Source organism: Pseudohaliea sp. (assembly GCF_054552115.1).
This window is the reverse complement of the sequence record NZ_JBTOLW010000029.1, coordinates 1-51,939: the sequence shown is the minus strand read 5'-3', so window position 1 is coordinate 51,939 and position 51,939 is coordinate 1. Positions and strand designations below refer to the sequence as shown.

Here is a 51,939-nt window from a genome sequence, read left to right as displayed (position 1 = left end):
GAAACCCCGGCGCGGGGGGGGGGGGGGGGGGGGGGGGGGGGGGGGGGGGGGGGGGGGGGGGGGGGGGGGGGGGGGGGGGGGGACCACCAGGCGTGCGCATACGGGGGGGGGGGGGGGGGGGGGGGGGGGGGGGGGGAGGGGGGCTCCCGGGGGGCGGTGCCGGGCCCCCCCCCCCCCCCCCCCCCCCCCCCCCGCGCCGGGGTTTCGCGGTGAGCCCTGCCGGGCCAACACAGAAGTCCGGGGTGAGCCCGGGAGACTTCTCTCAGTCGCTCCCCGTTACACGCTTTGTGAGAGAAGTCTCGCGGCCTCCCCCCTACCGCCTCACCTGCCTCCAGAGCTGAGGTAAGGGCTGCGGCGGCAGGGGCGGGTCTGGGGACATGCGCCCACAAAGCGTGTATCGGGGAGCGACTGGGGGCGCCCTCCCGCAGGCGCCCCGGGCCTACGCGACCGGCGTCTTTTCAGCTGTTTGGTCCGTCAAGGTCTGCCGCGAGTGCCGGGGCCGCCCCTTCGCGCTGAACTATTTCGCGAGGATCCCGTTCAGGAAGCTGTCGACGGCGAGGTCGACCTGCCGGTGGAGGTCCACGTGGCGCTCAAAGAGGGCGGGGGCGTCGACGCGCAGGGTGGCCATGCCGTGGATGCTGGCCCAGGCGACGTTGGCCATGTAGCGCACATCGTCGCTGCCGCGGAAGCGGCCCAGCTCGATGCCTCGCTGGAGGATCTGCTGCACCACGGAAAAGGTTTCCCGGCTGATATCGCGCAGCGCCGGGAACTTCTCCGGTGGCTGCAGCAGCGGGCCGAACATGAGCTTGAACAGTGCCGGCCGGTCGGCGGCGTAGGTCACATAGGCGTGAGCGAAGGCAGCGAGCTGCTGCTGCGGCTCAGCGCCGGCGGCCTCGCCGGCCCGGCGCAGGGTATCCAGGAGGTCGCGATAGCCGCGCACCGCCATGGCCGCGAGCAGCGCTTCCTTGTCGGCGAAATGCCGGTAGGGGGCGGTCTGCGAAACACCGATGCGGCGGGCGAGGGCACGGAGGCTGAGCGAGTCGGCTCCACCCTCGGCCAGCTCGGCGATGGCCGTGTCGAGCAGTTCGGCGCGCAGGTTACCGTGATGGTAGCTGCGCGCGCGCGCCGGGTTCCTGGTCATCGCTGCCGTGCCTCGGCCTCAGGGCAGCAGGTGCTTGACCGCGTCCCGCTCCTCGGTGAGTTCCTGCTCCGTTGCCGCCATGCGGCCCTGGCTGAATTCGCCGATGTCGAGTCCCTGAACGATCTCCCACTGCCCGTCCTTGCAGCGACAGGGAAAGGAGTAGATCAGCCCCTTGGCGATGCCGTAGGAGCCATCGCTGTAGACGCCCATGGAAACCCAGTCGTTACCGGCAGTGCCGAGGGCCCAGTCGCGCATGTGGTCGATGGCCGCGTTCGCCGCCGAGGCGGCGGAGGAGGCGCCGCGCGCCTTGATGATGGCCGCGCCGCGCTGTTGCACCGTCGGTATGAACGTCTCTTCGTACCAGCCCTGGTCGACGAACTCCATGGCGGGGGTGCCGGCGACCTCGGTGTTGAAGAGGTCCGGGTACTGGGTGGCGGAATGGTTGCCCCAGACGGTCATGTGGCGCACGTCGGTCACGGCCTTGCCGGTCTTCTGGGCCAGTTGCGTCTTGGCGCGGTTGTGGTCCAGGCGCATCATCGCCGTGAAGTTGCGCGGGTCGAGGTCCGGTGCGTTGCGCTGGGCAATAAGCGCGTTGGTGTTCGCCGGGTTGCCGACAACCAGCACTTTCACGTCGCGGCTCGCGTGCGTGTTCAGCGCCTTGCCCTGCTCGGAGAAAATCGCCGCGTTTGCCTCGAGCAGGTCCTTGCGCTCCATGCCGGGGCCGCGCGGGCGGGCGCCGACGAGAAGGGCGTAGTCACAGTCCTTGAAGCCCACGTTCGGGTCGTCCGTGCAGATGATACCGGCGAGGAGCGGGAAGGCACAGTCATCGAGTTCCATGCGCACGCCCTCGAGGGCGTCCAGGGCCGGGGTGATGTCCAGCAGCTGCAGGATCACGGGCTGGTCGTCGCCGAGCATGGCGCCGGAGGCGATGCGGAACAGCAGGGCGTAGCCGATCTGGCCGGCCGCGCCGGTCACGGTGACACGAACGGGTGCTTTCATGAGGCTTCCTTCGTTGGCTTTCGTTGGCATTGTGGCGATAGAGGTCCAGCGGGGCTGATATTGTCCGTGCAGCACCGGGAAAAAACAAGTTGCCCGCGGCCCCGCCGGTGGACGCTGCGACGGCCTCTGCGCTAGCATTGCGCCCCCGCCGACACCCGACGGACGCCTCCCGTGCGCGAACTGTCCCGCAAGGAAAAAACCGAGTTCAACAAGCTGCAGAAACGCCTGCGGCGCAACGTCGCCAACGCCATCGTGGACTACAACATGATCGGCGAGGGTGACCGCGTCATGGTATGCCTGTCCGGCGGCAAGGACTCCTACGGCATGCTCGACATCCTGCTGTCCCTCAAGCAGAGCGCACCGGTCGACTTTGAGCTCATCGCCGTCAATCTCGACCAGAAGCAGCCGGGCTTCCCGGAGCACGTGCTGCCGGCCTATCTCGAGGAGCTGGGTGTTCCCTACCATGTGGTGGAAAAGGACACCTACAGTATCGTCAGGGACGTGATCCCGAAGGGCAAGACCACCTGCGGGCTCTGTTCCCGGCTGCGCCGGGGTACGCTCTACGGCTTTGCGGAGGACATCGGCGCAACCCGCATCGCCCTCGGCCATCACCGGGACGATATCGTCGAGACGCTCTTCCTGAACATGTTCTTTGGCGGCACGCTGAAGGCCATGCCGCCGAAACTGCTCAGCGACGACGGCCGCCACGTGGTCATCCGGCCGCTGGCGTACTGCAAGGAAAAGGACCTTGCGGCCTACGCCGACGTGAAGCAATTCCCGATCATTCCCTGCAACCTCTGCGGTTCGCAGGAAAACCTCCAGCGGGTCCAGGTAAAGGCCATGCTCGCCGACTGGGAGAAGCGCTACCCGGGTCGGACGGAAACCATTTTTCGCAGTATCGCCAACGTCGCACCGTCCCAGCTGGCCGACCGCGCGCTCTTCGACTTCGCCGGGCTGGAGCAGCAGCCGGGGGAAGGCGGGGCCGAACGGCGCATCCACGCGGTCAACCTGTAAGTGGCTGGTGACGAGCCGCTTCTCAGTGCGAGCGGGCTGACCCTCGAGCGGGGTGGCCGACGCCTCTTCTGCGGCCTGTCCCTGGCTGTCCGGCCCGGTCAGCTGGTGCAGGTGGAGGGGGCGAACGGGGCGGGCAAGACGAGCCTCCTGCGTATCCTCGCCGGCCTGTCCCGGCACGGCTTCGACGGACGGGTCATGCGGTCGGCACCGCTCCTCTTCCTCGGACATCATCCTGCGGTAAAGGGGCTGCTGACCCCGCGGGAGAACCTGCGCTGGCATCCGGCGGGGGAGGGCAGCCACGCCGACGACGCCATCGACGCGGCGCTGGCCGCCGTGGGGCTCCATGGCTACGAGGATGTCCCGGCGCACAGCCTCTCCGCGGGGCAGCACCGGCGCGTGAACCTCGCCCGACTGCACCTCTCGACGAGCCCGCTATGGCTACTCGACGAGCCCTTCACCGCCATCGACCGGGACGGGGTCGCCGCGCTGCAGGCGCTCTTCGTCAGCCACGCGGAGCGCGGCGGGGCCGTGCTGTTCACCTCACACCAGCCCCTCGCCGTCAGCTACCGCGTGGACGCGGTGGTACTGCGGGCGGAAATCGCTGCGTGAGCGCCGCGCCGGGTCCGCTGGCCTTCTCGGGCCGGCTGCTGCGGCGGCAGTTGACGCTGGCGCTGCGCCGGCCCGTTGCCGTCTTCAACCCGTTGCTTTTCTTCGCCATGGTCGTCGCGCTGTTCCCCCTGGGCCTGGGCCCGGCGCCGGACAGGCTCGCGGACTTCGCCCCGGGTATTCTCTGGATCATCGCGCTGCTGGCTAACCTGCTCAGCGCCGAGGGCCTCTTCCGTTCCGACCTGGAAGACGGCAGCCTGGAGCAGCTGCTCCTGTCGCCGCAGCCGCTCTACCTCTCGGTGCTTGCCTATGTGCTCGCGCACTGGCTGCTCACGGGCGTACTGCTGGCGGCCATCGCGCCCCTGTTCGCAGTGATGCTGAACCTGCCCGTGGCGGCGCTGCCGGCGCTGGTCGCCAGCCTGCTTCTCGGCAGCGGGGTGCTGAGCTTCGTGGGCAGCATCGGCGCGGCACTGACCGTCGGACTGCGCCGCGGCGGCATGCTCATTGCGCTGCTCGTGCTGCCCTTCTACATGCCCGTGCTGATTTTCGGCGCCGGTGCCGTGGAAGCCGCGCTCGCGGGGCTGCCCGTCGGGCCGTTCCTGGCGATCCTGGGTGCGCTGTTCAGCCTCGCCGCCGCCCTCGGGCCCTTCGCCATCGGGGCGGGGTTGCGCATCAGCATCGATGCCTGACCGGCCTCTCTGCGGCAGCCTCGAATTGCTTTGTTGTTGGTGAGTACACCGCTGTATAATTCGCGCCGCCATGTGGTCCTTCTTCCATAAACTCGGGTCTCCGCCCTGGCTGTATCGCATCGCGGGGACCCTCCTGCGCTGGCTCCTGCCCCTGTCCCTGCTGGCCCTGGTCGGCGGTCTCGCGTGGGGGCTGCTGTTCACCGCGCCGGATTTCCGCCAGGGCAACAGCTACCGGATCATCTATATCCACGTGCCGGCTGCCGTGGTCGCCCTCGCGGGCTACTACGTGATGGCCATCGCCGGTGCCGTCAGCCTCATCTGGAAAATGAAGATGGCCGATATCGCCATGAAGGCCACGGCCCCGGTGGGGGCCGCGCTCACCTTCATCGCCCTGATCACCGGGTCTATCTGGGGCAAACCCACCTGGGGTGCCTGGTGGGTGTGGGATGCGCGCATCACCTCGATGCTCATCCTGCTGTTTCTCTACCTGGGCGTGATCGCCCTCTACGAGGCCTATGACAACAAGGCGGCGGCCAGCCGCGCCTGCGCCGTGCTCAGCCTCGTGGGCACGGTGAACATCCCGATCATCTACAAGTCGGTGGACTGGTGGTACAGCCTTCACCAGCCGGCATCGATCAAGTTTACCGGCGGCTCGAGCATCGATCCGAGCATGCTCTATCCGCTGCTGCTGTCCATCGCGGCCTTCTACGGGGTCTTCACCTGCGCGCTGCTGGGCAATATGCGTGCCGAGATTCTCGCCCGGGAGGCGCGCACGGGCTGGGTACGCCGGCTCGCCGGCGGGGAAGCCTGATGTATTTCGACAGCGTCGAAGCACTGCTGGCGATGGACGGGCACGGCCCCTACGTCTGGGCCGCCTATGCGATTACGCTGCTTGTCCTCGTTCTCGTGCTGACCGCTCCCGGGCGCCGCCGCCGGCGCCTGCTGAGGGCAGTGCGCGGCGAGCTGCGGCGGGAGGCCAACCACAGTGCCGAGGAGGCAGCACATGCACCCGGTTCGTAAACAGCGCCTGATCATCGTCCTCTGTGTCGTGGCGTTTTCCTCACTGGCCATCGGCCTCGCGGTCTATGCGCTGCGCGGCAACATCAACCTGTTCTATCCCCCCGCGGAGGTGGCGGCCGGGCTCGCACCCGAGGGTACGCCGATCCGCGTCGGCGGCATGGTGGTCGAGGGTTCCGTCCAGCGCAGCGACGACAGCCTGGCCGTGCGTTTCGCCGTGACCGATTACCAGGCCACGGTCCCCGTGGTCTACGAGGGCATTCTTCCGGATCTTTTCGACGAGGGGCAGGGCGCTGTCGCCGCCGGCGTGCTCGGCCCCGATGGCGTGCTCGTCGCCAGCGAGGTGCTCGCCAAGCATGACGAGAACTACATGCCGCCGGAGGTCGCCGATGCGCTCGAGAAGGCCGGCCGCAGCGCGGAGGGAGAACTGCTTTGATTCCAGAACTCGGCCACTTCGCCCTGATCCTCGCGCTGTGCCTCGCGGTCACGCTCGCCGTGGTGCCGCTGTGGGGCGCCTGGCGCCGCAACCTGGGCGCCATGGCCCTCGCCCCCTCGCTGGCGGTGGGGGTTCTGGTGTTCTGTGCCATCGCCTTCGGCTGCCTCGCCACTGCCTTTCTGCAGGATGACTTTTCCGTGCGCGTGGTGGCGGCGAACAGCAACAGCCTGCTGCCGCCCGTCTACAAGTTCTCGGCCCTCTGGGGCAACCACGAGGGGTCGCTGCTGCTGTGGGTGACGATCCTTGCAGGCTGGATGGCCGCCGTGGCCGCGTTCAGCCGGCAGCTGCCCACCGTGGTCCTGGCGCGGGTGCTTGCGGTGATGGGCTTCATCGCCGTCGGCTTCCTTTCGTTCTCGCTGTTCACGTCAAACCCCTTCGAGCGGCTGCTGCCCAGCACACCTGGCGACGGCAACGACCTCAACCCGCTGCTGCAGGACCCGGGCCTGATCATCCACCCGCCGCTTCTCTACATGGGCTACGTCGGTTTCAGCGTCGCCTTTGCCTTCGCCATCGCGGCGCTCCTCGGCGGGCGGCTCGACGCGGCCTGGGCACGCTGGTCCCGGCCCTGGACCAACGTCGCCTGGGCGTTCCTGTCCGCGGGCATCATGCTCGGCAGCTGGTGGGCCTATTACGAGCTGGGCTGGGGCGGCTGGTGGTTCTGGGATCCGGTGGAAAACGCGTCCTTCATGCCCTGGCTGGCCGGCACCGCGCTGCTGCACTCGCTCGCCGTGACCGAGAAGCGCGGCCTGTTCAAGAGCTGGACCGTGCTGCTGGCTATCTTCGCGTTCTCCCTGAGTCTGCTCGGCACTTTCCTCGTTCGCTCGGGCGTGCTCACCTCCGTGCACGCCTTCGCCACGGATCCCGCGCGCGGGCTATTCATCCTGGCCTTCCTGGCCGTCGTGGTCGGCGGTTCCCTGGGCCTCTACGCCATGCGCGCGCCCACGGTAACCAGCCGCATACGCTTCGCGTGGCTGTCGCGGGAAACACTGCTCCTGATCAACAACCTCGTGTTCACCGTGTCCACGCTCACGGTGCTCTTCGGCACCCTTTTCCCGCTGGTCATGGATGCCTTCGAGCTCGGCAAATACTCCGTGGGCCCGCCGTACTTCAATGCCGTTTTCGTGCCGCTCATGGCCCTCGTCATGCCGGTGATGGGCATCGGCCCGCTCTCGCGCTGGAAGCAGGACAGCGCCGCGCGCTGGAAAAAAGAGCTGCTCCTGCCCGGCCTTGCCGCCGTCGCCTGCGGTTTCCTGCTGCCCCTGTTCGGCGAGGGGTACAACCTCTGGGTCGCCCTCGCCGTGACCCTGGCGGCCTGGCTCGTCCTCGGCCTTGCCCGGGATCTCTACAACCGGGTGCGCAGTGCGCCGAGTGCCGGTCGCGGTTTGCGCCGGCTGCCGGCGAGCTACTGGGGCATGCAGCTGGCCCACCTCGGCTTCGCCGCGAGCGTCCTCGGCGCCGTTGCTGTCAGCCAGTACAGCATCGAGCACGATCTCAAGATGGCCCCGGGTGACAGCGAGACCCTGGCCGGCTACCGCTTCACCTTCACCGGGCTGGGCCGCGTCGAGGGCCCCAACTACCTCGCCGACGAGGCCCGTTTCGCCGTGACCCGGGACGGCCGCCCGGTCGCCCGGCTGGCGGCACAGAAGCGCCGCTACCTCGCCAGCGGCTCGGTGATGACCGAGGCCGCCATCGACGCCGGCCTGTTCCGCGATCTCTACGTCGCCATGGGAGAGCCGGTGGGCACCAGTGGCGCCTGGGCCATCCGCCTCCATTACAAGCCGATGGTGCGCTGGCTCTGGCTGGGCGCGCTGCTGATGGCCATCGGCGGCCTGACCACCGTCGCCGACCGCCGCTACCGCCGGGTCCGCGCCGCGGAGCGCGCGCCGGCGCGCGAGGAGGCCGCCCGTGGCGCCCCGGCTTAAGCTTTTCATACCGCTGGCGCTCTTCGGCGTCCTCGCGCTGCTGCTGGCCCGGGGGCTGCAGCTCGACCCGAAGGAGCTGCCCTCGGCACTGATCGACCGGCCCCTGCCGAGCTTTTCCCTGCCGTCCCTCGACGGCGGGGAGACGCTGACCAACGCGGCGGTCACCGGCGAGGTTTCCCTGTTCAACGTCTGGGCCACCTGGTGCATCACCTGCCGGGCTGAGCACCCCTACCTCGAGCAGCTCGCCGACGCCGGCGTGCCGATCTACGGCATCAACTACAAGGACGACAGCGCCGCTGCCCGGCGCTGGCTCGCCGAGCTCGGCAACCCTTACCGGGCGAACATCGTCGACGCGGAGGGTACGCTGGGGCTTGACCTCGGGGTCTATGGCGCGCCGGAGACCTACCTCGTGGACGCCGATGGCGTGGTCCGCTACCGGCACGTTGGCGAGGTCAACGACCGCATCTGGGAAAACACCCTGGAGCCGCTCTACCGCGAGCTCCGCGGCGCCGGGAGCGGTTCCTGATGCGCCTGGCCCTGGCCTTCCTGCTTGCGCTGTGCACCCTGCCGGCGGCAGCAGTGATCGAGACCTATGAGTTCAGCTCGCCGGAGCTGGAAGCGCGCTACCGGCAGCTCAGCCAGGAACTCCGCTGCCCGAAGTGCCAGAACCAGAACATCGCCGACTCCAACGCGCCGATCTCCAGGGACCTGCGCCGGCTGCTCTACCAGCAGCTGGAAGCGGGGGCCACGGACAAGGAAATCCTCGAGAACATGGTGCGCCGCTACGGCGAGTTCGTGCGCTACCGGCCCGACTTCGACCGCAATACCGCTCTGCTCTGGCTGGCGCCGGTGCTCTTCCTCGCCGTCGGTGCCGGGCTCGCGGTCCTCGTCCTCCGCCACGGTCGCGGGGGTGGTGCGCCGGCGCTCGACGGCGAGGAGCAGGCGCGCCTCGAGGCGTTGCTCGCCGAGAGGGATCGCACGGAATGATCACCTTTTTCGTTGCCTGCGCTGCGCTGGCCGCGCTGGCGGCCCTGTTTATCGTGCGCCCCGGTGCCCGCGCCCGGGCCCGGGCGGAGGATGCCGCCAACCTCGACTGGTTCCGCCTGCGCCGCGAGGAGCTCGCCGAGAGCGGCGAGGCCGAGCTGCTCGAAGACGCGCGGCTGCGCGTCCTCGAAGACGGCGTCGAGGACCCTCAGCCTGCCTCGGCGGTCGCGGAACGGCGCTTCCGCGCCGCCTGGTTGCTGCCGCTGTTGATGCTGGTCGCGGCCGGCTGGCTCTACTGGCAGCTCGGCGCCATGCCCGACGTGACCCTGGCGCAGCGTCTCGACGCGCTGGGGGAGGATACGCCGGCGGGGGACATCGACGCCCTGATGAGCGATATCGGCGCCCGCCTGGGGCAGCGCCCGGAGAATCTCGGCTACCGCGCGCTCCTCGGCCGCTACCACATGGCCCGCGGCAACTACGCGCTGGCCGCGGACGCCTACACGGACCTGGCCAGCCGCGCACCGGGCGACGCGCAGGCCCTCGCCCTGGCCGCGCAGGCGCGCTTCCTCGCCGCCGGGCGCCAGCTGTCGCCCGAGGCGCAGCGCCTTGCGGAGCGGGCCCTCGCCACGGACCCGCGGCAGCGCACCGCGCTGGGACTGCTCGGCATGGCGTCCTTCGAGACCGGCCGCTACCGCGCCGCCATCGAGTACTGGGAGCGCCTTGCCGCCCAGGAGCCGCCGGGTTCACCGAGCGCGCAGATGCTCGCGGACGTGATCGCCAGCGCCCGGGCGCGCCTCGGCGGGGACCGCGAAGGCGGCACTGACGGCAATGGAGGCGGCGCCGAAGCCGGTCCGGGCATCGTCGTCACCGTCAAAGCGCCCGCGGAGGGCGCGCTCGATGGCAGCGAGACGGTCTTCGTGCTCGCCCGGCGGGAAGACGCATCCAGCCGGATGCCCATCGCGGTGCGGCGCTTCCCGGCCGCTGAGTTGCCGCGTACCCTGCGCCTCGACGACCGCAACAGCATGGCGGGGCAGAAGCTGTCGACGGCCGGTGCCGTGCGGGTCTTCGTGCAGGTCTCCCCGGGCGGCCAGCCCGGTCTTGCCAACGCGCTGTTCGCGGGCAGCGCGGGACCGGTGACGGCGGCGGCGGACGACAGTGCCTCGGTGGAGGTTTCCCTGGTCCCGAACGCTGCCCCGGCCGCTGGTTGAGGGCCGCCGGGGCAGGTGGCGCCCGGGCATAGTGTTGCCGGTCGAAAGTCGATACACTACATGTTGTGGGGCCTCGGCGTCCGCAGCGAGGTTTCATTTGCTGGAAAACAACGGAAAGTTCAAGAAAATCATAATGATGCCCACGAAAGCTCAGGCAGCTGCTGCAAAAAACACCTCCTGTGAAGCCGCCACGCCATGCGGCTGAAGTCGATCAAGCTGGCGGGCTTCAAGTCCTTCGTCGACCCGACCACGGTCACCTTCCCCAGCAACATGGCCGCCGTGGTGGGGCCGAATGGCTGCGGCAAGTCCAACATCATCGACGCCGTGCGCTGGGTGATGGGGGAGAGTTCCGCGAAGAACCTGCGCGGCGAGTCGATGGCGGATGTCATCTTCAATGGCTCCGTGAATCGCCAGCCGGTCGGCCAGGCCTCCATCGAGCTGACCTTTGATAACAGCGACGGCAGCGTCGGTGGCGAGTATGCAAGCTATGCCGAAATCTCCACGCGCCGGCAGGTCAGCCGGGAGGGTCAGTCGGAGTATTTTCTCAATGGCACCCGCTGCCGGCGCCGCGACATCACCGACATCTTCCTGGGCACGGGGCTGGGGCCGCGAAGTTACGCCATTATCGAACAGGGGATGATCTCCCGGCTCATCGAGTCCCGCCCGGAGGAGCTGCGCGTCTTCATCGAAGAGGCGGCGGGGATCTCCAAGTACAAGGAGCGGCGCAAGGAAACGGAATCGCGGATGCGCCGGACGCTCGAGAACCTCGAGCGCCTGACGGATCTGCGCGATGAGCTGGACCGGCAGCTACAGCACCTGCAGCGGCAGGCACAGGCCGCGGAGAAGTACAGTGCCCTCAAGGAAGAGGAGCGCACACTCAAGGCTCAGCTCCTTGCCCTGGAGTGGAAGGATCTCGACAGCGAAGCCGCGACGAGCGCTCGCAGGGTCGGGGAACTCGAGGTGTCCCTCGAGGCGGTCCTCGCCGAGCATCAGCAGGTCGATACGCGGATCGAGCAGCAGCGTGTCGAGCAGACCGAGCGCACCGATGTCTTCAACGAGGTGCAGGGCCGCTACTACACCCTTGGCGCTGAAGTGGCGCGCATCGAGCAGAGCATCCAGCACCAGAAGGAACGCTCCCGGCAGCTTCGGGAAGACCTCGCGCAGACGCGGAGCAACCTCGATGAGGCCGAGCAGCACCTGCGCGAGGACCGGGAGCGGCTGGCCGCCTGGGAAGAGGAGCTCGCCGGGCTCTCGCCGGAGAGCGGGATGCTCGATGCCGCTGCCGAGGAGGCCGCGACCGCCCTCGCCGCAGCCGAAGAGGCCATGCAGGGCTGGCAGCAACGCTGGGACGACTTCAACCATCGCGCCGCTGAGCCGCGGCAGCAGGCCGAGGTGCAGCAGTCGCGGATTCAGCACCTCGAACATGCGCTCAAACGCCTGCAGGCACGCATGGAGCAGCTCGCTGGCGAACAGCGGGAGCTCGCGCCCGCGGAGGGCGAGGAGGACCCGGCGCCGCTGCGCGAGGAGCTCGCGGAGGCGGAGCTCGCGATTGCCGGTTACGAAGAGCAGGGCGAGGCCCTGGCGGCCGACCTCGGGGCGTGCCGGGAGCAGGGAACACGCCTTGCCAGCGAACTCGACACGGCGCGTTCGGAGCTGGCCCAGCTGCGCGGACGGCAAGCCTCTCTCGAAGCCCTTCAACAGGCGGCGGCCGAGGACGCCGCAGGGGGCGCCGATGCCTGGCTCGATGGCAACGGCCTCGCAGCAGCGCCGCGGCTGCTCTCGCAGCTCGAAGTGGCCGCGCCCTGGCAGCAGGCGGTGGAGACGGTCCTCGGTGATTACCTGCACGCGGTCTGCGTCGACGATCTCGGCAGTCTCGGCCAGCGTCTCGACGGGCTCGCGGCCGGGCACCTGACGCTCGTGGCGCGGGCATCGGTGCCGCCGGCACCGGCGGGAACCCTGGCCGCGCAGGTGCGCTGTGGCGGCCGCGTCGCGGGACTGCTGGCCGCGGTGCGCACCGCGGCAGATGAGGCCGAGGCGCTGGCAATGCGTGGCGGGCTCGCGGGCCACGAGTCCGTGATCACACCCGAGGGCCTCTGGCTCGGCCCGAACTGGCTCTCGCTCCGCCGCGGAGAGATGGAAGCCGGCGGCGTCATCCGGCGCCAGCAGGAACTCGAGGCACTGGCCGCGTCTGTCGAGGGGACTACCGAGCGCGTGCGTGAACTGGAGCAGACACAGGCCGGCGAGGCCCAGCGCCTGCGCGACCTGGAGCACGCCCGCCAGGCCCTCCAGCGCGACCAGCAGGCGGCCAGCCGCCGCCAGGCCGACGCGGCGGCGCGGCTCAAGGCGCAGGAGGCGCGAGTCGAGCAGCTGGAGGCCCGCCGCGCGGCGCTGGCCCGGGATGCCGAGGAGGCCCGCGCACAGTTCGAGGGCGAGCAGGCGTCGATCGCCGAGGCCCGGCAGGTGCTTGCCGAGGCGATCGAGCGCATGGAAGCCGATGCCGGTGAGCGCGAGGCCCTGCTCTCCGAGCGGGACCGGCTGCGGGGCGAACTGGACGGCTGCCGGCAGGCGGCCCGCCAGGCCCGCGATGGCGCCCACCAGGCGGCCATGCGCCTGCGGGCGCTGCAGACCCAGGTCGAGACGATACGCAGCTCTATCGCGCGCACCGAGGCGCAGGTCGCCCAGCTCAGCGAGCGCCAGGCGAGCCTGGCCAGCGGCCTCGAGGACACGAGTACGCCGGTGGCGGAGCTGGAGGCGGAGCTCGAGACGCAACTCCAGCTGCGTTCCGCCGCGGAAGCGGAACTGACCGAGGCCCGCCAGCGCGTTGCCGAGGTCGAGCACGCCCTGCGCAGCGACGAACAGGCCCGCGCGGCCATCGAGCAGCGGGTCGCCTCGGCGCGCGCGGAGCTCGAGCAATGCCGTCTCGGCCGGCAGACGCTTCAGGTGCAGCGGGAGAACGTCGGCCGGCAGCTGAAGGAGCTGTCCCGGGACCCCGAGGTCGTGCTCGAGAGCCTGCCGGAGGACGCCACCCGCGAGGGCTGGCAGCAGCAGCTGGAACGCGTAGCCGCGCGCATCGCCCGCCTGGGCCCGATCAACCTCGCGGCGATCGACGAGTACAGCCAGCAGTCGGAGCGCAAGCAGTACCTCGACGCGCAGAATGAGGATCTCGAGAGCGCCCTGGCGACCCTCGAGTCGGCCATTCGAAAGATCGACCGGGAGACACGCAGCCGCTTCCAGGCCACGTTCGACAAGGTCAACAGCGGCCTGCAGGAACTGTTTCCGCGGGTTTTCGGCGGGGGCAGCGCCTCTCTCGAGATGACCGGCGACGACCTGCTCGATACGGGGATTTCTATCATGGCGCGCCCGCCCGGCAAGAAGAACAGCACAATTCACCTGCTCTCGGGCGGCGAAAAGGCGCTGACGGCCATCGCCCTCGTTTTTTCGATCTTCCAGTTGAACCCGGCGCCGTTCTGCATGCTCGACGAGGTGGATGCGCCGCTGGATGATGCCAACGTGGGGCGCTATGCTCGCATGGTGAAGGAGATGTCGGAAAAAGTGCAGTTCATCTTCATCACCCACAACAAGATCACCATGGAAATGGCCGACCAGTTGCTCGGGGTCACCATGCACGAGCCCGGCGTGTCCCGCCTTGTGGCCGTGGATGTGGAGGAAGCGGCAGAACTGGCGGCTAGCTGACGGCGAACTGGGCGCTGACGCATGGAGCTGACGATACGCGACTGGATGGTCATCATCGGCGTGCTGCTGATTGCGGCGGTGCTCGTGGACGCGTGGCGGCGTGTGCGCGCGGAGCGGCAGGCCGAGGTGCGTGTCAAGCTGCGCCGGGTGGGTGAGGGCGACGACGAGCAGCAGGAGCACCCGAGCGTGGTCCAGGAACTGCCGAACGGGGGTGCGCGGGTCATCCGCCGCGAGGACCTGGTGCGCGCTACCCGGGAGCACGACGAGGCCGTACAGGCAGCGGCATCGGCCGACGCGACTGCCGACGCGACTGCCGGCGCGGCGGATAGCGGCACAGCAGGTGCCGGCGGGGCGGCCGCTACGGGTACCGACAGCGGCCGCCCGCGCTCGCGGGGAGCGCGCAAGGCAGCTGCCCGGTCGTCCGCGGACGACGGCCTGGTCAGCGGAGTCAGCACCAGCGATCGTGAGGAACCCGGCAACCTCGACTGGCTCGAGGACCTGCCGGCGGACGACGAGCCCGAGCCGCGGCCCGCGGGCAGCGCAGGGCGCCTGCCCCGCGGGGAAGATCCTGAGGTGTTCATCCTTCACGTCATCGCGAAGGACCCGGCCGGCTTCCGCGGTGACGATATCCTGCAGATACTCCTCGCCTGCGACCTCCGCTTCGGCGACATGGACTTCTTCCACCGCCACGAACAGGCCGCGGGTCGCGGCGCCATTCAGTTCAGCGTCGCCAACATGATGCAGCCGGGGGTGTTCGACATCGATCGCATGAGCGAGCTATCCACCCCCGGTCTGCTCTTCTTCGTCACCCTGCCAGGCCCCGAAGACATGATGAAGGCCTTCGATTACATGCTCGAAACGGCCCAGGCCGTGGCCCGCAACCTCGGCGGTGAAGTGCTCGACGAGTCGCGCAGCGCACTCACCCGCCAGTCCCTCGAGCACAGCCGCCAGAAGATCCGCGATCTCGAGAGGCGTCTTCTCGCCGGGTCGCGCTAGCCGTGAGCGCACGTCCGGAGGCCCGCGCGGCGGAACTGCGCGACAGGCTGGAGCGCTGGAACTACGAGTACCACGTGCTCGATCAGCCCAGCGTACCCGATGCCGAGTATGACCGCGCGCTGCGCGAACTGCAGGCCCTCGAGGCGGCGCACCCGGCCCTTGCACGGCCCGACTCGCCGACCCGGCGGGTCGGTGCGGAGCCGCTCACGGCCTTCGCCAGCGTCCGCCACGAACAGCCGATGCTCTCCCTCGACAACGCCTTCAGCGACGAGGAGTTCGAGCAGTTTCACCGCCGGGTGCTCGATCGCCTGGGAGATCCGGAAACCGCCCTCGAGTTTGCCTGCGAGCCGAAGCTCGACGGGGTGGCCGTCAGCCTCCTCTACCGCCGGGGAGCCCTTGAGCGCGCCGCCACCCGCGGCGACGGGACTACCGGCGAGGACATTACCGACAATGTCGCCACCATACGCTCTGTGCCCCTGCGCCTGCGCGGCGACGGCTATCCGGCGGAGCTGGAGGTACGCGGCGAGGTCTACATGCTGCACGACGGCTTTGCGCAGCTGAACCGCGAGGCGGCCGAACGTGGCGAGAAAGGCTTCGTGAACCCGCGTAACGCGGCGGCCGGCAGCCTGCGCCAGCTCGACTCCCGGGTCACCGCCCGCCGGCCGCTGCAGCTGTGCTGCTACGGCGTGGGGCAGGTGAGGGGCGGCTCGCTGCCGGCTACGCACTGGGCGATCATGGAGCGCCTGCATGGCTGGGGGCTGCGCATCAACAGCGAGTCGGCGCTGGTGACCGGCATCGACGGCTGCTTCGACTATTACCGTCGCCTCGAGGCCCGGCGCGCCGCGCTTCCTTACGATATCGACGGCATCGTCTACAAGGTCAATGACCTGGCTCTGCGCGAGCGCCTCGGTTTCGTGTCCCGGGCCCCGCGCTGGGCCATCGCCCGGAAATTCCCCGCTCAGGAAGAGCTGACACAGCTCGAGGCCGTCGAGTTCCAGGTCGGGCGTACGGGCGCCGTCACGCCGGTGGCGCGGCTGAAGCCGGTCTTCGTCGGCGGTGTCACCGTCAGCAATGCCACGCTGCACAACCTCGACGAGGTCGAGCGCCTCGGCGTCATGGTCGGTGATACGGTCATCGTACGCCGCGCGGGCGACGTGATCCCCCAGGTGGTGTCCGTGGTCGCCGACCGGCGCCCCGAGGACGCGACGCCGGTCGTCCCGCCGTCGACGTGCCCGGTTTGCGGCTCCGCCGTGGAGCGGGAGGAGGGGGGTGCGGTGCTGCGCTGCCTCGGCGGCCTGGTCTGCGCCGCCCAGCGGATGGCGGCCCTGCGCCATTTCGCTTCGCGCCGGGCCATGGACATCGACGGGCTCGGCGACAAGCTGGTGGAGCAGCTCGTGGAGCGGGGCCTCGTGGAGACCGTGGCCGACCTCTACGCGCTGCGGCGGGACGACCTCCTCGGCCTGGAGCGCATGGGCGAGAAAAGCGCTGACAACCTGCTGGCGGCGCTGGAGGCGAGCAAGGCCACCACGCTGGCGCGCTTTCTCTACTCCCTCGGTATCCGCGAGGTGGGCGAGGCCACGGCGCGCTCGCTGGCAAGGCACTTCGGCAGCTACGAGTCGCTGGCGTCGGCGTCCGAGGAGAACCTGCTGGCCGTCGATGATGTCGGGCCGGTGGTTGCCGATCACCTGCGCCAGTTCTTCGACGACCCGGCGAGCCAGGCCGTGGTCAGGGCCCTGCGCGAGGCCGGGGTGCACTGGCCCGAGGCGGAGGCGGCGGCCGACGATGCGCCGCTGGCCGGTCAGACCTGGGTGGTCACCGGCAAGCTTCAGAGCATGACGCGGGACGAGGCCAGCGCGGCGCTGCAGGCCCTCGGGGCCCGCGTGTCGGGCAGTGTCTCCGCGAAGACCCGCACTCTGGTCGCCGGGCCCGGAGCGGGCAGCAAGCTGGCGAAGGCGGAAGCGCTGGAGGTGCCGGTCATCGACGAGGCCGCATTCCTCGCCTTTCTCGACGAACACGGGGGACGGCCGTGAGAACGCTGCTGCTGGTATCGCTGTGCCTTGTTGTCGCCGGTTGCGCCACGACACCGCCGCGGGACCTCGACAATCTCTGCGAGATCTTCCGCGACAAGGACGGCTGGTATGATGATGCACGGGATGCGAGTGAGCGCTGGGGCAGCCCGATCCCGGTGCTGATGGCGATCATGCACCAGGAATCGCGTTTCGTCGCCAAAGCCAAGCCGCCGCGGAAGAAGATCTTCGGTTTCATTCCCGGGCCGCGCCCCTCCGACTCCTACGGCTACAGCCAGGCGCTCAAGGCCACCTGGCGCGCCTACGAGCGCAGCGCCGGCAACTACGGCGCCGACCGCGACGATTTCGGTGACGCCATCGATTTCATCGGCTGGTACAACCACCAGTCAACCAGGCGCAACGGCATCCGGCCGGACGACGCCTACCGGCTCTACCTGGCGTACCACGAAGGCCACGGTGGCTTTGCCCGGGGCAGCTTCAGGAGCAAGGACTGGCTGCGCTCCGTGGCGCGCAAGGTCGAGCGCCGGTCCTCGCTGTACAGCGGACAGCTGCCGGCCTGCCGGGAAGAACTCGAGGACGATGGCTGGTTCTTCGGCTGGTTCTGAGGGACGGGGCGCGGTGCTGCGACAGGCTTTTGACTGTGACGGCCCTGTTGCAAAAAGGGGCCGATCTGTCATGTTATTGTCACAGTGCGGCGGCAGACTTCGCGGACAAATTCCCATGCAGGCTACCGTGCCATGAGTGAACGCACCGTCCTGGTGGTCGACGACGAGTTCGCAATCCGCGACATGCTGCGCATGGCGCTCGAGATCGTCGATTACCGCTGTCTGGAGGCCGATAACATCCAGGACGCCCATGCCACTATCGTCGACCAGCGGCCGGACATCGTCCTCCTCGACTGGATGCTTCCCGGGGGCAGTGGCATCGAACTGCTCCGTCGCCTGAAGCGCGACGAGGGGACGCGGGAGATACCGGTCATCATGCTGACTGCGAAGACGGCGGAGGACAACGTCATCCAGGGCCTCGACGTCGGCGCCGACGACTACATCACCAAGCCCTTCGCACCGCGGGAACTCATTGCGCGTATCAAGGCCCTGCTGCGCAGGGCGGGCGGGGCGGAGGCCAGTGACCGCATGCAGGTCTCCGAACTGGTGCTGGACAGCAAGAGCCGGCGTGTCTTTCTCGCCGACGAGCCACTCGACATGGGTCCCACGGAGTTCAACCTGCTGCAGTTCTTCATGGCGCACCCGGAGCGGGCCTACACGCGCAACCAGCTGCTCGACCAGGTCTGGGGTGCGAACGTCTACGTTGAGGAACGCACCGTCGACGTCCACATCCGCCGCCTGCGCAAGGCGCTGTCGGCCGGCGCCAGTGACTACAGCGGCCTTATCCAGACCGTGCGCGGCACCGGGTACCGCTTCTCCGCTCGGGGGGCTCCCACCGGGTGAACCTGGCCGGTAGCTGGCGTGGGGAGTTGCGCAAGCTGCTGCTGGTGCTGGCCGCGTCGGCGCTGGCCGGCTGGTTGTTCGGCTACCCTCTGGCCATGCTCACCGTGGGCCTCGGGACCATCAGCGGCGTCTGGCTCTACCAGATCTGGCGCATGCGCCGCTGGCTCGAGGATCCGGAGCAGACGCCGCCGGAGAGCTTCGGCATCTGGGGCGTCGTCTACGACACCATCTACCGCCTGCAGCGGGAGAACCGCGAGGCGCGCAGCCGGCTTCAGTCCACCGTCGACTACCTGCAGAGTTCCTTCGCCTCCATGCGCGACGGGGTGGTCATCCTCACCCAGGCCGGGGCCATCGAGTGGTGCAACGAGGCTGCCCGCACGCTGCTCGGTCTCGAGTACCCCAGGGACCGGGGCCAGCTGATCCTGAACCTCGTGCGCCTGCCCGAGTTCCACCGCTACTTCATCAACGGCGATTTCTCCCAGCCCCTGCAGGTCGGCCTGAAGGGCGGTGCGCCTCGCTTCCTGCAGATGGAGGTCACCACTTTTGCCGACGGTGATTTCCTTCTCTTCGTGCGCGATGTGACCCGCATGCTGCAGCTGGAGCAGCAGCGGCGGGATTTCGTCGGCAATGTCTCGCACGAGCTGCGCACTCCGCTCACGGTGTTCAAGGGCTACCTCGACACCCTCATGGCCGCGGGAGACCGGCTGGACCCGCGCTTCCACAAGCCGCTGGAACAGATGGAACTGCAGGCCCGGCGTATGGAGAACCTTCTCGACGATCTGCTCTGGCTCTCGCGCATCGAGAGCGTGCGCAGCGAGAAGAAGACGGAGCGCGTGGACATGGCGGGCCTGGTCGAGGAGCTTCGAGACGAGCTGGCGCACTCGCACCCGGAACGGGTCGTGGCAGTGCGCCTGGACACGCGCGACGGCGTTGCCGGTGATTACCGCGAACTGCACAGCGCCGTTTCCAACCTGGTGCTCAATGCCATCAAGTACAGCCCGGACGACAAGCCGGTGCTGGTTCACTGGCGCCGCGAGGGCGACGAACTGCTGCTGTCGGTCGTGGACCAGGGCCCGGGCATTGAAGAGCAACACCTGCCGCGCCTGACGGAACGCTTCTACCGGGTCGACGAGAGCCGCTCGAGCGCAACGGGCGGTACGGGGCTGGGCCTTGCCATCGTCAAGCACGTCGCCGCCTCTCACCGGGCGGAGCTGCGCATCGAGAGTGAGCCGGGGGAGGGCAGTACCTTTACCCTGGCCTTCGCCGCCTGACGTGCGTGCGGGCAGGGCCTGGCGTCGCGTGTGCCTGCTGCTGGCCCTGGTAGCCGCGCCGGCCCTTGGGGACCGCACCCTGCCGCCCTATGAGCCCGCCTCGGGCCTGGTCGGGAGCCTGGGCAGTGCCGGCTCGGATACGCTGGCCAACCTCATGTCCCTGTGGGCGCGCGCGTTCAGCGCCCACCACCCGGCGGTGACGGTGGAAGTGCAGGCCGCCGGGTCGGCGACGGCACCACCGGCGCTGGCAGAGGGCACAGCTGAACTCGGCCCCATGAGCCGCGCCATGACCGCGCGCGAGGTGGAGGCCTTTCGCGGGCGTTTCGGCTACCCTCCCACTGCCGTGCCTGTCGCCGTCGACGCAGTGGCGGTCTTCGTACACCAGGACAACCCGCTCCGGGCGCTCTCCCTCGCCGAGCTCGACGCAGTCTTCTCGATCACCCGGCGCTGCGGTGCCGCACGGCGCTTCACCCACTGGGGGGACCTGGGCCTGGGCGGCAGCTGGCGCGGCCGCCCCATCGTAGCCTACGGACGCAACACCGCCTCGGGCACGCACAGCTACTTCCGCAGCGAGGTACTGTGCCAAGGGGACTTCCATCCGCTCGTGAACGAGCTCCCCGGGTCGGCCTCCGTGGTGCATGCCGTCGGCGCGTCGCCCGGCGCCATCGGCTATTCGAGCCTGGGTTACGAGTCCGCGGGTGTGCGTCCGCTCGCGATCAGTGACGGCAGCGGGCCGGCGGTCCCGCCGACCGCCGAAGCCGCCGGCAGCGGCCGCTATCCACTCGCGCGCTATCTCTACGCCTACGTCAACCGCCCGCCGGGGCAGCCGCTCACCGCGCTGGTCCGCGAGTTCTTTCGCTTCGTCTATTCCCGCGAGGGACAGCGCCTGGTACTCCAGGACGGCTACGTGCCGCTGCCGGTGACGCTGATCGAGGCGCAGCGCGAGGCCCTGGGTCTGTGAGCCGCCTTGCCGACAGCCGGGTCGATCGCCACCGCCGCTGGTTTGATCGGGGGACCAGCGCGCTGGTCGGTGCCGCCGGCGTGGGTGTACTGGGCACCATCCTTCTCATGCTGCTCTACCTGCTCTGGGAGGTCATGCCTTTGTTGCAGCCGGCGGCCATCAGCTACAGCCATAGCGAACCGGCTTCGGGCGCCGGGCTGCTGCCGGCCGGCCGCGGCCCCGATCCCGCCTCGCCCGCGCTGCTGGCAGAACTCGCCGACGCGGGGCTGATCGCGGGCGCGGCGGGTCCCAGTGTCCGTCTGGCCGGCGGGCGAGCGGTGATCGTCGCGACCGGGGATGGCGGGCTGGTCGAATTCGGGCGTACCAGTGCCGGGCCCGGCGGACCGTGGGCCCGCTTCCGGCGCCTGGACAGCGGGGGCCTGCCCGTGCGTTGGCTGGTTGCCGAACCGCAACGCGCGGTGGTCTATGCGCTCGCTGCCGACGGCCGCCTGCAGGCCTGGCACACCGTCGCCGAGCGACGGCTGCTCGCCACGCGCCTTCCGCGTACCGTCGGCGCGGACTCCGTGGCGGTCGCCGCCGACGGTGCGTCCCTCGCGGTCCGCGTCGGTGAAACGGTGCACCACTACCGCGTGCGCAACCCGCATCCGGAGGTCTCCTTCACGTCCCTCTGGGCCGCGGTCTGGCACCCGGACTACCCGGCCCCGGCGCGAGTCTGGCAATCGTCCCCGGCGGGCGCGAGCGACGAACCCAAGCTGAACCTGGCCCCCCTGGCCCTCGGGACTTTCAAGGCCGCCTTTTACACGATGCTCTTCGCGGCGCCGCTCGGCGTGCTCGCCGCGGCGTACACCGCCTACTTCATGGCGCGACCGCTGCGGCGGGTCGTCAAGCCCGGGATCGAGCTCATGGAAGCGGTGCCCACGGTCGTGCTCGGTTTCATCGCCGGCCTCTGGCTGGCGCCGCGGGTGGAGCATGCGCTCGCGGGGTTCCTTGCCGCCCCCCTCATCCTGGTTGCCGGGATAGTCGCCGCCGGCGCGCTCTGGTCGGCGCTGCCGCGGCGCTGGCGCCGCCGCCTGCCCCCCGGCGTCCGGCCCCTGCTGCTGTTGCCGGTCGTGGTGCTGCTGCCCTGGGTGAGCGTTTCCGCGAGTCCGGTGATCGAGGCGGCCTGCTTCGGCGGTGACGTCAGCGGCTGGCTCGAGCGGCAGTTAGGCATCGCCTACCAGCAGCGCAACGCGCTGGTCGTCGGCATGGCAATGGGCTTCGCCGTCCTTCCCACCGTTTACTCGATCACCGAGGATGCCATCTTCTCGGTGCCGCGAAGCCTGTCCGACGGCAGCCTCGCCCTCGGCGCAACGCGCTGGCAAACGCTCACGGGCGTGGTGTTGCCCACGGCAAGCCCGGGGATCTTCTCGGCACTGATGATCGGCCTGGGCCGTGCGATCGGCGAAACCATGATCGTACTCATGGCGACAGGCAACACGCCGATCCTCGACGTCGATCCGTTCACGGGGCTGCGCAGCCTGAGCGCAAACATCGTGATGGAGGCGCCTGAATCCATCGTCGGCAGCACGCACTTCCGGGTGCTGTTCCTTTCGGCGCTGCTCCTATTCGCCTTCACGTTCGTCATCAACACCCTGGCGGAACTGGTGCGGCAGCGGCTGCGCTACCGCTATGCGGCGGGCTGAGCCGTGACCGCCGCGCGCCGTAGCTCTCCCCACGAACGCCTTGGCGTCGCCCTGCGCCGCCAGGGGGGGGATGCGCTGGAGTGGCTGGCGGCCGGCGCGGCGGCCCTGTCGCTGCTGGCGGTGCTGGCCCTGGTCGCGCTGCTCGCAGCCAGGGGGCTGGGGCACTTCTGGCCCGGCCCGCTCAAGGCACTGGAGGTCCGCGCGGGCGGCGGGTCGACCGAGTCGCTGCTCGGCCAGGTCGTTGCGCGGCGTGACGTCCCGGTGTTGCAGCTCCGCGAGGCCGGCCTCGAGCCGGGGCCGGGCCCCGAGCGGCGCGAGCGGCTGCTCCTGCGGCTGGGCAACCGCGATCTCGGCGCGGCGGAGTTCCGCTGGCTGCTGGCCTCGGATATGCTCGCGGCGCGCACGCCGGCGGCGGCCACTGTGATCGAACGCAGCGAATGGGGGCCGCTCTTCGGCTACCCGCTGGCGCTCGGCGAAAGCGGGGCGGGAGTCGTGGCGGGTGAGGGGCCCGCCCTGCGGGAAGCTATCGAGCAGGCGCTGGCGGCCACGGCCGCGGCGCGGGAAGCCCTACGCACCCTCGAGCAGGGCCCGCTGGCCGCCGCGAGCGCCGAGCTTGCCCGGTGGCGTGCCGCCGGAGACCCGCGTATGCACGGCGCGCGCGAACGGCTGGCGGCGCTCGAGGCCGAGCGGCGCGTCCTGCGCGAAGCGCTCGGGCGCTACACGCTCCAGCTGGCCCTTGCCGACGGCCGGCGAATCGAGCAGCCGCTGGCGACGGTGCTGCGGGCCTATCAGCCCAATGCGCTGTCGCTGCCGGCGCGCCTGGGGCTTTACTTCGAAAAGCTCTGGGATTTCGTGAGCGGAGCGCCGCGGGATGGCAACACGGACGGGGGCGTCTTCCCCGCGATTTTCGGCACCGTGGCCCTTGTGCTGTTGACCGCCGTACTGGTGACACCGCTCGGCGTGCTGGCCGCTGTCTACCTCCACGAGTATGCCCGGCAGGGCCCGCTGACGCGCCTGGTGCGCATTGCGGTGAACAACCTCGCCGGGGTACCGTCCCTGGTGTTCGGGGTGTTTGGCCTCGGTTTCTTCGTCTACGTGCTTGGCGGCGAGGTCGACCGGCTCTTCTTTGCCGACCGCTTACCAAGCCCTACCTTCGGCAGCCCCGGGCTGCTCTGGGCGTCGCTCACGCTCGCCCTGTTGACCCTGCCGGTGGTCATCGTGGCGACGGAAGAGGGCCTCGCCCGGGTCCCGCGCTCTGTGCGCGAGGGCAGTCTCGCCCTCGGCGCGACCCGGGCGGAGACGCTCTGGCGCGTGGTTCTGCCCATGGCCTCGCCGGCCATGATGACCGGGCTTGTGCTTGCCGTGGCCCGGGCGGCGGGCGAGGTTGCGCCACTGATGCTGGTCGGGGTGGTGAAGCTCGCACCGACACTGCCCGTGAGTGGGGAGTTTCCCTACCTGCATCTCGAGCAGAAGTTCATGAACCTCGGTTTTCACATCTACGACATCGGTTTCCACAGCCCGGACCCCGATGCGACCCGCTCCCTGGTCTACGCCACGGCGTTTCTGCTCGTGGCCATCATCCTGGTACTGAACCTCGCGGCGGTGATCCTGCGCAATCGTCTTCGCGAGCGATACAAGTCCCTGGCCAACTGATAGGCTCACGACTCATGGCAGAACACTCCATCAACGTGCAGGCCCTGCGTCGAGCCCCGGCACCACGCGTGCCCACCGAGGGTGCCGCACTCGTTGCGAAGGGTCTGTCCCTGCACTACGACGGCAGTGCAGCGCCGGCACTGGACCGTATTGACCTCGCCATTCCACGTCAGCGCGTGACCGCCTTCATCGGGCCGAGCGGTTGCGGCAAGTCGAGCCTGCTGCGCTGCTTCAACCGCATGAACGACCTCATCGAAGGCTGCAGCATCAGCGGCAGTATCCGCCTCGAGGGCGAGGATATCCACGACCCGGCGGTGGACGTGGCGAGCCTGCGGCGCCGCGTCGGTATGGTGTTCCAGGCCCCGAATCCATTTCCGAAGACCGTGTTCGAGAATGTGGCCTACGGGCTCCGCATCCAGGGCATCAACCGCAAGCGCGTCCTCGACGAGTCCGTGGAGAAAGCCCTGCGCGCTGCGGCGCTCTGGGATGAGGTCAAGGACCGCCTCGATGACAGCGCCCTGGCGCTCTCCGGCGGCCAGCAGCAGCGCCTGGTGATCGCACGGACCATTGCCGTCGAGCCGGAAGTGCTGCTCCTGGACGAGCCGGCTTCTTCTCTGGACCCGATTTCAACGCTGCGTATCGAGGAGCTCATCTACGAGCTGAAAACCCGCTACACCATCGTCATCGTGACCCATAATATGCAGCAGGCGGCGCGGGTATCCGACATGACCGCCTTCATGTACATGGGGCGATTGGTGGAATTCGGCGAAACCGATACACTCTTCACGAACCCCGAGCAGCGCCAGACGGAAGACTACATCACCGGGCGCTACGGTTGAGCAGCCAGCGGGAGACGCCCTTGCAAAGCGACAGCCACAGGCAGCACATTTCCGGCCAGTTCAATGCCGAGCTGGAGGCCGTTCGCAACCACCTGCTCGAGATGGGCGGGCGGGTCGAGGCGGCCGTTGCCCGTGCTGTCGAGACGCTCCTCGCCCGGGACAGCGGCGAAGCCGAAGCGGTTATTGCCTCCGACGAGGAGGTCAATGCCATGGAGGTGCGCATCGATGAGGAGTGCTCGCGTATTCTCGCCCGGCGACAGCCGGCCGCCAGCGACCTGCGGCTCGTGATTGCCGTGGCCAAGGTTACCACGGATCTCGAGCGGGTCGGCGACGAGGCGACCAAGATCGCCCGCCAGGCAATCACGCTCTCGGAGCAGGCGCCGGCGCGCAGCGGGTCCCCGGAGGTGCGGCGTATCGGCAAGCACGTCGGTGCCATGCTGCGCAGTGCCCTGGATGCCTTCGCCCGGCAGGATGTGGCCATGGCCGTCAAGGTCGTCGTCGATGACGAGGGTGTCGATTCCGAGTACCACTCGGCCATGCGCAGCCTCGTGACCTTCATGATGGAGGATCCGCGCAACATCGGCCCTATCCTCAACGAGCTCTGGGCGCTCAGGGCGCTCGAGCGCATCGGGGACCACGCGGCGAACATCGCGGAACAGGTTATCTACCTCGCCCGAGGCCTCGACGTGCGGCACATGGAGCCGGCGCAGCTGCGCGCCTATATGCAGGAGGAGGCGGGTCAGCCGTCGCCGGGGGACGCCACGTCGTGAGCCATTTCTGGAGCGAGGCCGTCCGCGGCCTCAGCCCCTACGTGCCCGGGGAACAGCCGCGCCATCCGCGACTGGTCAAGCTGAATACCAACGAGAGCCCCTATGGCCCGTCGCCGCAGGTCCTGGCGGCTGTGGCCGCCACGGACGGCGACAGCCTGCGGCGCTACCCTGACCCGGACGCCAGTGCCCTGCGCGGCTGTATCGCCACGCACTACGGGCTGGCACCGGAGCAGGTGTTTGTCGGCAACGGCTCGGACGAGGTTCTCGCCCACGCTTTCCTCGGGCTGCTCAAGCATCCCCGGCCCCTGGCCTTCCCCGAGATCAGCTACAGCTTCTACCCGGTCTGGTGCGGCCTTTACGGGATCGAGGCGGTGCGCGTGCCGCTGGATGCGGAGCTTGGCATCGATGTCGGCGCCTTTCCGGAAGACTGCGGCGGCATCATCCTGCCCAACCCGAATGCGCCGACCGGGCGACTCCTCGAGCTCAATGAAATCGAGCGGCTGCTGGCCGCCCACGGCGACTGCGTCGTTGTCGTCGATGAGGCCTATATCGATTTCGGGGGGCGCAGCTCGGCGCTCCTGATCGCACGCCACCCCAACCTCCTCGTGGTTCAGACCCTGTCCAAGTCCCGTGCGCTCGCGGGGCTGCGGGTGGGCTTTGCCCTCGGCGACGCGGCGCTCATCGAGGGGCTGGTCCGGGTCAAGGACTCCTTCAACTCCTACCCGCTCGACGCCATCGCGCAGCGGGCAGCGATCGCATCCTTCGAGGACCAGGCGTGGTTCGAGGATAGCTGCCGGCGTGTGGTGGCTACCCGGGAGCGCGTAACGGCTGCTCTCGAGAGCCTGGGCTTCGCGGTACTGCCTTCCGCGGCCAACTTCGTCTTTGCGCGCCCGCCGGCGGGCGCGGCGCCCGCACTGTTCAAGGCGCTGCGCGAGGACGGCATCATCGTCCGCCATTTCGATCGGCCGCGGATCAGGGAGTACCTGCGGATCAGTATCGGCACCGATGAAGAGATGGACCGCCTGCTGTCGGCTGTCGGGGCCTGGTGCGCGGCCGCCCCCGAGAGCGGCCGCGACACCCGCTAGCGGCGGCGCAGGACCACGCTGCCGATACTGTAGCCGGCGCCGAAGGAGCAGAGCACGCCGGTGTCGCCGGCGGTAAAGTCATCTCGGTGCTTGTGGAAGGCGATGACCGAGCCGGCAGAACTCGTGTTGGCGTACTCGTCGAGGATCGTCGGCGCCTCTTCAGGGGACGGCTCACGGCCCAGGACCCGCCGGGCGATCAGCTGATTCATGCTCAGGTTGGCCTGGTGCAGCCACAGCCGCTTGAGTTGTGATGCCGGGAGCGCCAGGCGCCCCAGCTGCTCCGTGATCTGGATCGCGACCGCGGGGCAGACTTCCTTGAAAACCTTGCGGCCTTCCTGCACGAAGAGCTTGTCCGGCCTGCCGATGCCCGCCGGGTCGGCCCGGTTCAGGAAACCGAAGTTGTTGCGGATATTGTTGGAGTAGAGGGTCTGCAGGCGGCTGTCGATGACTTCGTATTGCTCGGCACTGTCGGCGAGTTCCGCCCGCTGCAGCACCACCGCGGTGCATACGTCGCCGAAGATGAAATGGGAGTCCCGGTCCCGGAAATTCAGGTGCCCGGTGCAGATTTCCGGATTCACCATGAGTACGGCGCGTGCGCTGCCCATGGCAATCGCGTCGCGCGCCTGCTGGATGCCGAAGGTCGCCGAGGAGCAGGCGACGTTCATGTCGAAGCCCCAGCCGCGTATGCCCAGCGCGTCCTGTACCTCGACGGCAATCGCCGGATAGGGGCGCTGCATGTTAGAGGCCGCCACGAGTACGGCGTCGAGATCGCCCGGGCCGATGCCGGCGGCAGCCATCGCTTCGCGGGCTGCGGCGACCGCCATTTCGCACATCACCGAGGGCTGGTCATCCGGCCGTTCCGGGATGTCCGGAACCATGCGCCGGGGATCGAGGATGCCCGACTTGTTCACTACGTAGCGCGAGCGGATACCGGACGCCTTGATGATGAAATCCACGGAACTGTAGGCCTGGGCTGCCAGCTCGCCGCGCTCGATCGCGTCGGCGTGCTCGCGGTTGTACGCGTCGGCCCAGGCGTTGAAGGAGGCGACGAGCTCCTCGTTGCTGATCGCCTCCGGCGGGGTGTACAACCCCGTGCCACTGATGACTACCCGGTGCATGGGCGCGCGCCGATCAGCGCTGATCCAGGGGCAGGTAGTCCCGTTGCGCGTAACCGGTATAGAGCTGGCGCGGGCGTCCGATGCGGTAGCTGCCGGAAATCATCTCGTTCCAGTGGGCGATCCAGCCGACGGTGCGGCCCACGGCGAAGATCACCGTGAACATGCTGGTGGGAATGCCCAGGGCCTTGAGGATGATGCCGGAATAGAAGTCGACGTTCGGGTAGAGCTTCTTCTCGATGAAGTACTCGTCGGAGAGGGCGATTTCCTCCAGCCGCTTGGCGATGGCCAGCAGGGGATCGTTCTCCATGCCGAGCTCGGCCAGCACCTCGTCCGCGGCTTCCTTCATGACCTTCGCCCGGGGGTCGAAGTTCTTGTAAACGCGGTGGCCGAAGCCCATCAGGCGGAACGGATCGTTCTTGTCCTTGGCGCGGGCAACGAACTCGTCGATACGGGAAACGTCACCGATCTCCTCCAGCATGTTCAGCACGGCCTCATTGGCGCCGCCGTGGGACGGGCCCCAGAGCGCGGCGATCCCGGACGCGATGCAGGCAAAGGGGTTGGCGCCGGAGGAGCCGGCGAGGCGCACCGTGGAGGTGGAGGCATTCTGCTCGTGGTCGGCATGCAGCAGGAAGATACGATCCATCGCCCTGGCCAGCACCGGCGAGATCCGGCTCGGCTCACAGGGGGTGCCGAACATCATGTGCAGGAAGTTCTCGGCGTAACCCATGTTGTTGTCGGGATACATGAAAGGCTGGCCGATGGAGAACTTGTAGCTCATGGCGGCCAGCGTCGGCATCTTGGCGATCAGGCGGAAAGCGGCGACCTGTCGGTGGTGCTCGTCGGAGATGTCGAGGGAATCGTGGTAGAAGGCCGAGAGCGCCCCGACGACGCCGCACATGATCGCCATCGGGTGGGCGTCGCGGCGGAAACCGTTATAGAAGGTGCGGATCTGCTCGTGGACCATGGTGTGGTTGTGCACGGTACGCACGAACTGTTCCTTCTGCTCCTTGTTCGGCAGCTCGCCGTACAGGAGCAGGTAGCAGGTCTCGAGATAGTCGGAATGCTCCGCCAGCTGGTCAATGGGGTAGCCGCGGTGCAGCAGCACGCCCCTGGCGCCGTCGATATAGGTGATCTGTGACTCACAGGCAGCCGTGGAAACGAAGCCCGGGTCGTAGGTGAACATGCCCCTGGCCGTCAGGGCACCCACGTCGACCACGCGCGGGCCGATGGTCCCCTCGTGCACCGGAAGCTCGATCGCCTCGTCAATGCCATCTACCGTAAGGGTTGCTTTCAAGTCGCTCATAGAGGGTCCCGATGCGCTGGTCAGTGGGGGCCCAACTATAGAGAGTAAGCCGATTTTGTCAACGCGGGCGGGCAGCTGACTGCGGCCCCGGAGCGCGCTGGAAAGCCTTGCTTTCAGGGGCCCGGCGCACTTCCCTGATCCCCGGCAGGGGCGGCGCTCCCGCCTCCGCAGATTGTTTTTCCCGGGTCCACCCAATATACTTCGCCCGCGTTTTTCGAGCTCCGGTGGTTCCGCCGCCGGGCGCCCACCCAGCCCCGACCAACAACGGAAAAGCACTGTGAAGGATAACCGTCCCGTCAATCTAGACATCGGCACCATGCGCCTGCCCATCACGGCGTGGGCGTCCATCAGTCACCGCATCTCCGGTGTGGTCCTTTTCGTTGCCAGCGTCGGCATGCTCTGGGCCCTCGACACCAGCCTGTCGAGCGCCGAGGGCTTCGCACGGCTCGGCGAACTGCTCTCCAGCCTGCCCGCCAGAGCGGCACTCTGGGTTGCAGGGACGGCCCTCATCTACCACAGCCTGGCGGGCGTCAGGCACCTGATCATGGACTTCGGCATCGGTGAGAGCATGGAGGGTGGCATCCTCGGTTCGCGGCTGGTCATTGCTGCGTCGGTGGTGCTCTCCGTGCTTCTGGGGGTTTCGCTATGGTAACGGCAGTCACGAGTCTCGGCCGGTCGGGGCTGTCCGACTGGCTCCTGCAGCGGGTCAGCGCCGTGGTGCTGCTCGCCTGGTTCCTGTTCATCGGCTGGGTCGTCGCCACCGGGATCGACTACGCCGGGTGGCAGGCGCTCTTCGCCACTGCCTGGATGCGGGTATTTACGCTCCTCGCGGTACTTTCCCTGGCCGCCCATGCCTGGATCGGCATGTGGTCCGTCCTGACGGACTACCTCACGGAGCGGCTCATGGGCACCAAGGGCAACGTGCTGCGCATCGGCCTTCAGCTGTGCATCAGCCTGCTGCTGTTCATCTACGTGATCTGGGGTATCCAGATCCTCTGGGGCAACTAGGACTTACACCATGGCAGGAATGCGTACCATTTCCTTCGATGGCGTCATCGTCGGTGGCGGCGGCGCCGGGATGCGCGCGGCGCTGCAGCTGGCCCAGTCCGGCTACAAGACGGCCGTGATCTCCAAGGTCTTTCCGACCCGCTCGCACACGGTGTCGGCTCAGGGCGGAATCACCTGTGCCATCGCTAGCGCCGACCCGAACGACGACTGGCGCTGGCACATGTACGACACGGTCAAGGGGTCCGACTACATCGGTGACCAGGAAGCCATCGAGTACATGACCAGCGTGGGCCCCGAGGCCATCTTCGAACTCGAGCACATGGGCCTGCCGTTCTCGCGCACGGAAGAGGGCCGGATCTACCAGCGGCCCTTCGGCGGCCAGTCCAAGAACTTCGGCGAGGGCGGGCAGGCCGCACGTACCTGTGCCGCCGCGGACCGCACCGGCCACGCGCTGCTGCACACCCTTTACCAGGGGAACATGAAGAACCGGACCACGTTCCTCAATGAGTGGTTCGCGGTCGATCTTGTCAAGAACCAGGACGGGGCGGTGGTCGGCGTTATCGCGATCTGCATCGAGACCGGTGAAACGGTCTTCGTGAAGTCGAAGGCGACGGTCTTCGCCACGGGCGGGGCAGGGCGCATCTACGCATCGACGACCAACGCCCACATCAATACCGGTGACGGGGTAGGCATGGCCCTGCGCGCCGGTTTCCCCGTGCAGGACATGGAGATGTGGCAGTTCCACCCGACGGGTATCTACGGCGCCGGAACGCTGGTGACCGAGGGCTGCCGGGGTGAGGGCGGCTATCTCATCAACAAGGACGGCGAGCGCTTCATGGAGCGCTATGCGCCGAACGCCAAGGATCTTGCCGGGCGCGACGTGGTCGCCCGCTCCATGGTGCTCGAGATACTCGAGGGTCGTGGCTGCGGTCCCGAAGGCGACCACGTGTATCTGAAGCTGGACCACCTGGGCGAGGAGGTTCTGGAAAGCCGCCTGCCGGGCATCTGCGAACTGTCGCGGACCTTTGCCCATGCCGACCCGGTAAAGGAACCGATCCCCGTCGTGCCGACCTGTCACTACATGATGGGCGGGATCCCGACCAATGTGCACGGCCAGGCGCTGACCATCGATGCCGACGGCAACGACCAGGTCGTACCGGGACTCTACGCCTGCGGCGAGGTGGCCTGCGTATCGGTTCACGGTGCCAACCGCCTTGGCGGCAACTCGCTGCTCGACCTCGTCGTTTTCGGCCGCGCCTCCGGCCTGTTCATCGAGAGCGCCCTTCGCGAGGGCATCGATCTGCGCGAGCCGTCCGGCGATGACCTTGAGGAGGCCACCCGGGGCCTGCGCCGGATCAACGAGTCCAGCGGCGGCGAGAGGGCCGCGGAGCTGCGCAAGGAGCTGCAGAACGTCATGCAGAATCACTTCGGCGTGTTCCGCAAAGGCGATTTCATGCGCGAGGGTATCGAGAAGCTCGAGGGCCTGCGCGAACGAATCGCCAATGTTCACCTCGAGGACAAGACCCAGGCTTTCAATACCGCGCGCCTGGAGGCCCTCGAGCTGCAGAACCTTTTCGAGGTGGCGGAGGCGACGGCTGTCGCCGCCGAGCAGCGCACCGAGAGTCGCGGTGCTCACGCTCGCGAGGATTTCCAGGATCGCGATGACGAGAACTGGCTGTGCCACTCCCTTTATTTCCCTGGCGAGCGGCGTGTCGGGAAGCGGGCAGTGAATTTCAGCCCGCGCACCGTCGACACCTTCCAGCCGAAAGTGCGGACCTACTGAGAGGCAGACCGATGTTGCAAGTCAGTATCTATCGCTATAACCCGGAGAAGGACGCAGAGCCGCACATGCAGGAGTTCCAGGTGGACACCGGCGGCAAGGATGTCATGGTTCTCGACGTGCTGGAGCAGATCAAGGCGGAGCAGGACAGCTCCGTGACCTATCGCCGCTCCTGCCGCGAAGGGGTCTGCGGCTCCGACGGCCTGAACATGAACGGCAAGAACGGCCTCGCCTGCATTACGCCGCTGTCCGAGGCGGTGAAGGGTAACAAGCTGGTGATCCGGCCGCTGCCGGGACTGCCGGTCATCCGCGACCTCGTGGTCGATATGAGCCTGTTCTACCAGCAGTACGAGAAAGTGCAGCCCTACCTGCAGAACAACACCCCGGCCCCGGCCATCGAGCGCCTGCAGTCGCCGGAGGATCGTGACAAGCTGGATGGCCTCTACGAGTGCATCCTGTGTGCCTGCTGCTCCACGAGCTGCCCGTCCTTCTGGTGGAACCCGGATCGTTTCATCGGCCCCGCAGGCCTTCTGCAGGCGTACCGGTTCCTGGCCGACAGTCGTGATACGGCGACCGAGGAGCGCCTGGCCCGGCTGGACGATCCCTTCAGCGTCTTCCGCTGCCACGGGATCCAGAACTGCGTCAACGTCTGTCCCAAGGGCCTCAACCCGACCCGGGCCATTGGCCACATCCGGAACATGCTGCTGTCGCGCGCCGCCTGAGGCGCGCTGTCTCTTCTAACCTTCCGGCGAAGCTGGCATAATACGCGCCCACGCGGGCGCGCCGACGCCCGCCTCCACAATTGTCGGCGGTGACCGTTCGGAAGGACATCATGCAGCAGCCCACAATGGAGCTCCTCTGGCGCAGCTCCCACATCGCTGGCGGCAACGCTACCTACGTCGAAGACCTGTACGAATCCTATCTCCGCGATCCGAACTCGGTGCCCGAACAGTGGCGGGACTATTTCGACAAGCTCCCGCTCGTGGAAAGCAAGGTCGCGCAGCTCAAGGATATTCCCCATTCCACAGTTCGCGACCGCTTCGCGCGCATCAGCAAGATGCGCGTACGTACCGAGGCAACCGTCGCTCACGATGCCCAGGCCACGGAATACGAGCGCAAGCAGGTGCGGGTGGTCCAGCTCATCTCCGCCTACCGCCAGCGCGGACACCAGAAGGCAAAGCTCGACCCCCTGGGCCTGGCCGAGCGGGAGCACGTGGCCGACCTCGAGCTTTCCTTCCACGAACTGTCCGAGGCTGACCTCGATACGGCCTTCCAGGTAGGCAGCCTCCACATCGGAAGGGAAAATGCCACCCTGGGTGAGATCGTCGACGCCCTCGAGCGCACCTACTGTCACCATATCGGTGCCGAGTTCATGCATATCGTGGACACGGCGCAGCGCCACTGGATCATGACCCGCATGGAGTCCGTCCGCTCTGCACCGGACTACGGGGCCGACGTGCGCCGGCAGCTCATGCGGCGGCTCATCAAGGCCGACGGCCTCGAGCGCTCCCTCGCCTCCAAATATCCGGGCACCAAGCGCTTCGGCCTCGAGGGTGGCGAGAGCCTTATCCCCATGCTTGCCGAGATGGTGCAGCGCATCGGCTCCTATGGCGCGAAGGAGATCGTCATCGGCATGGCCCACCGCGGCCGCCTGAACGTCCTCGTCAACATCCTCGGCAAGAAGACCTCGGAGCTGTTCGCCGAGTTCGAGGGCCGCGCCCAGTACGAGAGCTCCGGCGACGTGAAGTACCACCAGGGCTTCTCCTCCAACGTGATGACCCCGGGCGGCGAGCTCCACCTGGCGCTCGCCTTCAACCCATCGCATCTCGAAATCGTGGCGCCGGTGGTCGAAGGCTCCGTGCGCGCCCGCCAGGACCGGCGCAACGATCCGGTCGGCGACACCGTCGCACCGATCGTCGTCCACGGGGACGCGGCCTTCGCCGGCCAGGGTGTGGTGATGGAAACCTTCCAGATGTCCCAGACCCGTGGTTTCCGGACCGGGGGTACGGTGCATATTGTCCTCAACAACCAGGTGGGTTTCACCACCAGCAAGCGAGAGGATGCGCGTTCCACCGAGTATTGCACGGACGTCGCCAAGATGGTCCAGGCGCCGATTTTCCACGTCAATGCGGATGATCCGGAGGCGGTGCTCTTCGTCACCCAGATGGCCGTGGATTTCCGCAACGAGTTCAAGCGCGACGTGGTGATAGACCTCATCTGTTACCGGCGCCGCGGCCACAACGAGGCAGACGAGCCCTCCGTAACACAGCCGCTGATGTACCAGGCCATCCGCAAGCACAAGTCCACGCGGGACCTCTACGCCGAGCGGCTTATCGCCGAGGGCGTGCTGACCGAAGACGAAGACCGCACCCTGGTCGAGGGCTACCGCGAGTCCCTCGACCGCGGCGAGCCCCTGGTCAGTTCCCTCGTGTCGGAGCCCAACACGGCGCTATTCGTTGACTGGACGCCCTATCTCGGGCACGACTGGACCCTCAGCTGCGAGACCAGCATGGACCTGCACAGGTTGCAGAAGCTCGCACACGAGGTGAACGTGCCGCCGGAGGGCTTTCCGCTGCAGCGCCAGGTCAGCAAGATCCTTGAGGACCGGCGCAAGATGGCCGCCGGCGCGATGCCCGTGAACTGGGGCTTCGCCGAGACCCTGGCCTATGCCACGCTGCTTGAGGCCGGTTATCCGGTGCGTCTCACCGGTCAGGACGTGGGCCGCGGAACCTTCTCGCACCGGCACACGGTGCTGCACAACCAGAAGGATGAAAGCGCCTGGATTCCCCTGCAACACGTGGCGGAGGGGCAGGCGAAGTTCGACCTTTATGACTCGCTGCTATCGGAAGAGGGCGTGCTCGCTTTCGAGTACGGCTATGCCACCACGTCGCCCAGGGGGCTGGTGATCTGGGAGGCCCAGTTCGGTGATTTCGCCAACGGCGCCCAGGTGGTCATCGACCAGTTCATTACCAGCGGTGAGCACAAGTGGAGCCGTCTCTGCGGCCTCACGATGCTGCTGCCACACGGCTACGAGGGGCAGGGACCGGAGCACTCCTCGGCCCGTCTCGAGCGTTTTTTGCAACTCTGTGCAGAGCACAACATCCAGGTGTGTGTTCCGAGCACGCCGGCGCAGGTCTACCACATGCTCCGCCGGCAGGCCATCCGGCCACTGCGCAAGCCGCTGGTGGTCATGTCACCGAAGAGCCTGCTGCGGCACAAGGAGGCCGTTTCCAGTCTCGAGGAACTCGCCGGGGGGCGCTTCCACTGCGTGCTCGACGACCCGGATATCGGCGACAAGGGTAGCGTCCGGCGGGTGATCCTGTGCGCCGGCAAGGTCTTCTACGACCTGCGCGCCGAGCGCCGGGAGCGCGGCATCGAGGACATTGCGATCATTCGCCTCGAGCAGCTCTACCCCTTCCCGGAAGCCGAACTCCTCCAGGTGCTGAGCCAGTATCCGAATATCGAGGACGCGGTCTGGTGCCAGGAAGAGCCCATGAACCAGGGCGCCTGGTACTCGAGCCAGCACCACATGCGCCGGGTCATGTACTCGCACGTGGAGCACATCTATCTCGGCTACGTCGGCAGAGAGGCCTCTGCCGCGCCGGCCGCCGGCTACATGGCGCTGCATCTCGAGCAGCAGCAGCGCTTTATCAACGACGCCCTCACGCTGCCCGCCTAGGCAGCTTGGTCGGGTACCAGTAAGGAAGCTTCATGGCAATCGAGATAAAAGCACCGGCATTTCCCGAGTCCGTCGCAGACGGCGAGATTGCGACCTGGCACAAGCAGGAGGGCGACAGCGTCGCCCGCGACGAACTGATCGTCGAGATAGAGACCGACAAGGTTGTGATGGAAGTCGTCGCTCCGGAAGACGGCGTGATCAGCAAGATCCACGCCGCCGAGGGCGACACCATCGAGAGTCAGGCGCTGCTCGCCACGCTGGAAACCGGGGCTGCCGCGTCCTCCGGCAAGGCGGCTGCGCCAGAAGGGAAGGCGGCCGAGGGAGCTGAGCAGGGCGCGAAACCCGAGCCGGTGCAGGAGACGCCGCCCGCCGCCGAGGGGCCGGCGCTGGGCCCGGCCGCGCGCCAGCTGGTCGAGGAGCACAAGCTCGACCCGGCCGCTATCGCGGGTACCGGCAAGGGAGGCCGCATTACGAAAGAAGATGTGCTCAGGCATCTCGCCGACAAGCCTGCCGCTCCCGCGCCGGCCGCCGCAGACCCCGATGCCGTAGTGGAAGTGCCGAAGGGCCCGAGCAGTGAGCGGGTCGAAAAGCGCGTGCCGATGACGCGTATGCGGGCGCGCATTGCCGAGCGCCTGCTCGACGCCACCCAGCAGACCGCCATGCTGACCACCTTCAACGAGGTCAACATGGCGCCGGTCATGGCGCTGCGCAGGAAGTACAAGGAGCAGTTCGAGAAAACGCACAACGGTACCCGGCTCGGCTTCATGGGGTTTTTCGTCAAGGCCGCCTGCGAAGCGCTTAAGCGCTTCCCCGAGGTCAACGCCTCCATCGATGGCAACGACGTCGTCTACCACGGCTACCAGGACATCGGCGTCGCCGTGTCCACGGAAAACGGTCTCGTGGTTCCGGTGCTGCGCGACGCTGATTTCATGAGCCTCGCGGATGTCGAGGCGGCCATCGCCGACATGGGCAAGCGTGCACAGCAGAACAAGCTGACCATCGACGACATGACGGGTGGCACCTTCACGGTCACCAACGGCGGCGTCTTCGGTTCGCTCATGTCCACACCGATCCTCAACCCGCCGCAGACGGGCATCCTCGGCATGCACAAAATCCAGGAGCGGCCCATGGCCGTCGACGGCGAGGTGGTGGTCCTGCCCATGATGTACCTGGCGCTGTCCTACGATCACCGGCTCATCGATGGCAAGACCGCCGTACAGTTCCTGGTCGCCGTCAAGGACCTCATCGAGGACCCGGCGCGGATCCTGCTCCAGCTGTAACCGCGGAAACGCATTGAATCACGGGAGAGAGCATGGCTGACAAATTCGACATCGTAGTGATCGGCTCCGGCCCCGCCGGCTACGTGGCCGCGATCAAGGCCGCGCAGCTCGGCATGTCCGTAGCCTGCGTGGAGCAGTGGGCTGACGAAAAGGGCGGCGCCGTGCTCGGTGGTACCTGCCTCAACGTCGGCTGTATCCCCTCCAAGGCATTGCTCGACAGCAGCCAGAAGTTCGCGGAGGCGCGGGACAGCCTGGACCAGCACGGTATCGGTATCGGCAAGCCGAAGATCGATGTGGCTGCGATGCTGCAACGCAAGGAAAAGATCGTCAGTCAGCTGACCGGCGGCATTTCCGGGCTGTTCAAGCACAACGGCGTGACTGTCATCCAGGGCCGCGGCAAGGTTCTTGCCGGGGCCAACGTGGAGGTCACCGACAAGGACGGCAACAGCCGGGTTGTCGAGGCAGGCGATGTCATTATCGCCGCCGGATCCGAGCCGGTGCGCATCCCGCCGGCCCCGGTCGACGGCGAACACATCGTCGACTCTACCGGCGCCCTCGAGTTCACGGCGGTACCAAAGCGCCTCGGCGTGATCGGCGCCGGGGTGATCGGCCTGGAGCTCGGCAGTGTCTGGGGCCGTCTCGGTGCCGAGGTCGTGCTGCTCGAGGCGCTCGATGACTTCCTGCCGATGATGGACGTGCAGATCGCGAAGGAAACGCACAAGATCTTCAAGAAGCAGGGCCTCGACATCCGCCTCGGCGCGCGCGTGACCGGCACCGAGATCAAGAAAGGCAAGGTGGAGGTAACCTATGACACGGCCGAGGGCTCGCACACGGAAACCTTCGACAAGCTGATCGTCTCCGTTGGCCGCCGCCCCCGCTCGGAGGAGCTCCTGGCCTCGGACAGCGGCGTCACCCTGGACGAGCGCGGCTTCATCTACGTCAATGATTTCTGCGCCACCGAAGCACCGCATGTCTACGCTGTCGGCGATGTGGTCCGCGGCCCGATGCTCGCACACAAGGGCTCGGAAGAGGGCGTCATGGTCGTTGAGCGCATCGCCGGTAAACCGGCCCAGCTCAACTACGACTGCATCCCCTCGGTGATTTACACCCACCCGGAAGTCGCCGCCGTGGGCAAGACAGAACAGGAATTGAAAGCTGATGGCGTCGATTACAAGGCCGGCGTGTTTCCCTTCGCCGCCAGCGGCCGTGCCCTGGCGGCAAACGATACCGAGGGCATGGTGAAGATCCTCGCCGACGCACGGACGGACCGCATTCTCGGCTGCCATATCGTTGGCCCGTCGGCGGCGGACCTCACCCAGCAAGTGGTCATCGCGATGGAGTTTGGCTCCAGCGCTGAAGACCTGGCGCTTATGGTTTTCGGCCATCCGACCCTGTCGGAGGCGGTGCACGAGGCGGCCCTGGCCGTCGATGGCCACGCCATTCACGTCGCGAACCGCAAGCGCAAGTAGCGTCGCCCGGGGCCACCACGGCGGATAACAAGAACACCGCAGCCCCTTCCCCCGAGCGGCTTTCTCGCAACACAGAACGGGACACAACATGAATTTGCACGAGTACCAGGGCAAGCAGCTGTTTGCCGACTACGGCCTGCCGGTCTCCAAGGGCTACGCGGTGGATTCACCCCGCGAAGCGGTGGAGGCGGCAGATCTCATTGGGGGTGATACCTGGGTCGTCAAGGCACAGGTCCACGCCGGCGGCCGCGGCAAGGCCGGCGGCGTGAAGCTGGTCAAGAGCAAGGACGAGATTCGCGAGTTTGCGTCGAAGTGGCTCGGCAACAACCTCGTCACCTACCAGACGGATGAGCATGGCCAGCCGGTGTCGAAGATCCTTGTCGAGGCCTGCACCGACATCGCCGACGAGCTGTACCTCGGCGCCGTGGTCGACCGCTCGACGCGCCGCATCGTTTTCATGGCGTCCACCGAGGGTGGCGTCGAGATCGAGAAGGTTGCCGAAGAGACCCCCGAGAAGATTCTCAAGGTCGCCATCGACCCCCTGGTCGGTGCGCAGCCCTACCAGGGCCGGGAGCTCGCCTTCAAGCTCGGCCTCTCCGGAGAGCAGGTCAAGCAGTTTGTGAAGATCTTCCTCGGCCTGGCACGGCTGTTCGAGGACAAGGATCTCGCCCTTATCGAGGTCAACCCGCTGGTGATCACGGAGCAGGGTAACCTGCACTGCCTCGACGCCAAGCTCGGCGTCGACGGCAATGCCCTCTATCGCCAGGACACGCTTCGGGAGATGCACGACCCCTCCCAGGAAGACGCGCGGGAAGCCCATGCGGCGCAGTGGGAGCTCAACTACGTCGCTCTCGACGGCAACATCGGCTGCATGGTCAACGGCGCGGGGCTCGCCATGGGCACGATGGACATCGTCAAGCTGCACGGCGGCGCCCCGGCGAACTTCCTCGATGTGGGTGGCGGCGCCACCAAGGAACGCGTTTCCGAAGCCTTCAAGATCATCCTGAGCGACGACAAGGTGAAGGCCGTTCTCATCAATATCTTCGGCGGCATCGTCCGCTGCGACCTGATTGCCGAGGGCGTGATCGGCGCTGTGGAGGAAATCGGCGTGGAAGTGCCCGTGGTCGTGCGCCTGGAGGGCAACAACGCCGAACTCGGCCGGAAAGTTCTCGCGGAAAGCGGACTGAACATCATCGCTGCGACCAGCCTGACGGACGCGGCGCAGCAGGCGGTCAAGGCAGCGGGAGGTGAAGGCTGATGAGTATCCTGATTGACAAGAACACCAAGGTCATCTGCCAGGGCTTTACCGGGTCCCAGGGCACCTTCCACTCCGAGCAGGCCATCGAGTACGGCACGCAGATGGTCGGCGGTGTCACCCCGGGCAAGGGCGGCCAGGAGCACCTGGGCCTGCCGGTCTTCAATACCGTCGCCGAGGCCGTGGAAGCGACCGGCGCCGATGCCTCCGTGATTTACGTTCCAGCGCCCTTCTGCAAGGATTCGATCCTCGAAGCCGCGAATGCCGGCATCCGCCTGGTTGTCTGCATCACCGAGGGCATTCCGACCCTCGACATGCTCGAGGCGAAGGTCAAGTGCGACGAACTCGGGGTGCGCCTGGTGGGGCCGAACTGCCCGGGCGTCATCACCCCCGGCGAGTGCAAGATCGGCATCATGCCGGGCCACATCCACCAGCCGGGCAAGGTGGGCATCGTCTCGCGTTCCGGTACGCTGACCTACGAGGCGGTGAAGCAGACGACGGACGCCGGCTTCGGCCAGTCGACCTGTGTCGGCATCGGCGGCGACCCGATCCCGGGCTCGAACTTCATCGATATCCTCGCGCTCTTCGAGCAGGATCCGGCCACGGAAGCCATCGTCATGATCGGTGAGATCGGCGGTACGGCCGAGGAAGAGGCGGCCGCCTATATCAAGGCCAACGTGAGCAAGCCGGTCGTGTCCTACATCGCCGGCGTCACGGCGCCAAAGGGCAAGCGCATGGGCCATGCCGGTGCGATCATCTCCGGTGGTAAGGGCACGGCGGACGAGAAGTTCGCGGCGCTGGAAGACGCAGGCGTCAAAACGGTCCGCTCCCTCGCCGATATCGGCAAGGCGCTCGGCGAGATCACCGGCTGGTAAATCGACACGGCTGGTAGTGAGGGGCCCTCAGGGCCCCTTTTCTTATCGCATTTTTCCGGGGTGAGCACGGGATACTTCTCTCAGCCTTACCCGGCCGGGTCGCTCCCCGATACACGCTTTGTGAGAGAAGTATCCCGCGCTCAGCCCTGCCGCCTCGCGTAACTCTAGCGCGGGCGGATTTCCAGAGCGGTAGGGGCGGGTGCTGGCGTATGCCCCTACAAAGCGTGTAACGGGGAGCGACTGGGGGTATCCGCCAGCGGCCGGCCCGGGACGTTTCGGGCCGGAGGTGTCGCGAGGCACCCCGGCCGGGCAGGGCCGGCGATCGCCGATCGCTGCGGCGTCAACATTCGCCGGACTTTTCAGCAACAACCGGTTCTACTCCACCGGCGCATTGTCCCACTGCAGCCCGGCCGCGCCGATGATGCGGTTGGCGTCCTCCTGCAGCAGGAAGCCGGCAGAGACCGCCGCCTCGGCCGCATCGTTGACGGCGCTGATGTAGCCCTCCCGGTCCATGTACAGTGCTGCCATGGTCGCGGCGTCAAACAGCTCGGTAGTGCCGAACAGGAAGCAGAGGGCGGCGCCGTCGTTGCCCTCGCCGCTGAGCGAGGCGGCCGGGGCGTCGACATAGGGGGTGCGGATACCGCCGACGGCATTGCCGAACTCGTCCCGTTCGAGGGCGCCGGCGTCGGTGAGGGACAGGCGGGGCGCCTCCGGCGGGGCGGCACCGCCGCCTGCCCAGCTGTCCAGCGCGCGCAGCGCGGCCTTGAAGACCCAGGGCATGCTGCCGGCGTTCATCGGCCGGTCGCACTGCAGGAAGCCCAGGATCGTGTCCTCCTCGACGACCACCGGGGCCAGGGCGTCGGCGCCGGTATCCGCTCGACCGCCGACGAAGGTGTAGTAGTCCCCGTGGGCAGAGCCCGCAACCTCCCACAGGCGGAAGCGCTCGCTGTCGGGCTGCCGATCCGCCGCTGCGCCGAGAAGGACCACGTCGGTCTCGGTCTGGAAATTCATCACCGGGACATTGAGGTCATCGCGGATGCGCACGGTCTCCGGGGTGGGCACCTCGATCTCCGGTTCCTGGGCCAGCGGCGGGCTGCCGTCACCCCGGCTGTGAATCATGTAACCGTCGAAGGGGTTGTACAGTGGGTGCACGGCATTCACGTAGGTGAGCAGGCGTCCGGCGGACTGGGACTCGCCCATGCCTATCAGTCGCGCCGGGGCCAGGCCCTCGAGAAGATCCACCGGGCCCGGTTCCCGCAGCGCCTGCGCGACCTGCGAGAACATGTCGTAGGAGTAGGAATCGCCGGGGTGTTCGAGGCTGCCGTAACGCTCGGCGTTGGCGGCCTTGAGGTGCAGCGGTGCGATGCTGCTCTCCGAACCTTCGATACCCACCCGCTGGGCGGTGACGCCGACCCAGGCATGGCCGCGACGGAGCAGTTCGACGTGGCCCGTACCCCAGCTCGGCGCGATATCGAAGCCGCTGGTGACGTTGAGCCACTCGACGAAGACGGTGCCGCTGAAGTCCGCCGGGTCCTCGGGGCGGTAAACAATCAGCCGGCTCTTGTAGGGCGCCGTGCCCGCCGGTTCGGCCTCCCAGCGCCCGTCTGCCTGGAACTCGTTCAGGTTGCTGAAGCGGCTGGCTTCACCCTCGAAGAAGAACTCCCGCTGCCGGTAGCCGACTTCGGCAAGGTCGAAAGTCGTGGTCAACAGGACCGGTGAGCCCGCATCGGGCGGATCACTGATCGTCGGGCTGGCGATGGGGAGAAATTCCGGCTCCGGCGGGGGTGGCGGAGTGATGGTGATCGTTTCGCCATTGCCTCCATCGCAGCCGGAAAGGGCGAGGAGGCCCAGTAGCGGTGCGGCGAAGAACAGGGAGCGGAGTGGCAGCATCGGTAAGACCTCTCGTTTATTCGTTATCGTCTTACTATGGTCACGAACCCCTTGAAAATCCAGCCGGTCGACCCCATTCAAAAGGCTTCACGGGACGCACAGTGAGGAACCCATGACCGCGGACGTCAAGAAAGAAACCCTGGGCTTCCAGACCGAGGCGCGGCAGCTGCTGCACCTCATGATCCATTCGCTCTACAGCAACCGGGAAATCTTTCTTCGGGAGCTGATTTCCAACGCCTCGGATGCCATCGACAAGCTGCGCTTCGCGGCCCTCGACGATGACGCGATCCTCGAGGGGGAGGCGGATTACGCGATCCGCGTCGCCCTCGACAAGGACGCGCGCACGATCACTATCAGCGACAACGGTGTGGGCATGACGCGGCAGGAGGTCGTCGACAACCTGGGCACGATCGCCCGCTCGGGTACGGCGGCCTTCCTCGAGAACCTCACGGGCGACCAGAAGAAGGACTCGCAGCTGATCGGACAGTTCGGCGTGGGCTTCTACTCAGCATTCATCGTCGCCGAGCGGGTTGAGGTGCACACCCGCAAGGCCGGCGAGCCCGCGGAGGCCGGCGTCCTCTGGGAGTCGCACGGCGAGGCGGAGTTCTCCATCGAGGACCGCCCGCGCGATGCGCGCGGCACGGCGATCACCCTCTATCTGAAGGAGGACTGCAGCGAGTTCGCCGACGAGTGGCGCGTGCGTAGCGTGATCAAGAAGTACTCGGACCACATTTCCGTACCTGTGATGATGGCCAAGGGCGCGGAAGCGGCGGACGAAGGCGAGGACGACAAGGCTGACGATGCCGAGCCGGCCTGGGAGACGGTCAACGAGGCCACCGCGCTGTGGACCCGCTCCCGCAGCGAAATCAGCGACGACGAGTACAAGGCCTTCTACAAGCACGTCTCTCACGACTTCGAGGATCCGCTCACCTGGAGTCACAATCGGGTAGAGGGCAAGCTCGAATACACGAGCCTGCTCTACGTGCCGCGGCGCGCGCCCTTCGATCTCTGGAACCGGGAGGGGGCCCGGGGGCTCAAGCTCTACGTGCAGCGCACCTTTATCATGGATGATGCCGAGCAGTTCCTCCCGCTCTACCTGCGCTTCGTGAAGGGAGTGGTCGACAGCAACGACCTGCCCCTGAACGTGTCGCGGGAGATTCTTCAGCAGGATCCCTCCGTGGACAGCATGCGCAGTGCCCTGACCAAGCGCGTCCTGGACATGCTCGGGAAGCTGGCGAAGTCGTCGCCGGACGATTACGCGGCCTTCTGGAAGGAGTTCGGCCAGGTGCTCAAGGAAGGCCCGGGTGAGGACTTCAGTAACAAGGAGAAGGTCGCCGGTCTACTGCGCTTTGCCACCACGCACACGGACAGCGAAACCCAGGACCAGGGCCTCGATGACTACCTGGCCCGCATGCAGGAAGGCCAGGAGAAGATCTACTACGTGGTTGCGGAGAACTTCAACACGGCGCGGCGCAGCCCGCACCTCGAAGTGTTCCGCAAGCGCGGGATCGAGGTGCTGCTGCTCAGCGACCGTATCGACGAATGGCTTATGAGCCACCTCCAGGAATATTCGGGCAAGCCGCTGCAGGACGTGGCCCGCGGTGAGCTGGATCTCGGCGAGGAGGAAAAGGCCGAGAGCGAGAAGCTGGCGGAAGAAAGCAAGGGCCTGCTCGAACGGATCAAGGCGGCCCTCGAGGGCGACGTGGCCGACGTGCGCGCCAGCGCGCGGCTGACGGACTCCGCGGCCTGCCTCGTGGTCGGCGAGCACGAGCTCGGTGCCCAGATGCGCCGGATCATGGAGGCGGCCGGCCAGCCGGTGCCGGACAGCAAGCCCACGCTGGAGATCAACCCCACGCACCCGCTGATTGCACTGCTGGACCGGGAGAGCGACGAGGACCGCTTCGGTGACCTCGCCCGGGTGGTTCTCGACCAGGCCACGCTGGCGGAAGGCGGCCAGCTCGATGACCCGGCGACCTATGTCGACCGGCTCAACAAGCTGCTCCTCGAACTCGCCGGCCGCTAGCGATGCTGGTGACCATCTGGCGCCACGGCGAGGCGGCCCCCGGGCGCCCGGACCGGGAGCGCCGGCTCACGGACCGCGGCCATGCAGACCTCCGTCGGGGTGCCGCCGGTTTTGCGCGGGCGCTGGAAAGCCGGGGGTTGCCCCTGCCCGAGGCGCTCCAGGCCAGCCGCTGGGTGCGGACCTGGCAGACCGCGGCTTACCTGGCCGAGGCGCTCGGCCTGCCGGCGCAGGAAGAGGAGGCGCTGATCCCGGGCGCTGACGCCGGGGGTGTAGAGGCCTGCCTCGCCGGGCTCCCCGCGTCAGCGCACCGCGTGCTGGTCTCGCACCAGCCGCTGGTGTCCGAGCTGGTTGACCGCTGGCTGGGCGAGCCCGGCCTCGTACCGTCGCTAGCGCCGGGAGCCTATGCGGTGCTGGAGGCGGAGGTCTACGCCCCGGGCTGCGCGAGGCTCTGCTTCTGGGCGGCGCCGCCGGATTACGGGCTTTGACGCCCCGGGAAAATCCGTCACCATACGTTCTCGACCATGCATGCCGACAGGAGCAGCATCTTGCCCCATCGCCCAGCCGTCCGCCGGCACGTCCGCCCCGTTCTCAGCGCCCGCCTGGCAACCGTGCTGGCGGCCTGCCTGGCGCTGCCCGCCGCGGCGGCTGAGGACGGTGCCGCGGCGCTGCTCTCGCGCTATGACCGCTTCCCCCACGCGGAGGTCGTCGACCAGGCCAGCGAGCCGGTACTCGACTACGTGGTGGGGCTCGGCCCGATGCAGAAGGTGCGCGGTGACTGGCTCCTCGAAGACAGCGAGCGTCTGACCGGGCACTTGACACGGTACACCTGGCGTATCGTCGACGGTTTCAGTTCCCGGTCCCTGTTCGAGGATGCAACCACGGAGGTCGAGGCACTCCCGGGCAGCGAACTGCTCTACGCCTGCGAGGCGCGGTCCTGCGGCCGGAGCGTGCAGTGGGCCAACCGGGTCTTCCACCAGCGCGTGCTCTACGGGACCGAGAGTTCGCAGCGCTACCGGGTCTATGCCCTGAGGGACGGGGAGCGGGAGCAGCGGCTCGTGATGTATGCGAGCGCCCGCACCTCCGACCGGCAATACCTGCACATGGAACTGCTCACGGTCCGGGGGGAGGGCAGCGCGATCCCCGGTGAGCAGTCGCGCTAGCGGCGCTTCCCTACTGGCGCAGTCTCAGCAGTCCGAGAAACTCGTCCCGGGTCTTCAGGTCATCGCGGAAGGAGCCGAGCATGGACGAGGTCTTCATGACCGAGTTCTGCTTCTCGACGCCCCGCATCATCATGCACATGTGCTGCGCTTCGATGATGACGCCGACACCGGCCGCATCCGTGACGCTCATGATCGTCTCGGCAATCTCCGTGGTCAGCGATTCCTGGATCTGCAGCCGGCGCGCGAAGATATCGACGATGCGGGCGATCTTGGACAGTCCAAGCACCTTGCCGGTCGGGATGTAGCCGACGTGGCATTTGCCGATGAAGGGGAGGATGTGGTGTTCGCAGAGCGAGTAGAGTTCGATGTCCTGCACCACGACCATTTCGCTGGAGTCAGAGGGGAAAAGGGCTTCGTTCACGACCTCTGTCACGGACTGGTGGTAGCCGCGGGTCAGGAACTGGTAGGCCTTGGCGGCCCGTTCCGGCGTGTCCTTGAGACCGGGGCGCTCCAGGTCCTCGCCCATGCCCTCGATGATTGCTGCCCAGTGTTCCTTCATGTGCCGCCTTCCCGCTGTCCACGCGGCGCGATGGTACCATGCGCCCCATGAACGATCACGCGCCCCGGCAGCTACCACCGGATACCCTCGCCGGCGCCGTCGCCCGTTGCGCGACGCGCCTCGATGAGGCCGGCGTCGCCTTCGGTCACGGCACCGACAACCCCTGGGACGAGGCCGTGCAGCTGGTGCTCGGCGTGCTGGGCCTCGAAGACGGCCCGGGTATCGCGGAGCGGGCGCTGGCCGATGCCGACTGGGATACCATCGCCGCCCTGCTGGAGCGGCGCATCGGGGAGCGTTGCCCGTTACCCTACCTGCTCGGAGAGGCACACTTTGCCGGGCTGCGCTTCCGCTGCGACCGGCGCGCGCTGGTACCGCGTTCGCCCCTGGCCGAGCTCATCGAGAGCGCCTATGCGCCCTGGTACGCCGGGCCGCCCCCGCGGCGGCTGCTGGATCTCTGCTGCGGCGGCGGCTGTCTCGGGATCGCCGCTGCCGTGCACGCGCCGGGGCTTTCCGTGGTGCTCGCGGATCTCGACAGCGACGCCCTGGCACTGGCAGCGGAAAACGTGGCTCTGCAGGACGTTGCAGGGCGGGTCAGCCTGCGCCGCTGCGACGGCTTCGAGGGCCTGGCGGGGGAGCGCTTCGATATCATTCTGTGCAATCCGCCCTATGTCGACCAAGACGATCTGGCCTCCATGCCGGCGGAGTTCACTCACGAGCCGGCAGCGGGCCTTGGCGCCGGTACCGATGGCCTCGACCTGGTGCGCCGCCTCCTGCCCGTGGCCGCAGAGCACCTGGAAGGGCATGGACTGTTGCTCCTCGAGGTAGGGAACAGCTGGCCCGCCCTGGAAGCCTGCTACCCGCGCTTTCCCTTCACCTGGGTCGAGCTCGAGCGCGGCGGGCATGGGGTCGCGGCGATCACCGCTCGGGAGCTTCGCGACCACGCCGCAGCCCTCGCGTATAATGCCGGCGCGGCGACAGGGCAGGACTGAGACATGGCAGGCAACACCTTCGGCAAGCTGTTCACGGTGACGACCTTCGGTGAGAGCCACGGGCCCGCGCTGGGCTGTATCGTGGATGGCTGCCCGCCCGGGCTGGCACTCAGCAGCGCCGATATGCAGCCGGACCTGGACCGCCGCAAGCCGGGCACGTCGCGCTTCACCACGCAGCGCCGGGAGGCCGACGAGGTGCGCATCCTGTCCGGCGTTTTCGAGGGTGTCACCACCGGCACACCCATCGGGCTCCTGATCGAGAATACGGATCAGCGCTCGAAGGACTACAGCAAGATCAAGGACGTGTTCCGGCCGGCACACGCCGACTACACCTACCAGCAGAAGTACGGCCGCCGCGATTATCGTGGCGGCGGACGCTCCTCGGCGCGGGAGACCGCCATGCGTGTTGCTGCGGGAGCCATCGCCAAGAAGTACCTTGCCGAGTACGCGGGCGTCACCGTGCGCGGCTACCTGAAACAGCTTGGGCCCATAGCCGCGCAGCGCCTGGACTGGAGCGTGGTAGAAAGCAATCCCTTCTTCTGCCCGGACCACGACAAGGTGCCGGAAATGGAGGCCTACATGGCCGAGCTCAACAAGCGGGGTGATTCCGTCGGCGCGCGCATCAATGTGGTTGCCAGCGGCGTTCCGCCGGGGCTCGGCGAGCCGGTTTTCGACCGACTCGACGCCGACATCGCCAGCGCGATGATGGGGATCAACGCGGTCAAGGGCGTGGAACTCGGGGCGGGCTTCGCCTGCGTGGCGCAGCAGGGAAGCGAGCACCGCGATGCACTCACGCCGGCCGGCTTCGTAGGCAACAACGCCGGCGGCGTGCTCGGCGGAATCTCCAGCGGCCAGGACATCACCGTGAGCCTGGCGCTGAAACCGACATCGTCTATCCGGCAGCCGGGGGCGAGCGTGAATACCGCCGGTGAGGCGGTCGAGGTAGTGACCACGGGGCGGCACGACCCCTGCGTCGGGATCAGGGCGACGCCGATTGCCGAGGCAATGCTGGCCCTGGTGCTCATGGACCACCTGCTGCGGCAGCGGGCGCAGAACGCCGGAGTCGTCAGCCCGACCCCGGTCATCCCGGCGACGGCCGGGTCCTGAGCGATGCGCCGGTGGCGCCGCAATACCCGGACGATCCTGCTTGCCGTGTGTGCCATGGCCGCGCTGCCCTGGGCGGCGGTCACGCAGTTCGATATGCCGAAGGCGCAGTTTCTCGAATTGCTCTGGGGCGCACTGGGCGCCTTGCTGCTGGTGATCCTCGCCGCCGGGGCGGCCGCTGCGCTGTTGCTTGCACTGCGCCGGCTCTGGCGCCGCCGTTGACCGTCCTGCTACGCCCCCCTCGCGGAGGCCGGTATCGCCGGACGTCAGTCTTCCTGTAGCAGATCGATCTCCAGGCTCATGGCGTCGGCGATGCGGTCCAGCTCCGATTCCAGGGTAACGCGATCCACGCTCGATGCGGCCTGCGCTTCGAGGGTGGCGTGGAACAGGGGCTCGGCACTCATGGGCGCGCTACGCACTGTGCTTTCCAGGCTGCGCAGGTTCAGTCCGGCGCCGTGCAGGGCGCGCGTCACCTCATGGATGATGCCCGGACGGTCCGGGCCGACCAGCGCCAGGGTAAGGACCGCCCCTTCTTCCGACGCCGTCTCGCCGGCCTCGGTCACGCTGCAGTCGATGGCCTCTGCGGCCAGCCCCGCGAGCGCCTCGCGCAGCGCGGTTTCCGCCGCGGTGGGCAGGTTGACCAGTGCCAGGCCGGCAAACTTGCCGCCGAGCTGGGACAGGCTCGCGTCCTCCCAGTTGCCGCCGTGCTCGGCAACGAGCGCGGCGAGGCGTTCGACGATGCCCGGCCGGTCGTCGGCGATGAAACTGACCACGATGGCTTTCTGCACGACGTGTCTCCACATTGGCGGGGGAACTTCGTATAGTACCGCGACATCCTCCCGACGCTAAGGACGAACCATGAAATTCCTACTTCCCCTGCTGGTCGCCCTGTTCCTGCTGCCTGCTCAGGCCGCCACGGCCGCCCCGGACTACGCGGCCGCTCTCGCCGGTGAACACCGCAGCGAGGCGAACCGTGCCCGTGACGGCTGGCGCAATCCCGCCGAGACCCTGGCCTTCTTCGGTCTCGAACCTGCTATGACCGTGGTCGAGCTTTCCCCCGGCGGCGGCTGGTACACGGAGGTGCTGGCACCGCTCCTCAAGGACGAGGGCACGCTTTACGCCGCGCACTTCGACGTCAACGGCAGCGCCTACGGGCGACGCTCCCTCGGTGGGTTCCTGCGCAAGCTCGGCGCCGACAATGACGTTTACGGCAGCGTCATCGTTTCGACCCTGGCCCCGCCGACGACCTTCGACATCGCACCGGCCGGCTCGGCCGACCTGGTTCTCGCCTTCCGCAACGTGCACAGCTGGCTGCGCGGTGACGCGCTAGACCCGGTGTTCGCCGCGGCCTTCGAGGCCCTCAAGCCCGGCGGTGTCTTCGGCGTGGTGCAGCACCGCGCGCCGGAGGGCCGGTCGCTGGAAGCCATGAAGAACACTGGCTATGTGACCGAGGCGACGGTCGTCGCTGCCGCCGAAGCCGCCGGTTTCGAGCTCGCGGGCCGATCCGAGATCAATGCCAACCCGGAGGACAGCGCCGATCACCCCGAGGGTGTCTGGACCCTGCCGCCGACCCTCGCGCTCGGCGATCAGGACCGGGACCGCTACGTCGCTATCGGTGAGAGTGATCGTATGACCCTGAAATTCGTCAAGCCCGCCTCCTGAGGCGCCGTGGCGAATTTCCTGCGTATTCCGCCGGAGCGGTTGCCCCCGGAGACCCTCGCGGCGCTGCTGGAGGAGTACGCCAGCCGTGACGGCACCGATTACGGCGAGCGCGAGGTGCCCCTGGCCGAGAAACGGGAGGCGCTCTCCCGCCAGCTCGCCGCCGGTGATCTGGCACTGCTCTTTGATAGCGACAGCGAAAGCTGGGACCTCGTCCCCCGGGAGCAGGCACTGGACCTGCTCGGTGACGCGTCGTGAGCGGCCCGGCCACCCACGAGCTCGACGCCCGGGGTCTCTACTGCCCGGAGCCCGTCATGCTGCTGCACAATGCGATCCGCGACGCGGCCCCCGGCGACCTCGTCGTCGTGCGCGCCACGGACCCGACCACGCGCCGCGACATCCCGCAGTTCTGCCACTTTCTCGGCCACGAACTGCTGGAGGAAAGCGAGGAGGATGACGAGCTCCGTTTCCTCGTCCGCAAGGCGCAGTGATTCAGGTCCCGTGACGGTCGAAGCGGCCAGCCTGGAACAGGTGTTCGCCGACTGCTTCGGGCAGCGGGAGCGAACGCGACTGGTCGGCGGCGCCGAGGAGCCACTTTATCTGCCGGCCACGACCGTCGGCGGCTGGCACGAGATCCATTACCGCGCCGACTACCCGGCCAGTGCGCTGCACGAGGTGGCGCACTGGTGTATCGCCGGCGCGGCCCGCCGCCGGCTCGCCGACTACGGTTACTGGTATGCACCGGATGGCCGCGACGCGGAAGCACAGCGCGCCTTCGAGGCGGTGGAGGCTCGGCCCCAGGGCCTTGAGTGGCTCTTTGCGCAGGCCTGTGGCCTGCCGTTCCGCCTGAGCCTCGACAACCTCGACGGGCAGCTGGCGGCGGCCGACCGCGACCGCTTCGCGGCGGCCGTGGTCGCAGAAGCCCGCGCGTGGCAGTCCCGCGGGCCCGCCGGGCGGGCAGGGCGTTTCCTCGAGGCGCTGACAGCACGCTTCCCGGCCGGCCGCGCGGTGTCGGCCATGCAGTTTCCGCTCCGGGCTCTCGGCTGACCCGTGCGCATCGTCTGTGACGAGAATATGCCCGGCCTCGAGTCGCTGGCGGCAGCCGGCGCCACGCTCCGGACCCTGCCCGGGCGTGCCATCAGCCGCGGGGACCTGCGCGATGCCGACGCGCTGCTGGTGCGCTCGGTTACCCGTGTGGACGCGGCGCTCCTCGACGCTACGCCGGTGCGCTTCGTGGGCACCGCGACCAGCGGGACGGACCACATCGATTGCAGTGCCCTCGAGCGCCGGGGCGTCACCTTCGCCGCGGCGGCGGGCGCGAATGCGAACGCGGTAGCAGAATACGTGCTGGCCGTCTTGGCGTCGCTCGAAGACCCGCTGGCGGAACTGCTCGCGGGCGCCCGTGTCGGTATCGTCGGCTACGGCCATGTCGGTCGCTGTCTCGGTGCCCGTCTCGATGCGCTCGGCATCCGCTGGTGTGCGACGGACCCGTGGCTTCCCGAGGGGGCGATACCGTACAGCGCCACGCCGGGCGAGGTGCTGGCCTGCAGGGTGCTGACGCTGCATTGTTCACTCACGACCCGTGCACCCTGGCCGAGCCGGCACCTCATCGACGAGCGCGCGCTCAGGCGCCTGGCGCCGGGTGCGCTGCTCATCAATGCGAGCCGCGGCCCCGTCGTGGACAACACGGCCCTCGCGGCCTGGCTGGAAGGCGGTCGAGGAAGAGGGGTGCTCGATGTCTGGGAGGCGGAACCGGAGGTGCCGGCGCCGCTGCTCGACCGGGTCAGCCTCGGCACACCCCACATCGCGGGCTATTCCCTGGAGGCCCGGCTCGCCGGCACGCAGCGCGTGGTTGCCGCCATGGACAAGGCGCTGGGCACGGCGTTCGCCGGCGCCCTGGCCCCGCCGCCGGCCGCGACCCTTCCGCTGCCGGAGAGCAAAGAGCGCGGTGAGCTCCTCCGCGACCTGCTCCTCGCTCGTTACCAGCCCAGGGACGATGACCGGCGTCTCCGTGAGGCTCTCGCGGACGCTGGCACGGACCGCGGCGCTGCCTTCGACCGCCTGCGCCGCGACTACCCGCTGCGCCGGGAACTGGCGGGCAACCCGGTGCGCGGGGGCAGCGCTGAGGCGCGGGCTATCGCCCGGGCGTTGGGTTGTCGAGTGGTTGGCTGAAGGCCGAGCCCTGATTCCCGGGGTGAGTGTGGGGTACTTTTCTCAATCGCTCCCCGATACACGCTTTGTGGGAGAAGTATCCCGCACTCACCCCGGCCGCCATGCGGACTGCCAG

General features: G+C 67.9%; 49 protein-coding genes. 42 read left to right on the top strand and 7 right to left on the bottom strand.

Features of this window, described 5'->3' with window-relative positions:
• Positions 1-517 precede the first annotated feature (517 nt).
• The gene (locus ACX93N_RS13295; RefSeq protein WP_459428918.1) at positions 518-1,141 is read right to left on the bottom strand and encodes a TetR/AcrR family transcriptional regulator; all 624 of its coding nucleotides are present in this window, start codon (positions 1,139-1,141) and stop codon (positions 518-520) included.
• A gap of 18 nt (positions 1,142-1,159) precedes the next feature.
• Positions 1,160-2,140 (bottom strand): malate dehydrogenase, encoded by a 981-nt coding sequence (locus tag ACX93N_RS13290; RefSeq protein WP_459428917.1) that lies wholly within the window; start codon positions 2,138-2,140, stop codon positions 1,160-1,162.
• 171 nt (positions 2,141-2,311) lie between these two features.
• Between ACX93N_RS13290 and ttcA the strand changes: the two genes are divergently transcribed.
• From ttcA to hisC, 22 genes are all read left to right on the top strand, one after another.
• Positions 2,312-3,154 carry a tRNA 2-thiocytidine(32) synthetase TtcA gene (gene ttcA / locus ACX93N_RS13285; protein ID WP_459428916.1) on the top strand — a complete coding sequence of 281 codons (843 nt, stop codon included), beginning with the start codon at positions 2,312-2,314 and terminating at the stop codon, positions 3,152-3,154.
• A complete protein-coding gene (ccmA, locus tag ACX93N_RS13280; RefSeq protein WP_459428915.1) occupies positions 3,155-3,763 on the top strand; it encodes a cytochrome c biogenesis heme-transporting ATPase CcmA in 609 nt (202 codons plus the stop codon).
• Complete coding sequence (gene ccmB / locus ACX93N_RS13275) at positions 3,760-4,449, top strand: heme exporter protein CcmB (RefSeq protein WP_459428914.1); 690 nt, start codon at positions 3,760-3,762, stop codon at positions 4,447-4,449. The genes ccmA and ccmB overlap by 4 nt, the downstream gene beginning before the upstream one ends.
• Positions 4,450-4,519: 70 nt before the next feature.
• The gene (locus ACX93N_RS13270) at positions 4,520-5,260 is read left to right on the top strand and encodes a heme ABC transporter permease (RefSeq protein ID WP_459428913.1); all 741 of its coding nucleotides are present in this window, start codon (positions 4,520-4,522) and stop codon (positions 5,258-5,260) included.
• Entirely contained in the window at positions 5,260-5,469 is a 210-nt protein-coding gene (ccmD, locus tag ACX93N_RS13265; RefSeq protein ID WP_459428912.1) for a heme exporter protein CcmD, read from the top strand. The genes ACX93N_RS13270 and ccmD overlap by 1 nt, the downstream gene beginning before the upstream one ends.
• A complete protein-coding gene (gene ccmE, locus ACX93N_RS13260; protein WP_459428911.1) occupies positions 5,453-5,902 on the top strand; it encodes a cytochrome c maturation protein CcmE in 450 nt (149 codons plus the stop codon). The genes ccmD and ccmE overlap by 17 nt, the downstream gene beginning before the upstream one ends.
• On the top strand, positions 5,899-7,884 hold the full coding sequence (locus tag ACX93N_RS13255) for a heme lyase CcmF/NrfE family subunit (protein WP_459428910.1): 1,986 nt from the start codon (positions 5,899-5,901) through the stop codon (positions 7,882-7,884). Before ccmE ends, ACX93N_RS13255 begins: the two co-directional genes overlap by 4 nt.
• Positions 7,868-8,410: a DsbE family thiol:disulfide interchange protein gene (locus tag ACX93N_RS13250; protein WP_459428909.1), complete on the top strand. Its 543-nt coding sequence runs from the start codon at positions 7,868-7,870 to the stop codon at positions 8,408-8,410. The genes ACX93N_RS13255 and ACX93N_RS13250 overlap by 17 nt, the downstream gene beginning before the upstream one ends.
• Positions 8,410-8,871 carry a cytochrome c-type biogenesis protein gene (locus ACX93N_RS13245; RefSeq protein ID WP_459428908.1) on the top strand — a complete coding sequence of 154 codons (462 nt, stop codon included), beginning with the start codon at positions 8,410-8,412 and terminating at the stop codon, positions 8,869-8,871. Before ACX93N_RS13250 ends, ACX93N_RS13245 begins: the two co-directional genes overlap by 1 nt.
• The gene (gene ccmI / locus ACX93N_RS13240; RefSeq protein WP_459428907.1) at positions 8,868-10,076 is read left to right on the top strand and encodes a c-type cytochrome biogenesis protein CcmI; all 1,209 of its coding nucleotides are present in this window, start codon (positions 8,868-8,870) and stop codon (positions 10,074-10,076) included. The genes ACX93N_RS13245 and ccmI overlap by 4 nt, the downstream gene beginning before the upstream one ends.
• Before the next feature lie 195 nt (positions 10,077-10,271).
• A complete protein-coding gene (smc, locus tag ACX93N_RS13235) occupies positions 10,272-13,769 on the top strand; it encodes a chromosome segregation protein SMC (RefSeq protein ID WP_459428906.1) in 3,498 nt (1,165 codons plus the stop codon).
• A gap of 21 nt (positions 13,770-13,790) precedes the next feature.
• Positions 13,791-14,765, top strand: coding sequence for a cell division protein ZipA (gene zipA, locus ACX93N_RS13230; RefSeq protein WP_459428905.1), 975 nt, complete (start codon positions 13,791-13,793; stop codon positions 14,763-14,765).
• A gap of 2 nt (positions 14,766-14,767) precedes the next feature.
• Entirely contained in the window at positions 14,768-16,795 is a 2,028-nt protein-coding gene (gene ligA / locus ACX93N_RS13225) for an NAD-dependent DNA ligase LigA (protein WP_459428904.1), read from the top strand.
• The gene (locus ACX93N_RS13220; protein WP_459428903.1) at positions 16,792-17,397 is read left to right on the top strand and encodes a transglycosylase SLT domain-containing protein; all 606 of its coding nucleotides are present in this window, start codon (positions 16,792-16,794) and stop codon (positions 17,395-17,397) included. The genes ligA and ACX93N_RS13220 overlap by 4 nt, the downstream gene beginning before the upstream one ends.
• Positions 17,398-17,529: 132 nt before the next feature.
• Positions 17,530-18,240, top strand: coding sequence for a phosphate regulon transcriptional regulator PhoB (phoB, locus tag ACX93N_RS13215; RefSeq protein WP_459428902.1), 711 nt, complete (start codon positions 17,530-17,532; stop codon positions 18,238-18,240).
• On the top strand, positions 18,237-19,511 hold the full coding sequence (gene phoR, locus ACX93N_RS13210) for a phosphate regulon sensor histidine kinase PhoR (RefSeq protein ID WP_459428901.1): 1,275 nt from the start codon (positions 18,237-18,239) through the stop codon (positions 19,509-19,511). Before phoB ends, phoR begins: the two co-directional genes overlap by 4 nt.
• A 1-nt stretch (position 19,512) precedes the next feature.
• The gene (locus ACX93N_RS13205; protein WP_459428900.1) at positions 19,513-20,472 is read left to right on the top strand and encodes a PstS family phosphate ABC transporter substrate-binding protein; all 960 of its coding nucleotides are present in this window, start codon (positions 19,513-19,515) and stop codon (positions 20,470-20,472) included.
• A complete protein-coding gene (locus ACX93N_RS13200; protein ID WP_459428899.1) occupies positions 20,469-22,154 on the top strand; it encodes an ABC transporter permease subunit in 1,686 nt (561 codons plus the stop codon). The genes ACX93N_RS13205 and ACX93N_RS13200 overlap by 4 nt, the downstream gene beginning before the upstream one ends.
• 3 nt (positions 22,155-22,157) lie before the next feature.
• On the top strand, positions 22,158-23,807 hold the full coding sequence (gene pstA, locus ACX93N_RS13195) for a phosphate ABC transporter permease PstA (protein WP_459428898.1): 1,650 nt from the start codon (positions 22,158-22,160) through the stop codon (positions 23,805-23,807).
• Positions 23,808-23,821: 14 nt separating this feature from the next.
• Positions 23,822-24,646, top strand: a complete 825-nt coding sequence (gene pstB, locus ACX93N_RS13190; RefSeq protein WP_459428897.1) for a phosphate ABC transporter ATP-binding protein PstB — start codon at positions 23,822-23,824, stop codon at positions 24,644-24,646.
• 20 nt (positions 24,647-24,666) lie between these two features.
• Positions 24,667-25,416, top strand: a complete 750-nt coding sequence (gene phoU, locus ACX93N_RS13185; RefSeq protein WP_459428896.1) for a phosphate signaling complex protein PhoU — start codon at positions 24,667-24,669, stop codon at positions 25,414-25,416.
• A complete protein-coding gene (gene hisC, locus ACX93N_RS13180) occupies positions 25,413-26,501 on the top strand; it encodes a histidinol-phosphate transaminase (RefSeq protein WP_459428895.1) in 1,089 nt (362 codons plus the stop codon). The genes phoU and hisC overlap by 4 nt, the downstream gene beginning before the upstream one ends.
• On the opposite strand, the gene ACX93N_RS13175 is transcribed toward hisC, so the two are convergent.
• Both ACX93N_RS13175 and gltA read right to left on the bottom strand, forming a co-directional pair.
• Positions 26,498-27,619: a beta-ketoacyl-ACP synthase III gene (locus ACX93N_RS13175; protein WP_459428894.1), complete on the bottom strand. Its 1,122-nt coding sequence runs from the start codon at positions 27,617-27,619 to the stop codon at positions 26,498-26,500. The genes hisC and ACX93N_RS13175 overlap by 4 nt on opposite strands.
• Positions 27,620-27,632: 13 nt before the next feature.
• The gene (gene gltA, locus ACX93N_RS13170; RefSeq protein WP_459428893.1) at positions 27,633-28,922 is read right to left on the bottom strand and encodes a citrate synthase; all 1,290 of its coding nucleotides are present in this window, start codon (positions 28,920-28,922) and stop codon (positions 27,633-27,635) included.
• Between the two features lie 277 nt (positions 28,923-29,199).
• On the opposite strand from gltA, the gene sdhC reads away from it, so the two are divergent.
• The 9 genes from sdhC to sucD all read left to right on the top strand — a co-directional run bounded on the left by sdhC (position 29,200) and on the right by sucD (position 40,268).
• Positions 29,200-29,574, top strand: a complete 375-nt coding sequence (gene sdhC / locus ACX93N_RS13165; protein WP_459428892.1) for a succinate dehydrogenase, cytochrome b556 subunit — start codon at positions 29,200-29,202, stop codon at positions 29,572-29,574.
• Positions 29,568-29,930: a succinate dehydrogenase, hydrophobic membrane anchor protein gene (gene sdhD, locus ACX93N_RS13160; protein ID WP_459428891.1), complete on the top strand. Its 363-nt coding sequence runs from the start codon at positions 29,568-29,570 to the stop codon at positions 29,928-29,930. The genes sdhC and sdhD overlap by 7 nt, the downstream gene beginning before the upstream one ends.
• A gap of 10 nt (positions 29,931-29,940) precedes the next feature.
• A complete protein-coding gene (gene sdhA, locus ACX93N_RS13155; RefSeq protein WP_459428890.1) occupies positions 29,941-31,713 on the top strand; it encodes a succinate dehydrogenase flavoprotein subunit in 1,773 nt (590 codons plus the stop codon).
• 11 nt (positions 31,714-31,724) lie between these two features.
• Entirely contained in the window at positions 31,725-32,432 is a 708-nt protein-coding gene (locus tag ACX93N_RS13150; RefSeq protein WP_459428889.1) for a succinate dehydrogenase iron-sulfur subunit, read from the top strand.
• 110 nt (positions 32,433-32,542) lie between these two features.
• On the top strand, positions 32,543-35,389 hold the full coding sequence (locus ACX93N_RS13145; protein ID WP_459428888.1) for a 2-oxoglutarate dehydrogenase E1 component: 2,847 nt from the start codon (positions 32,543-32,545) through the stop codon (positions 35,387-35,389).
• Between the two features lie 32 nt (positions 35,390-35,421).
• Positions 35,422-36,669: a 2-oxoglutarate dehydrogenase complex dihydrolipoyllysine-residue succinyltransferase gene (odhB, locus tag ACX93N_RS13140; protein WP_459428887.1), complete on the top strand. Its 1,248-nt coding sequence runs from the start codon at positions 35,422-35,424 to the stop codon at positions 36,667-36,669.
• 32 nt (positions 36,670-36,701) lie between these two features.
• A complete protein-coding gene (gene lpdA / locus ACX93N_RS13135; protein ID WP_459428886.1) occupies positions 36,702-38,138 on the top strand; it encodes a dihydrolipoyl dehydrogenase in 1,437 nt (478 codons plus the stop codon).
• Between the two features lie 88 nt (positions 38,139-38,226).
• Positions 38,227-39,396 (top strand): ADP-forming succinate--CoA ligase subunit beta, encoded by a 1,170-nt coding sequence (gene sucC, locus ACX93N_RS13130; RefSeq protein WP_459428885.1) that lies wholly within the window; start codon positions 38,227-38,229, stop codon positions 39,394-39,396.
• On the top strand, positions 39,396-40,268 hold the full coding sequence (gene sucD, locus ACX93N_RS13125) for a succinate--CoA ligase subunit alpha (protein ID WP_350035237.1): 873 nt from the start codon (positions 39,396-39,398) through the stop codon (positions 40,266-40,268). The genes sucC and sucD overlap by 1 nt, the downstream gene beginning before the upstream one ends.
• Before the next feature lie 375 nt (positions 40,269-40,643).
• Here sucD and ACX93N_RS13120 read toward each other — a convergent pair whose 3' ends face one another.
• Positions 40,644-42,158: an alpha/beta hydrolase domain-containing protein gene (locus ACX93N_RS13120; protein ID WP_459428884.1), complete on the bottom strand. Its 1,515-nt coding sequence runs from the start codon at positions 42,156-42,158 to the stop codon at positions 40,644-40,646.
• A gap of 112 nt (positions 42,159-42,270) precedes the next feature.
• Between ACX93N_RS13120 and htpG the strand changes: the two genes are divergently transcribed.
• The 3 genes from htpG to ACX93N_RS13105 are packed head-to-tail and all read left to right on the top strand — an operon-like array spanning position 42,271 to position 45,341.
• Positions 42,271-44,181, top strand: a complete 1,911-nt coding sequence (htpG, locus tag ACX93N_RS13115) for a molecular chaperone HtpG (RefSeq protein WP_459428883.1) — start codon at positions 42,271-42,273, stop codon at positions 44,179-44,181.
• A 2-nt stretch (positions 44,182-44,183) separates the two neighbouring features.
• Positions 44,184-44,666: a SixA phosphatase family protein gene (locus ACX93N_RS13110; protein ID WP_459428882.1), complete on the top strand. Its 483-nt coding sequence runs from the start codon at positions 44,184-44,186 to the stop codon at positions 44,664-44,666.
• A 60-nt stretch (positions 44,667-44,726) separates the two neighbouring features.
• A complete protein-coding gene (locus ACX93N_RS13105; protein WP_459428881.1) occupies positions 44,727-45,341 on the top strand; it encodes a DUF4892 domain-containing protein in 615 nt (204 codons plus the stop codon).
• Positions 45,342-45,351: 10 nt separating this feature from the next.
• On the opposite strand, the gene folE is transcribed toward ACX93N_RS13105, so the two are convergent.
• On the bottom strand, positions 45,352-45,900 hold the full coding sequence (gene folE, locus ACX93N_RS13100) for a GTP cyclohydrolase I FolE (RefSeq protein WP_459428880.1): 549 nt from the start codon (positions 45,898-45,900) through the stop codon (positions 45,352-45,354).
• 47 nt (positions 45,901-45,947) lie between these two features.
• Here folE and prmB point away from each other — a divergent pair, with 47 nt between their 5' ends.
• Genes prmB through ACX93N_RS13085 form a run of 3 tightly spaced genes read left to right on the top strand, consistent with a single transcriptional unit; the run spans position 45,948 to position 48,215 of the window.
• Positions 45,948-46,889, top strand: a complete 942-nt coding sequence (gene prmB, locus ACX93N_RS13095) for a 50S ribosomal protein L3 N(5)-glutamine methyltransferase (RefSeq protein WP_459428879.1) — start codon at positions 45,948-45,950, stop codon at positions 46,887-46,889.
• A gap of 3 nt (positions 46,890-46,892) precedes the next feature.
• A complete protein-coding gene (gene aroC, locus ACX93N_RS13090; protein WP_459428878.1) occupies positions 46,893-47,996 on the top strand; it encodes a chorismate synthase in 1,104 nt (367 codons plus the stop codon).
• A gap of 3 nt (positions 47,997-47,999) precedes the next feature.
• On the top strand, positions 48,000-48,215 hold the full coding sequence (locus tag ACX93N_RS13085) for a hypothetical protein (protein ID WP_459428877.1): 216 nt from the start codon (positions 48,000-48,002) through the stop codon (positions 48,213-48,215).
• 44 nt (positions 48,216-48,259) lie between these two features.
• On the opposite strand, the gene ACX93N_RS13080 is transcribed toward ACX93N_RS13085, so the two are convergent.
• The gene (locus tag ACX93N_RS13080) at positions 48,260-48,781 is read right to left on the bottom strand and encodes a glycine cleavage system transcriptional repressor (protein ID WP_459428876.1); all 522 of its coding nucleotides are present in this window, start codon (positions 48,779-48,781) and stop codon (positions 48,260-48,262) included.
• Positions 48,782-48,851: 70 nt separating this feature from the next.
• Here ACX93N_RS13080 and ACX93N_RS13075 point away from each other — a divergent pair, with 70 nt between their 5' ends.
• The 5 genes from ACX93N_RS13075 to ACX93N_RS13055 are packed head-to-tail and all read left to right on the top strand — an operon-like array spanning position 48,852 to position 51,824.
• On the top strand, positions 48,852-49,655 hold the full coding sequence (locus ACX93N_RS13075; RefSeq protein ID WP_459428875.1) for a class I SAM-dependent methyltransferase: 804 nt from the start codon (positions 48,852-48,854) through the stop codon (positions 49,653-49,655).
• Between the two features lie 6 nt (positions 49,656-49,661).
• Positions 49,662-49,910 (top strand): YheU family protein, encoded by a 249-nt coding sequence (locus tag ACX93N_RS13070; RefSeq protein ID WP_459428874.1) that lies wholly within the window; start codon positions 49,662-49,664, stop codon positions 49,908-49,910.
• A complete protein-coding gene (tusA, locus tag ACX93N_RS13065) occupies positions 49,907-50,143 on the top strand; it encodes a sulfurtransferase TusA (protein ID WP_459428873.1) in 237 nt (78 codons plus the stop codon). The genes ACX93N_RS13070 and tusA overlap by 4 nt, the downstream gene beginning before the upstream one ends.
• A 10-nt stretch (positions 50,144-50,153) precedes the next feature.
• A complete protein-coding gene (locus tag ACX93N_RS13060) occupies positions 50,154-50,699 on the top strand; it encodes an elongation factor P hydroxylase (protein ID WP_459428872.1) in 546 nt (181 codons plus the stop codon).
• 3 nt (positions 50,700-50,702) lie between these two features.
• Positions 50,703-51,824, top strand: coding sequence for a 4-phosphoerythronate dehydrogenase (locus tag ACX93N_RS13055; RefSeq protein ID WP_459428871.1), 1,122 nt, complete (start codon positions 50,703-50,705; stop codon positions 51,822-51,824).
• Positions 51,825-51,939 lie beyond the last annotated feature (115 nt).

What these genes read in the sequence shown, in the direction of transcription:
- phoB (WP_459428902.1), top strand. Translation starts at nt 17,530, where the DNA reads ATGAGTGAACGCACCGTCCTGGTGGTCGACGACGAGTTCGCAATCCGC.
- folE (WP_459428880.1), bottom strand. Translation starts at nt 45,900, where the DNA reads ATGAAGGAACACTGGGCAGCAATCATCGAGGGCATGGGCGAGGACCTG.
- prmB (WP_459428879.1), top strand. Translation starts at nt 45,948, where the DNA reads ATGAACGATCACGCGCCCCGGCAGCTACCACCGGATACCCTCGCCGGC.
- ACX93N_RS13075 (WP_459428875.1), top strand. Translation starts at nt 48,852, where the DNA reads ATGAAATTCCTACTTCCCCTGCTGGTCGCCCTGTTCCTGCTGCCTGCT.
- ACX93N_RS13150 (WP_459428889.1), top strand. Translation starts at nt 31,725, where the DNA reads ATGTTGCAAGTCAGTATCTATCGCTATAACCCGGAGAAGGACGCAGAG.
- zipA (WP_459428905.1), top strand. Translation starts at nt 13,791, where the DNA reads ATGGAGCTGACGATACGCGACTGGATGGTCATCATCGGCGTGCTGCTG.
- ACX93N_RS13120 (WP_459428884.1), bottom strand. Translation starts at nt 42,158, where the DNA reads ATGCTGCCACTCCGCTCCCTGTTCTTCGCCGCACCGCTACTGGGCCTC.
- pstB (WP_459428897.1), top strand. Translation starts at nt 23,822, where the DNA reads ATGGCAGAACACTCCATCAACGTGCAGGCCCTGCGTCGAGCCCCGGCA.
- ccmE (WP_459428911.1), top strand. Translation starts at nt 5,453, where the DNA reads ATGCACCCGGTTCGTAAACAGCGCCTGATCATCGTCCTCTGTGTCGTG.
- sucC (WP_459428885.1), top strand. Translation starts at nt 38,227, where the DNA reads ATGAATTTGCACGAGTACCAGGGCAAGCAGCTGTTTGCCGACTACGGC.
- lpdA (WP_459428886.1), top strand. Translation starts at nt 36,702, where the DNA reads ATGGCTGACAAATTCGACATCGTAGTGATCGGCTCCGGCCCCGCCGGC.
- ACX93N_RS13175 (WP_459428894.1), bottom strand. Translation starts at nt 27,619, where the DNA reads ATGCACCGGGTAGTCATCAGTGGCACGGGGTTGTACACCCCGCCGGAG.
- odhB (WP_459428887.1), top strand. Translation starts at nt 35,422, where the DNA reads ATGGCAATCGAGATAAAAGCACCGGCATTTCCCGAGTCCGTCGCAGAC.
- ACX93N_RS13290 (WP_459428917.1), bottom strand. Translation starts at nt 2,140, where the DNA reads ATGAAAGCACCCGTTCGTGTCACCGTGACCGGCGCGGCCGGCCAGATC.
- htpG (WP_459428883.1), top strand. Translation starts at nt 42,271, where the DNA reads ATGACCGCGGACGTCAAGAAAGAAACCCTGGGCTTCCAGACCGAGGCG.
- smc (WP_459428906.1), top strand. Translation starts at nt 10,272, where the DNA reads ATGCGGCTGAAGTCGATCAAGCTGGCGGGCTTCAAGTCCTTCGTCGAC.
- sdhD (WP_459428891.1), top strand. Translation starts at nt 29,568, where the DNA reads ATGGTAACGGCAGTCACGAGTCTCGGCCGGTCGGGGCTGTCCGACTGG.
- sdhA (WP_459428890.1), top strand. Translation starts at nt 29,941, where the DNA reads ATGGCAGGAATGCGTACCATTTCCTTCGATGGCGTCATCGTCGGTGGC.
- ACX93N_RS13145 (WP_459428888.1), top strand. Translation starts at nt 32,543, where the DNA reads ATGCAGCAGCCCACAATGGAGCTCCTCTGGCGCAGCTCCCACATCGCT.
- ACX93N_RS13085 (WP_459428877.1), top strand. Translation starts at nt 48,000, where the DNA reads ATGCGCCGGTGGCGCCGCAATACCCGGACGATCCTGCTTGCCGTGTGT.
- ccmD (WP_459428912.1), top strand. Translation starts at nt 5,260, where the DNA reads ATGTATTTCGACAGCGTCGAAGCACTGCTGGCGATGGACGGGCACGGC.
- ccmI (WP_459428907.1), top strand. Translation starts at nt 8,868, where the DNA reads ATGATCACCTTTTTCGTTGCCTGCGCTGCGCTGGCCGCGCTGGCGGCC.
- ACX93N_RS13295 (WP_459428918.1), bottom strand. Translation starts at nt 1,141, where the DNA reads ATGACCAGGAACCCGGCGCGCGCGCGCAGCTACCATCACGGTAACCTG.
- aroC (WP_459428878.1), top strand. Translation starts at nt 46,893, where the DNA reads ATGGCAGGCAACACCTTCGGCAAGCTGTTCACGGTGACGACCTTCGGT.
- sucD (WP_350035237.1), top strand. Translation starts at nt 39,396, where the DNA reads ATGAGTATCCTGATTGACAAGAACACCAAGGTCATCTGCCAGGGCTTT.
- ACX93N_RS13245 (WP_459428908.1), top strand. Translation starts at nt 8,410, where the DNA reads ATGCGCCTGGCCCTGGCCTTCCTGCTTGCGCTGTGCACCCTGCCGGCG.
- gltA (WP_459428893.1), bottom strand. Translation starts at nt 28,922, where the DNA reads ATGAGCGACTTGAAAGCAACCCTTACGGTAGATGGCATTGACGAGGCG.
- ACX93N_RS13270 (WP_459428913.1), top strand. Translation starts at nt 4,520, where the DNA reads ATGTGGTCCTTCTTCCATAAACTCGGGTCTCCGCCCTGGCTGTATCGC.
- ACX93N_RS13110 (WP_459428882.1), top strand. Translation starts at nt 44,184, where the DNA reads ATGCTGGTGACCATCTGGCGCCACGGCGAGGCGGCCCCCGGGCGCCCG.